Here is a 57,671-nt window from a genome sequence, read left to right as displayed (position 1 = left end):
ACCGTCATTCTCAGAGTAACGAATAGCGCTGGTTTACGAGTGCCTTTAACTTTATGGCAATCCGATGCTTATTTAGCTCATAAAGGTAAACTTAATTTAATATACGGTTTATTGATCGGGTTCGTATTCTCTCTAGCTGTAAGTTGCCTTGTTCTATTTGGCTTCTCACGTAAACACTACTTTGCTTACACAGGTATGATTGCGTTTACATTAAGTTTATTGCTAGCTTATTTATGTGGATTTGGGCTCAGGTATCTGCATCCTAACTTGCCTGCACTTCAGCAAGTAATGATCCCCACTTTGATCATACTCATTACTTTATTGTTTTTACCTTTGCAGAAACAAGTTTGCCGTCCAGCGCATTCTCTATTATTGACCACACAAAAAAGTGTTATTAGCTTATTAGCTGCTTCACTGTTGTTTATATGGATGCTACCTAATTACCTAATAATCTTATTTTGTTTAATAACAATCCCAATTGCATTGAGTTTTTACATTGCGACTACATTTTTATGTATACGTAAAAACCCTTCAAAGCCAAATAAAGCACTGGCACTCTCGCTTGTTTTTTTCTTGGTAGCTATGCTTTATTTTATTGTTACTGTTATGGGTTTATATCCATTTAATAGAAACTGGCTCACCTTTGTATTTATATGCTTTTTTAGTTGCACATTTTGCTTATGTTACTGCGTAATGAAACTATTTATCACAAAACGCGATGAGCATATAATTATGCAACAGACCCTGATTGCAGAGAGTGCAGCCCAAGATACTTTATTGAAAGAACGATTTGTATTGCAAGAAGAAGCTCAACAAGAACTTGAATCGCTAGTTGATGCTCGGACCTTTGAGTTACAAGTAACGCTTAGAGAACTTGAAGAAAAAAATAGAGAGCTTGAACAGTTAAATACAGAAGATGCATTAACTGGCGCAAAAAATCGTCGTTTCTTCGATAAAAAACTAGTGATGGAGCTTCGCCGCTCTCGTAGAGAGCAAACGCCACTGAGTATTATTATGCTTGATATAGATAGGTTTAAAGCTATTAATGATACGCATGGGCACTTAGCTGGTGATCAAATAATCAAAGCAGCATCTAAAATTATTAAAGACAACTTAAAACGCCCGCTTGATGAGGTAGCCCGATATGGCGGGGAAGAATTTGTTGTATTGCTTCCTAATACTCCAAATCAAGGGGCATATGACATAGCGCAGAAAATACGTAAGAAAATTGACAACAAAGCAATCACTGTTGCTAACACGGATATTAAATTTACCATTAGCGCAGGTGTTTACACCGCGATAGCTGATGATATTAATAACCCTGAAGCTTTTACCGAGTGCGCCGACAAAGCGCTTTATTACGCGAAGCAGCAGGGACGTAATCAAGTTATTACTTTTCCATTACCACAGTAGGAACATATTAACATGGCCCAATCAGGACTAGACCTTTTCCCATATACTCGCATGCGCAGAATGCGCCGCAGCGACTTTTCTCGCCGCTTAATGGCTGAAAACCAGCTTAGCGTAAATGATTTAATTTACCCTGTATTTGTACTTGATGGTAAAAATCGCCGCGAGGTCATTGAATCAATGCCTGGTATTGAGCGCCTATCAATTGATTTACTGCTTGTTGAAGCAAAAGAACTCGTTGAACTTGGCGTACCTGCCGTTGCTATTTTTCCGGTAACGCCTGCTGATAAAAAATCATTATTTGCCGAAGAAGCATATAACGATGATGGCTTAGCGCAACGTACCGTAAGAGCTTTAAAAGAAGCTTTTCCTGAGTTGGGTGTGATTACTGATGTAGCACTTGACCCTTTCACTACGCATGGCCAAGACGGTATTATTGATGATTCGGGCTATGTTATTAATGATGTCACTACTGAAATTTTAGTTAAACAAGCACTTTCCCATGCGCAAGCGGGCGCGGATGTTGTTGCCCCTTCTGACATGATGGATGGCCGTATTGCTGCAATTCGTGAAGCACTTGAAGCTGATGGGTTTATTCATACTCGAATTATGGCCTACTCAGCTAAATACGCATCTAGCTACTATGGCCCATTTAGAGATGCTGTAGGCTCTGCTGGTAACTTAAAAGGTGCTGATAAAAAAACTTACCAAATGGACCCTGCAAACTCTGATGAAGCAATACGTGAAGTCGCATTAGACTTACAAGAAGGCGCTGATATGGTCATGGTTAAGCCTGGCATGCCTTATTTAGATATTGTACGTCGTGTTAAAGACGAATTTGGTGTACCTACTTTCGCATATCAGGTCAGTGGCGAGTATGCAATGCACAAAGCAGCTATCGATAACGGCTGGCTTAGTGAAGAAGCCACAATAATGGAATCTTTACTTGCATTTAAGCGTGCTGGCGCTGATGGAATATTGACTTATTTTGCTAAGCAAGCCGCGAAATATCTAGCTAAAAAGTAACGTTTTTACAAAAAGGCGGTCAAACCGCCTTTTATTTACATTTGTTTACATTTTTGTATTATTTCCGTCATGTTTATTCTCTAAACTGGTGTCCCATTTTGGGATTTTAATACACGGGAATAATAATAAAATGTTTAAAACAAAAATAACACCACTTGCGCTTATTATTGCAAGTATAAGTGCGCCAGCCTCCGCTGAGCTCATCATTTCTGAATATGTTGAAGGAAGCGGCTTCAATAAAGCGGTTGAGCTTTATAATACTTCATCATCAGAGATTTCCTTAAGTGAGTATACGTTGCAACGTTACTCTAACGGCTCTAGTACAGTTTCTACTGAATTAACTTTAAGCGGAACACTTGCCGCTAATAGCACTTATGTTATCGTTAATGCTGATTCAAGAGCTGATGCAGAACTTATTGCAAAAGCAGATCTATCTGACTCAGTAGTGAACTTTAATGGCGATGATGCATTAGTTTTAATGCAAGGCACAACAGTTGTTGATAGCTTCGGTCAACGAGGTGTCGATCCAGGTTCATCTTGGTCAGAAGGCGGTGTTGAAACCGCAAACAAAACATTAAGACGAAAAGATGTAATAGTGACGGGTCGCACCACGCCTGATGCAACTTTTAACCCTAGCATAGAATGGGAGCAATTCGATCAAAACGAATTTACTGGTCTAGGTTCTCATGCTGGTAATGGTGGCGGAACAGATCCAGATCCAATTGAGCCAATTGAGCCAATAGTGTGTGCTGCAGATAAAACATTAATTAGCGCAATTCAAGGTGAGGGCGATGCAAGCCCATTAGTAGATACATTAGTAGAACTAGAAGGTATAGTTACCGCTGATTTTCAAGGCGATGATCAACTTAAAGGGTTCTTCGTAACTTCACTTGCCGCAGACGAAGATACAAACCCACAGACGTCTGAAGGTGTATTTGTTTACTTTGCAGATACAGATGTAAGCGTTGGCGATCACGTTCGCGTACAAGGTACTGTTGCTGAGTACTTCGATTCAACACAAATCTCAGATGTTGTTCAAGTTGCTATATGTGCCACCGGTGAATCGGTTAGCGCAACTAAAATTACTTTACCTTTAGCAAGCCAGGATGATTTAGAAGCGTTTGAAGGCATGCTGGTTACTTTAGACCAATCATTAACTGTAACAAATAACTTTGGTTTAGGTCGTTACGGTGAAGTTGAGCTTGCAACAGAACGCCTATACCAAGGTACGCAAGTTGCAATGCCTGGCGATGCAGCTAATGCTGTTGAAGTAGCAAACTTAACTAAAAAAATCTTAGTTGATGACGGTTCAACTATTCAAAACTTAGACCCTACGGCCTACCCAACTCCGGGCTTATCAGCAGAAAATACATTACGTACTGGCGATACAGTTAATACGGTTACGGGCGCACTTGCTTATAGCTTTAGCCTTTACAGAATACACCCAACGGTAGCGCCTCAATTTATTGCGACAAATGCACGTGAAAATGCGCCTGAACTTAATGCTGAAGCAGATTTACGTGTAGCTAGCTTTAATGTACTTAATTACTTTAATGGTGATGGTCAAGGCGGAGGGTTCCCTACGAGTCGCGGTGCAGATTCAGAAGCTGAACTTATTCGCCAAGAAGCAAAGATTGTTAGTGCTATTAGCGCAATGCAGGCCGATGTTGTTGGTTTGATGGAAATTGAGAATGATGGCTTTGGTGAGTTTAGCGCCATTGCGAGCTTAGTAAATGCATTAAACGATGCAGATAGTGCTAATAACTATGCATTTGTTGACTTTAATGTTGACCAAGTTGGTACCGATGCAATTACTACCGCACTTATCTATCGTGCTAATAAAGTAGAAGAAGTAGGTACTGCTACTATTACAACTGAAGCTCCATTTGACTTTAGTAACCGTACACCGATTGCGCAAAGCTTTAAATCTTTAGCAACAGACGAAATATTTACTGTTGCTGTGGCGCATTTAAAATCTAAAGGTGGATGTGGTAGCGCAAGCGGTGCTAATGAAGATCAAAACGACGGTCAAGCTTGTTGGAATGAAATACGTACACAAGGTGCAAATGCATTCGCAGATTGGTTAGATGGTAAACCAACAGGTGTAGATGATGCAGATATTATACTAGTGGGTGATATGAATGCCTACGCAATGGAAGATCCAATACGTGCATTTGCTGATAAAGGCTACAAAAATGTAGTTGCAGAAATTGATGGTGATACACTTGGCTACTCTTATAGCTTTTCTGGTCGCGCAGGTAGTTTAGATCATGCAGTAGCGACGCAATCACTACTTAGCAAAGTTGTAGCTGCAACAGACTGGCATATCAATGCAGATGAGCCAATTTCTCTTGATTACAATGTAGAGTTTAAAAGCGAAGGCCAGCAATCTAGCTTGTACTCTGAAAGTGCATACCGCGCATCAGATCACGACCCTGTAATTATTGATATTAAATCTGAAATTACTTTAACGCCTGAAGAGCAAACACCTGTAATTGCAGCTGATCAAGTTTTTGCAATCGATGAAAATAGCGCAATTGGCACAATTATCGGCACGCTTGACTTTAGTGATCCAAATGCCGATGAATCACCTGTTGTTAAATTTATTACATCTGATAATGACAGCGTTTCTATTAACAATCAGGGGCAGCTAATTGTTGCTGGAGAGATTGATTACGAATTCGAAAATCGTATTACCTTAACAGTACAAGCCCAGGATAGCGTGGGTAACTTATCTAACGTTGAAAAAGTAGCCGTGAAAGTAAACAACTTACGCTCAGATGATGATAATGATGCAGGTTCATTATTATGGTTATCACTTCTTTTAGCACCACTATCAATAGTGCGTCGATTTAAAAAGAAATAACTACGTTAAATCTAAACATTTAAAAAAGCCGCTCTTGCGGCTTTTTTTTTATTTTATACAAATGTAATTCAGACAAGCTTCATTAAACCCCCCGTAATATGCTCAGATGATCTGTGAATCTTCTACTAATTAATCAGTAACAACTACATACATTTGAGTGAATTTTACACAATAAAACCTCAGTGAATTATGTATACAAATATTACCTATTGAAAAATATGAACTTTTATAAAGGTTTAAATTTTGCTCTAAATAATTTAGAAGATACTTACAAAACAAAATCAATATTTACCCTAAACGTAAAAATAAGTCGTGTTTTTATAAAGGAATGAGAATGAAACAACTAACCCAAAACCTGCCTAAATGGCAAAAAAAGTCAGCACCACTACTGGGTCTACTTATTATTTTTTCGACTTGGGGCAATAACAACCAAGCGATTGCTGCAACTGTTGATGTAGCAATTCCACAAAGTAGCTTATTTGATGTAATTAGCGCTCGCGCTAAAAAGTTAGCAAGCGAAGAATACGTCGCACCTAAAAACATTGAGCTTGAAGCACTAAATAATATTGATTATCAAGATTACCGTTCAATTCGATTTAAAAAAGACAAAGCGGTATGGAAAGATGAAGGCCTGTACGAACTGCAATTATTCCACCCTGGTTTTTTATATAAAACACCTGTAACAATAAATACTGTTGATAGCGACTCTAAACGCAGTCGCTTACCTTTCAGTACTGACTTTTACCAATACGATGGCACTGCTGCACCACTACAAGAAGAAATAGCTAAAAGTGTTGCGGATACGCAACTAGGCCATGCTGGATTTCGCTTACATTACCCATTAAATACTAACGAGTATAAAGACGAAGTAATGGTATTTCAGGGAGCATCATACTTTAGAGTCGTTGGCCCTCAGCAAGTTTATGGATTATCAGCTAGAGGCCTTGCCATTGATACTGCAGAAAATTCGGGTGAAGAATTTCCAATGTTCAAAGAATTTTGGTTGGTTAAACCAAAGGCTGATCAAACACAAATTACCATTTTTGCATTATTAGATAGCCCATCGATCTCTGGGGCGTACAAGTTTAGTGTTGACCCTACAACAAATATGCTAGTTGATGTTGATATGCAGATTTTTGCCCGTAAAGATATTAAAAAGCTAGGTGTAGCGCCATTAACAAGTATGTTTTATCACGGCGAAAACAGTACCAAATTTTTTGATGACTATCGCCCTGAAGTTCATGACTCGGATGGCTTATTAACTCAATCTGCTGATGACAAGTGGGTATGGCGTCCTCTTAACAACCCATCACAACTCAGTGTTACTTCATTTTCGTACAACAACCCAAAAGGTTTTGGGTTAGCTCAACGAGATCGAGACTTTAATAACTATCTAGACACAGAGGCACATTACCACGACCGCCCTAGCCTATGGATCGAACCACAAGGTGAATGGGGAAATGGCCGTGTAGAGCTTGTAGAAATACCGACTGATACAGAAACTAACGACAATATCGTAAGTTACTGGGTACCAGAAAAACCAATGAAAGCCGGTGATTCATTAAAGCTAAGCTACAAAATGACGACCTTTAATGCAGTTTTAACTCAGCACGAAAAAGCGAGAGTACTGCGCACAAGAATCGGTAGTGCTGCTTTGCCAGGTGAAGACAATCCACCACCAGAAAACCATCGCCAATTTACTGTTGATTTTACTGGGTCAGAAATAAATAAACTCTCTGAACAGTTAAAACTAAATGCCGACATTCAACTTACAACAGGCGAAGTAACCGACGTGAATGTACAAAAATTGCCGGATTCTCGAGGATGGCGTGTAGCCTTTAAAATTGCACCACAGGACGATCAACCCGTTGATATGCGTTTATCGTTAAAACTACGTGACAAAGAAATAAGCGAGGTATGGAGTTATGTTTGGTACCCAAATGACATCAAGTAATAAAGGTAGAGGCACTCCAATGCCATTCAAAACATTAAGAGTTTGGCTATTTGCTATTGCGGCGCTTAGCACATCTGGCTACGGCATATCTATCATGTTTGAGATTTTAAGCTCAAACGGTATGACACTACTTGAGTATGCTCTTTTAGTCTTATTCTCAATCACATTTGCTTGGATTGTAACGGCCTTTTGTAGTGGCACAATCGGCTTTGTATTACAGCTATTACGAATTGACCCGCTTACGTTGAAACGCATTAAACCAATTGAGTTCAACAACGAGGCAATTAACGCCCAAAAAACCGCCGTTGTAATGCCTATTTACAACGAAGATACCCACCGTGTTATCGCAGGCTTTGAAGTTAGTCTGCAATCGTTAAAAGAAACAGGCCAACTTGCAAACTTTGATTTTTACTTATTAAGCGACACCCAAGACCCAGAAATAGCTAAAAACGAGCTAAGTGCATGGCATGCATTGTGTGAACGTTTAGGGGATACGGCAAAAAACGTTTTTTATCGTCGTCGCGAAGATAACAAACACCGTAAAGTAGGTAACCTAACCGACTTTTGTGAGCGCTGGGGCAGCCAGTACGACCATATGATTGTGCTTGATGCAGATAGCGTAATGACCGGGAAATGTATGTTAGAGCTTACTACAAGTATGCTCAACAACCCACAAGCAGGCCTAATCCAAACTATTCCGATCCCTGTTCGTCAAGATACCTTTTTTGGCCGCTTTTTACAGTTTGCGTCAGTGCTATATAGCCCAATGCTCGCGACTGGCTCAGCTTTTTGGCAAACTGATAAAGCCAACTACTGGGGTCATAATGCCATCATTAGAGTTGAAGCATTTATAACGTGCTGTGGCTTGCCAACACTAAAAGGTAATGCACCTTTTGGCGGCGAAATTTTAAGTCATGACTTTGTAGAAGCTTCACTACTTCACAGTGCTGGTTGGGATGTATTGTTGCTATCAGATATTGAAGGCAGCTATGAAGAAGTACCCAGTAACATTCTAGACTACGCTGTACGCGATAGACGCTGGGTGCAAGGTAATATTCAGCACTTAGGTTTACTATCGTCATCCAAATTAAAATTAATGAGTAAACTGCACTTTTTACTCGGTGCCACAGCCTATATTTCATCACTAATTTGGCTCTCAATGCTAGCGCTAAGTACAATTGATGCAGTAACGCGCGCATTAAATAGTGATGTGTACTTTAACCGTGTTTATCAATTATTCCCTACATGGCAAATAGCTAAAACCGATCTGATTGATTCACTCTTGTATTTAACTATTGTTATTTTATTAATGCCTAAACTAATGGGCATAATAGTAACCTTAATACATAGAAACAAACGCTTTGGTGGTTCAATTAAGCTCATACTAGGTTCAATCATTGAAACCGTATTTGCTATTATTGTTGCACCATTAATGATGGTATTTCATGCTTACTTTGTACTTTGCGTGTTTTTAGGCAAAAAAGTAAAGTGGGATGCACAACCGCGCGAAGGTCGTATGGTTCCGTGGAAGGAAGCGTTTGGTTATACGTTATTCTCAACTATTGTGGCTATTGCATGGGGTTGTACGGCTTACTACTTCACGCCAGTATTCTTTTGGTGGTTATCACCTATATTATTAGGCTTAGTATTAGGTGCTCCGATTATCCGTTATACCAGTAGCATTAAGCTCGGTGTACAACTAAGAAAGTTAGGTATATTTATTTGCCCTAGTGAAGTTGATAACGACTCAACTCTAGAAGCACTTAAAATACATCTAAAAGAAATTTCGGTACCAAATGAAGGTGCTTATCCACAAACAATACCGGCACTACCACAAGAGCAGTTGGTAACAATGCCTATCCAGTCTTTTAAAAAGCCACGCAGGCTAAAGATGAAAGCGCTAAAAGCTAAGGCTATAAAAAAGTTTAATTAGCGCGTTATAAAGCACAAAAAAGGAGCGATTAATCGCTCCTTTTTGCTATCTAAATTAAAGATCAAGCATTGCATTTATCGCTAATATTTTCAATTTTGTTGGCTACCTTATTGCAGTACATTTTAGAAATAGCTGATTGCGTTTCATCATCAAGTTGCCAGTTATAAAAATGGAACGTTTTACTATTATCTAACTCCACCTTAAAAATGGTGAAAAGAAAAAATAAACTAAATGATACACAACTAATTTCCTCGCTATTGATATAACGCTTTGTGCATAAACGCGTATAACAAATGCCTGCTTTATAACAATGTAAAAAACGAAGATGAAGAATATTGAAAGGAATAATAAGTAAAGCTGGCATTACAGTGAGAAAAACAATTTTTAGGTTCACAGAAAATATAATATGAATTAAAAGTATTAAGCTGAATGCTAAAATATATTTTGTGAATTATAGCCACCAGTTTGGTGCTAATTTAATAGATTTCATGATGGTTACGTCTTATATAGAATTAATAGCAAACGTCTCTGATGCGGAGACTTTCTTATCTAATTAATCAATTAAAGTACCCTCTAATCCCTTTTTACTAATTGACAATATAAGACTACTTAATAATAAAGAGTAGTCGTAAACAACTACAAAAAATAAAACCAAATTATAGGCAATAAAAAACCCGCAACATGTGCGGGTTTTTTAAAGAGTTAAAGAGCTAATTACTTAGCCGCTTTTTTCTCTTTTTCTGCAGCGATTACTGTATCAGCAACGTTTTGCGGACATGCAGCGTAGTGTGAGAACTCCATAGAGAACTGACCACGACCAGATGTCATTGTACGTAGTGTACCGATGTAACCGAACATTTCTGATAACGGTACGTCAGCTTTAATACGGCTGCCTGTTAAACCAGCTTCTTGGTCTTTCATCATACCACGACGACGGTTAAGGTCACCGATTACGTCACCAACGTGATCTTCTGGAGTGAACACGTCAACATTCATGATTGGCTCAAGAAGTTGTGCGCCCGCTTTAGGGATCGATTGACGGAAAGCGCCTTTAGCAGCGATTTCGAACGCGATTGCAGATGAATCCACGGCATGGAAACCACCGTCGAAAAGTTCAACTTCAACGTCAAGTACAGGGAAGCCAGCAAGAACACCAGTACCCATCATTGATTTAAAGCCTTTCTCAACTGCAGGCCAGAATTCTTTAGGTACGTTACCACCAACAACTGATGATTTAAACGTGAAACCTGAAGCAACTTCGCCTGGCTTGATGCGGTAGTCGATTTTACCGAACTGACCAGAACCACCAGATTGTTTCTTATGCGTGTAGCTATCTTCAATTTCTTTAGTGATAGTTTCACGGTAAGCAACTTGTGGTTGACCAACAATAAGGTCTACGCCGTAAGTACGCTTAAGAATATCTACTTTGATATCTAAGTGAAGCTCACCCATACCTTTAAGGATAGTCTCGCCTGAATCTTCATCAGTCTCAACTTGGAAAGATGGATCTTCTGCAACCATTTTACCGATAGCAACACCCATTTTCTCATTACCGCCTTTATCTTTAGGCTGTACAGCAATCGAGATTACTGGAGTTGGGAATACCATTGGCTCAAGTGTTACTGGGTGCTTAGGATCACATAGAGTGTGACCAGTTTGCACGTTTTTCATACCTACGATAGCAATGATGTCACCAGCTTGTGCGCTAGTTAATTCGTTACGGTCATCTGCTTGCATCTCAACCATACGGCCAACACGTTCAGTTTTACCAGTAAACGAGTTAAGGATAGTATCACCCTTGTTTAGTTTACCTGAGTAAATTCGTACGAATGTTAATGCACCAAAACGGTCATCCATTATTTTGAATGCTAACGCTTTGAAAGGTTCATCTGCAGAAACGATTGCAAATTCGCCATTTTCGTTACCTTCTTCATCCATAAGAGGTTGAGGATCAACTTCTGTAGGAGCTGGTAAGTAATCAACAACAGCGTCAAGAATAAGCTGCATACCTTTGTTCTTAAACGCAGAACCACAGTATGTAGGGAAGAAAGCAAGGTCACGAGTACCTTTACGGATACAACGTTTGATGTCTTCTTCAGAAGGTGCTTCACCTTCCATGTAAGCTTCAAGTAGTTCATCGTCTTGCTCAAGGGCAGTTTCAACAAGCATTTCATAATACTCGTCAGTCTTTTCTACCATGTCTGCAGGAACGTCTGTGATTTCGTAGTTTTCAGGAAGACCAGTGTCATCCCAAACGTATGCTTTTTTAGTTAAAACATCTACAACACCAACAAATTCATCTTCAATACCAATTGGTAAAGTCATGATTAATGGAGTTGCGCCAAGTACTTTACGTACTTGCTCAGTTACACGGTAAAAATCAGCACCCATACGGTCTAATTTGTTAACGAAGATAATACGTGCAACTTCTGAGTCATTAGCATAACGCCAGTTAGTTTCTGATTGTGGCTCAACACCACCAGAACCACAGAAAACACCAACACCGCCATCAAGTACTTTAAGTGAACGGTAAACTTCAACTGTGAAGTCAACGTGTCCAGGAGTATCGATAACGTTAAAACGGTGATCTTTCCAGAAACAGCTTACTGCCGCAGACTGGATAGTAATACCGCGCTCAGCTTCTTGTTCCATGAAGTCAGTAGTAGATTCACCATCATGAACCTCACCTGTTTTATGGATTTGACCAGTAAGCTTTAGGATACGCTCAGTAGTCGTGGTTTTACCCGCATCTACGTGCGCGAAAATACCAATGTTTCTGTACTTCGATAAATCTGCCATTAATTTTGCTCTTAATAAAGTCGATAAATTATTCGGCAGGAGTATAACATCACTTAAAGCGAACATCACCATACAAGCCGCTTAAAATGCAATCAATTCAATATATTTTTTTTATCGTCAGAATCTATTAAATATCAAACATAACAAAAAAATCGCAAAGCATTGAAATTAATGACATTTAATACTTAAGCATCAAGTGAACAAAGTTACTTCGCTATTTTATAGCAACGTACAGAGCGGCTAATACTGCCATGACTTTGATCCGCTGTTAACTTACCTGACTCAAGCAAATACTCCAAGTAACAGCGTGCTGTAGAGCAACTAATACCGACCAAATCGCCCTTTTGCTGAGCAATAAATGCTATGGTTGAGTGCTTTATAACAGCACAGTGTATTTTGCAAAATGAAATGTGAGCCGAGCAAAAAGACAAACAGCAAAGCCATTTTTTAAATAATCATATATAACAGTGATTAAAATATCTTTTCAAAGTTATTTTTAGAGATAATTAATTACCTTTGTGCTTTTGTTGTATTTATAACCCGTGCATATAAAGGACTTATTGAGGTGAAACCTATGCTTTACCGTACTTGCAGGTATAAATATGCGTATAGGTGCTATTAACATTATATTGTTGAAAATCCCGAAATTTGATACATTTCACTTTCAGTATATATGCATAAAACAACAACAATAACAACCTAAAATGAAATGGAACTCCTCCCCACTTGTCTCTTGTCTACTCACCTTTTACTTATTCATTTCATGCAGTAGTGCTGTCGCTCGGCAATATGAATTAGCTCCACCCGCTGATTGGGTTAATACCCATAAAATAAAGCAGCCTGAACAAACAGACAAAACAAAAGTGCGTGATGGCACATTATATTTACTGCTAGATAACCAATCCTATATACCGAGCAGACAAAAACAGCAACGCTATACGCGTTTGGTTATGAAAGCTTTAAATCAAAGTGGTGTTGATTATATAAGCCAGCTTAATCTTGATTTTGATCCAAGTTACGAGTCGCTAACACTAAATAGCTTAACGATTATTAGAAATAATGAGCGTATTGATAAACTTGGTAGCGCGAGAATGACGGTTATACAAGGTGAATCTGAATTAGCTGATCGTATTTATAATGGTAGCTTATCACTCAATATTATTATTGATGATATGCGCAGTGGCGACATACTTGATTACAGCTACACAGTGGCAGGTAGCAACCCTATATATGCTAATAAATTTAGTACAAGACGCACGCTAAACTGGTCGGTACCCGTAGTGCAACAAAATATGCGTGTACTTTGGGGTAAACAAACGCCTTTACATATTAATACAATAAACGGCACAGCAGATATTCAAGAAACGCTTAACAAATATGGCAAAGATTATTCTATAACTCTTTTTGAAGAACCCTTACTCGAGCAAAATTCTCAAACCCCAACGTGGTACGACCCATATACACAAGTTTACTTTTCTGAGTTTGACGATTGGGGTCAGGTAGTTAACTGGGCATATCCACTTTATCAATCAGCCATAGAGACCCCAAACAGCATTTTGGATGTTGCTGAAAAAATAAAAGCAAAACACACAAAAACATCAGATAAGATTGCAGCAGCACTGCGCTTTAGCCAAGACGAAGTTCGATATTTAGGGCTTGAAATGGGCACTAACTCGCATCAACCAACGTCAGCTTCAGAAACGCTTTCGCTACGATATGGCGATTGTAAAGATAAAACAGTACTGCTTATCTCGTTATTAAAAGCGATGGATATAGAGGCCTTCCCTGCGCTAGTTGATACAGAGGAAACCAAACGTTTAAAAGAACTTCCACCTTCTGCAAGTGTATTTAATCACGTAATTGTTACGCTTAAACAAAACGGAAAACGCTACTGGCTCGATCCTACGGTTAACTATCAACGCGGCTCTCTCGAATATTTAGCACAGCCTGATTATGGCTATGCCCTAATTATTGATAAAGGTGAAACCACTTTAACTTCAATGGCGCAAAAACCTGTACATACAAATGTATCTGTAGAAGATAACTTTTTTATTGCTGAAAAAGTATCTGAGCCATCACGTTTTGAAACCCAGTACACTTATGCTGAATTTGAAGCGATTAACCGAAGAAGTAATATAGCCAGCAGTGGTCTAAATAGCGTCGCTAAATCTTACTTCGAGTATTACCAAGGTTTTTTAGACGGTTTATCAGTCAATGAAGCAATGACTATTAGTGAGCAAGAGCAAACGGGTAAACTAATAACCAAAGAATCGTATTTAATCAGTGAATTTTGGGAAAAAACAGACGAAGGCTATGAAGCTAGTTTTTATGCGAGTGAAATACAAAATAGCGTTTACGAACCAAAGCAGGTAAATCGCACCGACCCACTCTACTTTGGCTACCCCAATATAATTAACACCACAATAAAACTACATTTTGCAGAAAAAGGTTGGGGATTTGATAGCGATCAACAAGAAATTGATAACGACTACTTCAACCTAAAAACAACTACTGAATTTAATGATAATGTTTTAACACTGAGTTATGACTATTACGCAAAACAAGATCATATTAAAGCCGCTCAAATAGATGATTATTTAGCACAGCGTAAAAAGTTAATATCAGCAACCCATTACCCTATTCTAAAATATGCAGAGGCGAGCGAAACGCCTCAAACAACAGCTGATGTGCTAGATAGCTTTGGTTATAGCTGGCTTAAATATGTGTTGGCTGGCTATATTTTAGTACTCATATTCTTTTTCGCCGATTGGCGATTAGAGTCAGCAAAAAAAGTGAAATTTGAAGATAGTCCATTTTATGCAGTATCTGTAAGTAAGTTTATTATTTACAGTATTTTAAGTTTAGGCATATTTGTTAATTATTGGAGTTATCGTAACTTTAAAGCCATTAAAGAGCGCGATAACTCAAGTATTATGCCTATTGCTCGAGGTATATTTGCGTTTTTATGGTATTACCCTTTGTATCTCGCACTTGCAGAGCACAGCCAACAACAGTTAAACAAAAATAGAGTAATGCCTAACTGGACTGCCTTAACACTCTGGCTAATGGTACTCGCCAGCGTCTTTGCTTATCGTATGGACGAATACGCAACCATAGTGATTTGTATAATGCCATTTTTATGGTTGCCTCTAGTTAGTTACATTGAACAAACCGATACAAGTAAAGAAGCCCTACATTACAACTCGTACTGGCGAATTAGACAGTATTTAAGCTCGCTTGCGTTTGCACCTCTATTATTTTTAGGCGTACTTCAAGAAGTAAATATTTTACCCAATGCTGCAATTATAAAAGGCGATAGCTTATGGCCTTACCAAGTACACTTTTTAAAACGTAATCGCCTAACACCTGAAAACGAAGAAATACTTTGTTTTTATAGCGATGCAGTATTTGATTATCGAGAAGACGGTAACGGAATAACCGAAAACTATATTTTTAGCTACTACAAAAACGATGACGGTAAGCTTGAATCAGATCTTAGTCACTTTAAAGACATAGAAAAAATAGAAACCACCTTCGGTAAAACCAAACTTGATAACACAAGTATTAAAGTAATAAAAACTGACGGTAGTGATTTTTTGCTTATTGTAGGGCGCTTAAACAAACAAGATAAAGTACTCGTAAAGCAAATTAATTTACGTATAACAGCAAATAAAGTGCGTTAGTGGCTTAAAATATTCAATTAAGTACGAATATTTTAAGCCACTAATTAAAGGCTGTTGGGCTTTGGGGGCTAAGATTTTACAAAAGACTATTTGATTTTATGTCAAAGCAGTAGCTGTCTTGGAAAGCGATAAAGTCGTTCCTAGCTTGAATTAATTTTAACTTTGAAGGATCTATACTTCTACAATAAAAATCCATATCAAATTGTTCAATAAGTATTAAGCATCTATTTTTTATTATTAACTGTTCAACCAAGATAAGTATTTTTATTAAATGGCAGTGTTAACTACCCGATTTATATATGAATAAAAAACAGGCACCTTGGTAATAGGAATTATTTGCATTTAAGCGTTGACAGATAGTTAAATCTAACTGATAATCACTATCAACAAGGCGGGAAGCATACTGACTTGTAACGGAATGAATTGATTTGTTTCTCGACCCTGAAACAACGTGTGGCGCACGTTAACAGCTATGGTTACTTGTTATGAGCCGCAACGCCCCTTGATGTTGATGACGAGTAACCGCCCTACTATTTTACTTGCTACATTGCTCATATCGGTGACGGTAGATATGAAACTAAAAAAGCCCTTACGGGCTTTTTTTATGTCTGTAATTTAGTAAAACTAAGATTAGCGACGGTTCTTACGCGCTCTCGCTCGACGTTGAAGTTTTTCTTCTTCTTTAGCTGCTTTTTTAGCTTCTGCTGCCGCGCGTAAACCAGCAACCATTACTTCTTCTTCCTCACGCATTTGCGGAGTTTCCATAGTAATACGGCCAATAATACCGTCGCGCAATTCGTTAATTAGGATTTCAGACATTTTGTACGTGTCTATTTGATTACCACCACGAATACAGCCGCGTTTTTTACCCGCCATTTCAACAAATTCCCAGTCATTTTCAGGCAATTCGGCAATTTTATAACGTGCTTTTAAAAGCTCTGGGTATGCACGTAATAAGTACTCAGCAGTGTAACTTGCTACTTCTTCATACTCGAGCGCTGTATCACGAATAGCACCGGTAGCGCCTAAGCGATAACCTGAGTTTTCGTTCTCTACTTTTGGCCAAAGCATACCAGGCGTATCGTATAGCATAATGCCATCTTCAAGCTTAATACGTTGCTGCGCTTTAGTTACCGCAGGTTCATTACCTGTTTTTGCAACTATACGCCCAGCTAATACATTAATTAACGTAGATTTACCTACGTTAGGAATACCCATTATCATGGCTTTAATTTGCTTATCGGCACCTACTTTATGCGGCACTAGCTTTTTACAAAGTTCGTTAATACGATGTACTTCAGCCGCCTTATCATGTCCAAAAGAAATCGCTTTAACACCGTTTTCTTGCTCAAAATAATCTTTCCAGATTTGAGTCATTTTAGGATCAGCTAAATCAGCTTTGTTCATAATTTTGATGACCGGCTTACCTTCACGCAAGGTTGCCACCATCGGGTTTTCACTACTGTAGGGAATGCGCGCATCAAGCACTTCAATGATCACATCCATTTGTGGCATTATTTCTTTAATTTCATTGCGGGCTTTATTCATGTGCCCAGGGAACCACTGGATAGCCATTTTTAACTCCTAACGTATAATTAACCGCTATTTTAACTGGCAATTCATTTAATTGCGCTATACTGGCGCAAATTTTTTCAGATTAGTTGTTATGGCTCTTAAATCCACCATTATGAAAGTGCAGTTATCGCTTAGCGATATGGACCGCCACGTTTATCAAGATTTTAATTTAACCTTGGCCCAACACCCATCAGAAACCGACCAACGGTTGATGATTCGCTTACTCGCTTTTGCGCTAAATAGCTGTGATGGTTTAGAATTTACTAAAGGATTAAGTGCTGATGATGAGCCTGAACTTTGGCATGTAAGCTATAGTGAAGAAATAGAACTATGGGTTGAACTTGGCTTACCAGATGAAAAACGCCTTAAAAAAGCCTGTAATAAATCTAAAAAAGTGGTTCTATATACTTATGGTGAAAACAATCAAACAATTTGGTGGCAAAAACACCAACCTAAATTGTATGAATTTAAAAATCTAAGTATTTTTAGCCTTGATTACGCAGCAACACAAGCACTTGCTGCTTTAGTTGATCGTGGAATTAAGCTCGCCATTACCATTCAAGATGGTGAAGTATGGGTAAATACCGATACAACCAATATTGAGATAAAACCGCTGCAATTAATGTAATTACGGTAGTTATACCAATTGCATTAAATTAGTTATCTATTATAGCGACAAATAAATAAGTAGATAACAAGGCGAAAATTATGACATATAGTTGTTCTATATAAATAATTTTTAACGCAGGTAGCGGATTATTTAATACGCTAGAATGATCATGTTTTTAATAAAATTGGTATTAGGGGGCATATGAAAGTTAAACACATTATTGTTTTACATGGCTTATATATGTCTGGCTTTGTTATGCGTCCATTATGCTCCCGCTTGGAAGAATCTGGCGTAAAAGTACTCAATATTACCTACAATACGCTCGATCCTAATCGCGATACTATTTTTGCTCAAATTGATGAGTGCATTGCTAGTGAGCCATCTGCACTTGTATGCCACTCTCTTGGTGGCTTAGTTGCTCGCGCCTACCTAGAAGCTAACTCAGTGGCCAGCCAATTCGTTACAAAAGTAGTTACTTTAGGTACTCCTCACCAAGGTAGCCATATTGCTCATAAAATGAAGCAAAAAGGTTTTGAGTCTTTTTTAAAAAATAGCGTTGAATTTTTACTTACGCAAAATGGTAATTGGCCATTTAAAGCTAAGCTCTACAGTATTGCAGGTGACTTACCTATTGGATTAATGCCACTTATAGTTAAAGGCAGTAAATCAGACGGTACGGTATTACTTGATGAAACAAAGCTTAAAGGTATGGCTGAGCATAAGGTGTTTCATTTGAGCCATACCAGTATGATTTACTCACGCGAAGTGGTTAATTATATTTTAAAGTGCTTAAGTGAAGATTAGTCTTCTGCAGCATCTGCTATTTTATAACTGATTAAAAATATAATCCCTAATATGAGCGGTATGGGTGCAGCAATGTAGCCAAAAAGGTCTGAGTTCGCAAAGCTCGCACCCGCCAGGTGTGCTACTAAACCAAGTACAAATGCGACGACTGCAATACCTACCACTATTAATTCTGATTTATTTTGTTTTGCTGTTTTTGCATGCATGCTATCTCTCCTAATTATTTCGACAACATTATTATGCACCGTTAAGTAGAGTGATTTTTGACCTGCATCAATAAAAAAATAGCTAAGCTATTAGCTTGAATAAAGTTTGTTTTAGATCATATTTCATACTGATTTAAGATTTATTTACTTTAAAGGGATGGTATTTTGTTTAATCCGACCCATATCTATTAATAGTCTAAAGTGAATATAGGTATCAAAAACAGCTAATAGGTTAAAACTATTAACTAGATACATTTAAACGATTTTACTAAATCATTGGGATTAGCAATACTTATCGCACGTTCACAAATCAACGGTTATTCAAGGAGCAAGTTATGTCACAGGTAAACGCAATAGGTCTAAACAGTGCTAAAAGTGATGACATCGTAAAATCACTCAATACGCTATTAAGTAGCTACCAAATTCAGTACATGAATGCGCGTGGTTTTCACTGGAATATTAAAGGCCGTAACTTTTTTGAACTACACGTTAAGTTTGAAGAAATTTACAACCTATTACTTTTAAAAGTAGACGAAGTTGCAGAACGTATTTTAACGTTAGATGGCGCACCTCTACATGCATTTTCTGATTACTTAAAAGTAAGTGAAATTAAAGAAGCTAAAGGCATTAGTGATGGCGTAACGGCTGTAGAAAATCTACTTGCTGGTTACAGTACATTAATTCACATGCAGCGTGACATTTTAACCCAAGCAGGTGATGCAGGCGATGAAGGTACAGCCTCACTAATGAGCGATTACATCTCAGAGCAAGAAAAATTGGTTTGGATGCTAAAGGCTTACTTAGACTAAACTAGCAAAAAAAAGCCCTCAATGAAGAGGGCCACAAATAGGGATAAATCGTTAAATAATCAAGCGATTCGGTTACTATATTAGTCTCCTCCCAATACTAAACAACGCCCCTGTTACCAGTGGCGTTGTTTTTGGTTTAAGTGGGCACAATGCTTATATATTGGGATAAACAATGTATAAGCATTACTGATCTTATTATTTTTTCCAATAAAAAAGCCCCAGCGATACTGAGGCTTTGTGAACGTAACTAATTAAGTAACTATATTAGTGTCGTTATTGTTGGTTAGAATTTACTTCTAAAACCTATGTAGAATGATTGACCAATTGGGTCATACGTACCTGCATCAGTTTCAGTACCAGTACTTGAACCGCTCACACCCGATAAAATGCGTGGTGGCTCTTTATCAAATAAGTTACTTGCACCAGCGTAAAGCTCTGTTGAATCGCTGATATGGTAACTTGCTTGAACATCATGATACGTTACTGAACCAATCCCTACTCCACCTGGAGCAATACCAAAACCACTTAAGAATTGATCATCAAAGTCTGCAGCGCCAATGTAAGTTAAGCTCCAGTTAAAATCAAAGTCGTTAAGTTTATAACCAAAGTTCCAGTTAGCTTTATGCTCTGATGCACCAATTTCTCCAGCAAACTCATCTTTATCAGCGCCTGGAAGTGGAATGCTATAACCATCGATTAGGTAAGTATAAGCAAGACGAGTTCTAAACGCACCAGGACCAATATCAGCAGAGTACGTTAGTGTTAAATCAACACCTTCTGTACCTAAACCACCACTGTTAGATACACCACTGTCGATAAATTCTAGTGAACCAGCACTATTATTACCTGATGGCGCACTACGACGAGTTACAAAGTCACAAAAGCTTGTATCGCCGCCGCCATAACATTGGTCAAGAATAAACTGACGAGGTGTTGATACGATTGCATCTGTAATTTCGATATCAAAGTAATCAAGCGTAATATCTAGTCCTGATATTAGGTTTTCTGGTGTAAATACTAAACCTACTGTTACAGAGTCACCAACTTCTTCTTTTAAATCTTGGTTACCACGGTTAAAGCCACTAATGCCTTGTAAGTCAGACTGGTTAAGCGTGAACTCACCATTTGAAGCGATATTAGTTGTAACACCACCATCTGTTCGACAAGCATCACCAGCAGCACCACCGCCACTATTAGTAACACCTAAACATGGATCGTTTAAACCACTTGGGAAAGTTTGTGAAGGCGGAGAAAATAGTTCATCGATATTTGGAGCACGTGTTGAACGTGCACGGGTAGCACGTAAACGTAAGCTATCCATTACTTCCCAATCTACACCCACGTTCCAACTTTCAGTGCTACCTACAGTTGAATAGTCAGATAAACGAACAGCTGCGTTCATTGTTACAGTATCAAGCACTGGTATATTTGCTTCTACATAATATTCAGTTACATCAAACGAGCCTTCTGTTGCTGGGATTGCATTACCCGCATTAAGACCTGCTTGCTGTAGTGCATCAAATTCACTGCGTGAAAATTCTTCACGGTATTCAAAACCAGCTGCAATACCTACCGTACCTGCTGGTAAATCAAATAAATCACCTGAAATATTACCACCAATGATTTCTTGCTCAACCGACGTTGAAAGTGAGCTAGGTGCACTTACAAAATCAATAGCACCTTGCGATAGCGAATTGAAACCGTAAATGTCTACCGGCGCACAGTTAAAACCACGTGCTGTCGCATCGATACAAATAGCCTCATCAGTAATACCATCGCCATCTAAATCTTGGCTATCGATAACAGCTTCTAAACCTTGACGAAAGCTTTGTACGTTAACTAAACCACCTGAAACTTGCTGCTCTTTTGTTTTACCGTATACATAGTAAGTATCGTAGAACCAACCATCTGCTATTTCACCTTGAAAGCCTAGTGCTAAACGGAATGTATCACGCTCAGCTCGTGCTCCACGGTTACCGATATCACTTAAGCGCTTTGCAAAAAAGATATCACGCATACCATCACCGTCGGTGTCGGTTGCTGCGTTATATATATCATCAGGTACAAATGCGTTACGCAATATTTCACCATTTACATTAAATTCAATCGGTACTTGGCCATTTGCATAGATGTCGTCAGAGGCAAAAGGAAATGGCTCTAATTCAGAAACGGTTGTTGTTGCAGCGTAAGTACCTTCATAAAAAAAGCTATGCTTGTCGCTTAGCTCGTAGCTACCATTTGAGGCAAATAAGTAACGTTCTGTAGGTATCGCTATCGTACGTACGCCACTTCGGTTAAAACCATTTGCAGCTACGCCATCACCACCGTTAGTACTAAACGAGTTTTGTAGGGTGTTTGCATCATTAAACGTAAATGTTTCATCCCCAGCGCTAAAGCGACCTTGTGGTGGGAAAGAAGATAAAAACGGGCTTACCGCATCAAATATAGAACCAGGGTTTGCAACTGGATCATCTTCAAAGTAAATACCTGAAAATTGGTCTACTGCCGAGCGGTCACGGTCACGTGAAAAAACAGCACCTTGATCAGAATATCCAAGATGGAACATCGCGTGCCCTTTCCCATCTGAGCTTGATAAGCCTGAGGTAAAGTTAAATTGGCGTGATTCATCGTCGCCTTCGCTTGATTCACCATATTGGCCTTCGAATTCAATACCTTCAAAATCATCTTTTAGTACAAAGTTAACTACACCAGCAACAGCGTCAGAACCATAAACAGATGAAGCACCACCTGTCATAATTTCAACACGTTCGATAAATTGACTCGGAATAGTATTTAAATCGACAGCAGAGCTACCTGGTACACCTGATACATAACGACGACCATTCACTAAAACTAATGTGCGGTTAGAGCCTAAATTACGTAAATCAACAGTAGCAACACCCGCACTTGCGGTATTAAAGTTTGAGTTAGTACGGCTAATAGCTGGTGAACCAAATGCAGGGTTCTCTAATAATAAGTCTTGAATATTTAACGACCCTGATGCATCAATAGCAGCACTATCTACAACTTGAATAGGCGCTGATGACATCGCCTCAGCTGAACGAATTCGAGAACCTGTAACTTGTACGCGTTCTATTTTAGTAATTTCGTCATCTTCTGCAGCCACACCTTGAAATGAAATGCTTGCAAGTATCGCGCTGCTTAGCGCAACTGTTAACGACGATTTTTTAAATAATCGCGCGCTACCTTTGTTAGTTGATGTCATATAATTCCCCTGAATTGTTATTTTTGTAACTAAATAGTTACTTCGCGGATTACAGTAAGGGGATTTATTTAAACACTCTACGTACATTATTTATTAGGCGTAATCTTTGGTATGAATAGCTAGTTTGATGGGATGAATTAGTACGTCACAATTATTTTATAAATATATTGTACTTTTCATAACAGTTTTTCCGCTAAGCACGGTCTTTGTTATTATATACAGCAAGAGATATAAAATAATGGTCGCTTCTTTTCATGCATTAACTTTTGTTAGTAACACTAAGTTTGCAACATTTTTAACAAAGCGCGTGCAAGAGCATCGTCACTTTGAATCTCAATCTTTTATTCAGGCAAACAGATTAGATCAAATAGATACAGATCAATACAACGTACTGTTTTACGAACTAACTAATCTGGCTGACCCTATGCAAATAGTGCATTTAACTGAGCTTGCTAAAAAGCTTAAGTTAGTCATTATTGCCCAGTCGGGTCATTTTGCGAGTTTTGCTTTTGAAGTTGGCGCTGTTGATTTTTTAATCTTAGATTCAACTACACCACGTATTGATAAATGCTTTGATAAGCTAATTCATCTTTGCCCGATTGCAAGTGCGGCCGAACGCCAATACCAGCAAAGCACACAAACTGAAAAGCCATCATCACACATTGTGGTTAAAGATGTAGGTAAGGTAAGGCTAATTGATATAAATGATATTATTTGGATAAATGGCGCGGGCAACTATGTAGAGCTGCATTTTACCCAAGGTAATACGCCGGTATTACACCGCGAAACCATGAAAAATATTGAACAGCAGCTAGAACCAGAAGGGTTTGTTCGCATTCATCGCTCAACGCTGGTAAGAAAACAAGCTATCTGCGAACTGATGCCTACCGACAGTGGCGATTATAAAATAAGGCTAAAAAACGATATATGTCTAAACCTTTCAAGGCGCTATAAAAGCTGTTTAGAGAGTATTATAAGCCCTATTCAATAGCGGTTTATAATACTCATATTAATTACCAGTTCTGTTTTATATAACTATCACTTGGATGCACTAATAAATAGCTTTCTGTATCTTTATAAAAATTAACTTCTACATCGCTGTTTTTCCATATTTTTTCAAACATATCTTTAGCTATAATATTAATATTTATATAGTCCACTCGTTGATAGCCTCGCTCTTTTACACCCGCAAAATAGGCCTCTAAGACATTAAGACTATCCAAAGTTAATAGCTCAAATTCTTTTAAGTTAACGACCACAAACTTAATAGTATTTTTAGGGTGAGAGCTCAATTCTTGAATAACACCGTTAGTTAGCGATGTTATTCCTTCATTGTTAAAGCTCCCCTTCAATTCTAAATACATCTGAGGGGGCTGTGAACAAATCTGAAATTCACCATGTGCTCCAAACATAAATCGCCTTACATATATCAACTTCTATATATAGGATAATACAATTTTCCGATTTTGCAGTTAATTTAACAGCGCAATAAAAAAGGCCATTTCGAGGGCTTTTTCTTCTAAGCTTTTAAAGCGACCTGATGCACCACCGTGCCCTGCATCCATATCGGTTTTAAATACTAAAATATTACTGTCTGTTTTAAGCTCACGCATTTTTGCAACCCACTTCATAGGCTCCCAATACTGCACTTGTGAGTCATGAAGACCGGTAGTAACGAGTATGTTAGGATAGTTTTGTGCGCGAATATTGTCATACGGCGAGTAAGCTTCAATTACATCATAAAACTGAAGCTCATTTGGATTACCCCATTCATCATATTCATTTGTTGTGAGCGGAATACTTTCATCAAGCATCGTGGTTAATACGTCTAAAAATGGTACATGACAGCCTACACCGCAATATAACTCTGGTGCTTGGTTTACAACCGCCCCCATTAATAAACCACCTGCACTGCCGCCTGAGGCAAACACATTGCTGCTATCACAATAGCCTTGCGCAACAAGCGCTTTTGTCACATCAATAAAGTCACTAAAACTATTTTGTTTATGCTCTTTTTTACCTTGCTCATACCACTCGCGGCCTAGCATTTCAGACCCTCGAACATGCGCGATAACATAAACAAAGCCACGATCGAGCAAGCTCAGTGACGAACTTGAAAAACTGGGATCAATCGTATAGCCATACGCACCATAGCCGTATTGAAATAACGGATTTGTGCCATCTTTTTTAAAGCTGTCTTTTCGATAAACAACAGATACAGGTACTTTAACTCCGTCGCGAGCAGTTACCATTAATCGCTCCGACTGATAGTCATCGGCATTAAAACTACCAAGTACTTTTTGCTGTTTAAGTAGTGTTTTTACACCAGTTGCTAAATCAACATCATATAAAGAACCTGGTGTTGTTAAACTTGAGTAATAAATACGCGCAGTGCGTATTTCTGGCTCTGGGTTCATTGCTATCGCTGCATAATAACAAGGATCGGCAAACTCAAGTGCCATACGATCACCTTGCCTATTAACAACTACAAATCGAGCTTGCCCTTGCTCGCGTTCACTCAATACTAAAAAGTCATTAAATAACTCTACACCTTCAAGCAGTACATTTTCTCTATGAGCTGTATGCTCAAACCATTGTGTTTTATCAGCAATCGTTTCGTTTGTTGCCGTCATTAATCTAAAGTTTTTAGCTTGCCAGTTAGTCACAATATAAAATGTGTCACCTAGCTTATCTACGTCAAACTCGTGGCCATCTTCACGCGGCATTAATGCTTTAAATTCGCCAGTGGGCTTATTAGCATCAAGCACCCATGTATCGTTGGTCTCTGTCGATGCTAAATCAATAATAATTAAGCCTTCGTCGCGGCTTTTACCAAGCCCCATAAAAAAGCTGCTGTCTTGCTCTTCGTAAACCTTTACGTCTTGGTTTTGCTCGCTGCCAAGCTCATGCCTAAATACTTGGTATCCTAGTAGCGTTTTTAAATCTTTTTTTACATAAAAAACGGTTTTATTGTCGTTAGCCCAAACAACTTGCCCTTCTGTATTTTCAAGTACATCAGGTAGCATTTCACCGGTCGCTAAGCTTTTAAAGCGAACATTATAAATACGACGGCCTTCTGTATCTTCGGAGTAAGCCATAAGCTGCTCACATGGGCTGAGGGCGACTTCTCCTAGCTCAAAAAACTCAAATCCCTCAGCCAATACATTCACATCGAGTAAAAGCTCTTTATTATCGGCCTTTATGCTCGTGCTTCTATAATGGCGAGAGTATTCATCATCACCACGAACTTCTGAGTGATACCAGTATTTCCCGTCTTTAACGGGTACCGAGTTATCGTCTTTTACAATGCGTGCTTTTAACTCTTCAAAAAGTGTATTTTGTAGTGGCTTCATTGCAGCTAACTGTTCATCACAATACGTATTTTCAGCATGTAAATGTGCAAGTACTTGCTCATCCTGGCGATCGTCATCGCGCATCCAATAGTAATTATCAGTGCGTTTTTTATTATGGGTACTTAATGTATGGGCTTGCTGTTTAGCAATCGGGAAATTAGGCAATAAACTTAAAGAGTAGTCAGGACAAGACACAACAAAACCAATTAAAAAAATAATGTGATTTGCAGTTTATCATAAAAATAAAAAAGCCCATCCAATTGTTGGATGGGCTAAAACGGTAAACGCTTCATTACTAAAACCGCTATACCTTTGGGAAGATAATTCACTAACTGCCTTACTAATACCAACCCGCAATAATACCTAATCAATTTGAGAGATTAAACCGCACGTTAACTTCGTTAAAAATTTCTCATATAGAACAATAAGCTTTATATTTGCTGCCAAGCCATAGCCCAGCTTTGTCCAACACCGGGCTCGAACATATGCTTTTTATCGTCACTCGCGCGACAAAATTCATTAAATGGCCAAGGCCTACATTGATAAACATGCCCAGTTTTTGGTTGCAATACCTTTGTACCCGCATTATAGTTTTCGCAATTTTCAGGGTACACGTAATCATAAATATCAAGATTATTAACAACACGTTCATCGCATTTTGCAATACAATGAAAATCAACATGTGCTTTACATATACCACTGCTTTGTAGTGCAAAAATTTCATTATTTCTATAGGCAACAACTAAACCTTGTTCGATCATTTTACCTGCACTAACAAGAGGTACATGCACGTTAATATGCTCGGCAACTAAACGTGGCCATGCATGAGGTTCACCTTGCCCAAGCGAGGTGATTTTGTAATCAAATGATAAACTAACCAGCTCTCCTTGCATGTCGTAAAAGGTTACACTCACCATATCGCCAATAAATAATTGAGTATGATGATTTAAGCAACCTATAGCTGACCATTTTCCACAGGCCAGCGACGTATGCATAAACACAGCAACACCTTAAGAGTTACAAAATATTATCCATACACTATGGATACACAAAAAGCATACTGAGAGCAAGTGAAACATAACAACACGTTATTCAGTAGTCCCGCTAAAATCGCTTTATAAAAAGTATTAGACCGGGAACTTTGCGCCCTAATCTTTCGATTAGTTTGCTTGCAATGCAGCGATTATAATTCGGCCTAGCATAACAATCAAACAAAAGAATGTAACCAAAAATAAAACCAATCCTTTAAGACTGGTTTAATGTGTTTTTAGCTAAATAAATAAGTTAAAGGTTCTTTCGCCCACGTAAATGCAAGTAGCAAGAGTAGAGCTACAAATATTAGCCACGCTAGCCAAGGCGCTTTTGTTACTTCAGCCTTAGAGTCATCCGCTTTTAACTCTTTTAAGCCTGTGATCATCGCTTTAACGAGCGGCTTACCTTTTATTCTATAAACAATAATAGCTAATACATGTAAACCAATAGCACAAAGTAAAATGTCAAAATTCAGCTCATGTAGCCAATTTGCAAAATCAATCGTATCGCTAGACACATACTTTGCAAGCGGTCCGTCAGTTAAAATGCCATCACTACTCATTAACCCAGTAATAAGTTGCGTAATTATAATTATAAAAAATACCATTACCATACAACTGCCAGGTGCTGAATGGCCCAGCGAGTCACTTGGCGTCTTTAGTGCCTTTAAAATAGCACGAGGAGAGTGCATCAACCCACTTAGTCTAGCGGTTTCACTTCCAATAATGCCCCATATTAAACGCGTTACGATAAGTGCTAAAGTAAAAAAGCCAGCAACAAAATGAAGCTCAATCATGCCTTCTTCAATACTAAAATAAAGCACCGCAATACTTACAACCAAAAACCAATGGAAGCATCTAATAAACCCATCCCATACTTTTAACGTCGTCATTGCGCCCATCCTTAAAAAAACAGTATTATCTAATTCGTTAACTACTTTAACATCATAATATTAAGGTATCCTTATGAGCCATTCTACAAGCCGTGAGAGTAAATACTATGCAACCCGTTAAAAAAGCTATTTTAAAAGGGTTTTTAGACATGCTTCCCCTGTGTTTAGCGGTTATTCCTTGGGGTATTTTATGTGGCTCTTTAGCAATTCAAAATGGCTTCAGCGCACTAGAAACCCAAGCAATGTCGCTATTAGTATTTGCAGGCTCGGCGCAACTCGTTGCGATTGAACTTATGGCAGGTAACACACCATTGCTAACAATCCTATTCACAACATTTATTATTAGCTCTCGACACTTTTTATACGGTTTAGCAGTGCGTCATAAAGTCATTGATCAACCTATGCGTTGGCGCTTACCAGTAAGTTTTGTATTAACCGATGAGCTATTTGCGTTTTCTCATCATCGAAAAGCGTATAGAACAAAAACACGTTTAATATACGCATTGAGCGCTGGTTTTAGCTTTTATATTGCATGGAATATTTGGACGTTAATTGGCATTGTAGCGGGCACAATGCTGCCCGACTTAACCAATTTAGGGCTCGACTTTGCGATTGCTGCCACGTTTATAGCTTTAGTTATTCCGGGGATTAAAAATTTAGCCTCACTTATTACGGTAATTGTGGCGGGTGTTAGCGCAACGCTTTTAAAAAGCACCGGATTTGAGCTATGGCTTGTTTGCTCAGCGCTGCTGGCAATGGCCGCAGGTTATAGCACAGCAAGACTAACCGCTAAAAAGGAAGCAACGCCATGATGACAACTATTTTACTCATGGCGTGTATTACATTTTTTACGCGTTATTTATTTTTACACCGCGCTTTACCGTTTAAAGTAGGTCCTAAAATGCAGCAATTTTTAAGCTTTAGCGCACCTGCGGTGCTTACAGCAATTTGGGTGCCTATCGTGTTTTTAAATGAAGATGGCATTGATTTAAACTGGCAAAACCCTTATTTAAGCGCAGCGATAGTCGCCATCATTGTTGCCTATAAAACACATAATATTTATTACACAACGCTTGCCGGTATGGGACTATTTCTAATTTTAAATTAGTGCGATCTTTATACTTTATGAAATACTGCACTCAGGTTAAAATGCGGCTAACAACAATAAAAAAGACGCCAATATGCACAAATTTCATCAATTAAGCGCAACAAGCTTACAGGGTCAGCCTATCAACTTTAATGATTTTGAAGGTAAAGTTGTGCTTATTGTTAATACCGCAAGTAAATGTGGATTTACCTACCAATACGAGTCGCTTCAAGCTTTGCATAATAAATATGCCAGCCAAGGTTTAGTTATTTTAGGGTTTCCGTGTAATCAATTTGGTCAGCAAGAACCCGGGGACGCTACACAAATAGAGCAAGGGTGCTTAATTAATTTTGGTGTGAGTTTTTTAATGGCGGCCAAAGTAGATGTAAACGGTAAGCATGCTCATCCAGTCTTTCGTTATTTAAAATCAGCCTTGCCTGGGTTTTTAACACGCAAAATAAAGTGGAATTTTACTAAATTTTTAATTGCCGCAGATGGCACGCCAATTAAACGTTATGCACCTTTTACTAAACCCAAAAAGCTAGAGCTTACAATTCAAAAAGCTTTGGCACAGGCTAAAAGCACGCTTTAAAAAGTAATAAAGAGGCGCAAGGCCTCTTTATTGCCAATACTATTGAAACTTAAACATACACATAACTGCACATTTAAACTCTCAATATTAATTGGTATTTTATTTATACTAGTGAAATTTAATCGGTGTAATCGCTTAAATCGTCTTCGCCTAGATTTTTACGCAAGCGTTTTTGCTCAAGGTAGTCTTCCAACTTCTTTTTAACCTTTTGCTTGTTCTTATCGTGTTGATTACGGCCGAGCATTTCGTACTCGTCTTCAACAAAATCGTCATCTAGCGCATCGTAACTAAATGTCTTACCCACAACCCACTCCATAAAGTGTTTGAGACCAACCAAGGATTTTATTATCGCAATAGCTGGTAAAATTAAAAAATGTTTGATGCCAAAGTGCTCTGCAAATTAACATCAAAATAAAGCCACGTGACTACTGTAAATAATCTTCATGTCAGTAATGTGAATAAATAGCGCTAAATTTGAATTGAGGAAAGTGAGAGTTTTTTATCGTATCGATAAATAAAATTTATTAATTTTCATTAGTTAGCCAATTTGACTAAAAAATAGTTATTTATTAATTATTTTGACTTGCTAAAAAATAAAGAAAAACACTTAATCAACTGTTTTATATGGAAAAACAAAACTGGCATCAAACTTGTTATTAATTAATCGTCATCAACAAAAAGTAGAGAACGAACATGAAAAAATTACTATTAGTTAGCGCATTAATTTGTACGCCAGCCGCTATGGCTCATAACGACAACGATTCTGCAATTTCATTTAGTAATGATGAGTGTAACGTCGAATTTAAAAATGATGTGCGCATTAAGCCAAACGAATTGGAAATTTTTACCGCCAATAATAAAATCATGCAATTTAATACCCATGGTGACTTAACCGTAAATGGCGAGCTTGTAGCGCTTAATAGCTCACAACGCGAAGCACTGAATAAGTACTCTGACAGCTTACGCACTCAATTACCTGAAGTAGCTAATATAGCGCTTGAGGGTGTTAAAATTGCCGGTGTGGCATTAGAAGAGGTAGGCAATGCATTTAATATTGACGGTCTTGATAATATGTCTGAGCTTATGGACGACATTAAAATTGAAGTAGAAAACACATTTTACCAGCAAGGTACATTTGTAATGGGCCAACAAAGTTTTAATCAATTTGGCGAAAACTTTGAACAACAATTTGAGCAGCAGATAGAAACAGCGGTTGAATCAGCAGTAATGCAATCAATGGGCAGTATTTTAGTGGCTTTAGGTTCTGAGTTACTTGGTTCAGGCGGCGATATGGATGCCTTTGAACAACGCATGGAAAATATGGGTGCACAAATAGAAGAAAAAGTAGAGCTGCATGCAAGTGCACTTGAAGAACGCGCTAACTCTTTATGTGAAAACTTTGCTGATATTGCAAAACAAGAAGAGCAATTAGTAATGCAAGTGCCAGAGCTTAAAGGTTACCAGTTATTTAGCTTTAAACAAAATTAGTACAGCAAACGTTATTTAACATCCCTTTGGCAGCACTTAATTTACTTAAATGCTGCTTTTTTTTGTGTTTCGCAAACTTATACCAACCTGCATAAATCTTTGATCAATTTAACGAATTAAATTGCACTATAACTTCGTTAAAAATTTTTTATTTAGAACAACTAGATACAAAAACTTTTGCCTAGTTCTAGCGTAATTTTCTTAACGTTAAATAGACCCCATATATAAGCAGATTGGTATTACTTTTTAGCTAATAAAGTAAGCTTACCCAAAGTAATAATCGCTTGCTCTATCTGCTCGCTCCACGGCACACCATAACTTAACCTGACGCAGCTTTTATACTTATTAGAAGCTGAAAAAATCAGCCCAGGAGTAATACTAATACCAACCTCAAGAGCAAGTAAAAACAATTTTTGACTATCGTACTCGCTTCCTAAATCTAGCCACATTACGCAGCCTCCTTTTGGATCGCTTATACGTGTATTTTTTGGCATAGCTTGTTGTAAACACCATCGCATACGCTCTTTATTATCGCGTAGGCGCTGCCTGAGCACCTTTAAGTTACGGTCGTACTCGCCGCTGGCAATAAATTCTGATAACGCCCATTGGTTTATTAACGAAGCAGAGCAACTTAGTGCTCGTTTATATCGCCTCGCTTGTGTTGCAAACTTACCGGCAACGACCCAACCTACACGATAGCTCGGCGCTGCCGTTTTAGAAAAAGATGAGCAACTGATCACTAATCCTTTTTTAGAATACGCTAAAGCAGGTGTGCCTCGTTTTGCCGTAAAATATAAATCGCCGTAAACGTCATCTTCAATAAGCACTACGTCGTGACTTTCGAGTAGCTCCACCAGCTGCTGTCTATTTGTATCAGGCATAAAGCTGCCCACAGGGTTACTAATTGCAGTCGAGAATAAACACGCTTTTATGTCATGCTCATTTAAAGCGCGCTCCAAATCGCTTAACCAAATGCCATTATCTGGGCACAGTGGTATTTCGAGCGCTTTCAGGCCTAAGCTTTCTATTAGCTCTATAATCCCGTGATAACAAGGTGTCTCAATAGCCACTACATCGCCTGGCTTTGTCACACATTTAAGTGCAATAGCCATGGCCTCTTGCGCACCATTGGTGATCACAAGCTCGTCCATATCAATACCAATGCCAAAATCTAAATAGCGATGCACTAATTGCTTTTTCAGCGGTACGAACCCATCTGTCGGGCCATAGTTTATGGCTTTACTGCCCGCAATTGTCATTACACGGCGCATGTTTCTGGCAAGTGCTTTATCGGTAGGTGCAGCAGCAATTGGGTTAGCGATACCAAAAGGGACTACGTTCGCTTGATGAATCGCGCTGTACACCTGCTCTATTAAGGCTTGTTTATTTACCACAACAGGTTCGCGACTTAATTTAACTCGCTTAGGTAAATTATGCGCCATGCTAACGACTTTTAAAAAATATCCTGATTTTTCACGCGCCTCTACCAACCCTTGATCTTCAAGTGACTGGTAAGCTTGTTTTACAGTGGGGATACTTATGCTTAAGCTATCTGCCATTTTACGCAGTGATGGAAGTTTTTCGCCGGGGAGTAAAACTTGTTGAGCGCTCATATCTCTAATCAACTGAATAACTTGCTGATATAAAAACTCATGCCCTTGGCTATTTTTTTGTCTTATCATCACACACCAAATCTGTATAGGTTACATTTTTACTTTTCTGTATATGGCAAGTATACAGATAGGTCTTAAAATAGCCATTCAATCGGGCTTTGGAGACTAACCATGAAAAGTGCAGTGCTATACATTACAACCGTTTTAATTTGGGGCTCAACTTGGTTAGCCATAGAGTTTCAGTTAGGTGATATTGCGGTAGAGTTATCGTTATTTTATCGCTTTGCTATTGCAGCGCTTTTAATGTGGTTATATGTAGCGTACAAAAAACCCGACATGCGATTTAAGTTACTGGATCATGGTTTTTTTGCTTTGTTGGCTATTTGTAATTTTGGCTTAAATTACTTAATGCTTTACTGGGCACAGAATTACTTAACCTCCGCTATGACTTCTATCGCCTTTTCAATGCTGCTGGTTATGAACATAGTCAATACTCGATTATTTTTTGGTAAGCCTATCTCAAAACGAATTTATACAGGTGCTGTACTCGCTGTACTAGGTATTACGTGTCTGTTTTGGCCACAGTTACAGCTGTTCGACTTAAGTAACGGGGCATTGGTCGGGTTACTACTTGCCCTTGGTGGCACCTTTGTGGCTTCATTGGGAAACATGGTAAGCGTTCGTAATTCTCGTAAGCAAATTGGTGTATTGCAAGGCAATGCATGGGGCATGTTATACAGCGCTATAGGCTTAGCTTTATATGTATTAATGAACGATGTGCAATTTAGCTTAAACGCGCCACCAAGTTACTGGTTATCACTACTTTATCTATCAATATTTGGCACTGTAATCGCTTTTGGCTGTTATTTTGCATTGCTCAGAAATATAGGCCCTGAAAAAGCCAGCTACGTTATTGTTTTATTCCCATTAGTGGCAGTAACACTGAGTAGCTTTTTTGAAGGCTTTGAATGGCACGCAAATACCTTTGCAGGATTTAGCCTAGTGCTATTAGGTAACGCCATTGTGCTTACCCCAACAAAACGAATTAACGCCTTTTTAGCTAATAGAGCAATGGCTAAAAGTGGCTCCGTCCCCAGTTAGACGCGTTATTAACGCAACTAACGTAAAAGCGCCTACCCTACTGTAGGCGCTTTTTTATTGGCATATGAAAAAGTAAAACCTGCCCATGCACACTAATAACGGCAGGAGTTTTACCTACCAGTTCACCATCTGCTTCAATCAATAACCCTTGAGTTTTTATAGAAGCTGCATTTAAGCGACTGTAGTTAAGGTTTTTTATATGCTGATGGCGCTTAAAAAACAACTTCATAAAGCTTATTACATTATAAAAAAGCCCACCCGATCGCATTTGATAACACTCAAGCAGCCCATCAGTTAAATCTGCTTTTGGCGCTATTTCTAGACCACCACCAAAGTACTTATGATTAGCAAATACGGTAATTAAATTTTTATACTGCCGAGCATCGTTATTAAACGTACCTTGTAACTGCTGAGCTTGATAATAAAATAGCTCTTTAATGCTCGTACAACTGTAATCAAAAGATGAAAAGCAAGCTTCAGCATTAATCGCTTTAACTACATGAGCATCAAACCCGACCCCTGCAATATTAATAAAATAGCGGCTATTAATTTGTCCTACATCAATTGCTGTCGGTGTATTAAATAATGCCTTTCGCTAATCACCTTCTTTGCAATTAAACCCTCTGGAGAAATCGTTACCTGTACCATAAGGCAATAATGCTAACGTACAGCAGCTCCCTATTAGCGCATTAACCGCCAAGTTCAATGTACCATCACCACCTAGTGCAACTACTTTGGTAAATTTACTTAGTAGCAACCTTATTCGAGCACAGTCATCGCTAAAGCTTCCCGTTGTAGTAAATATACAATAAGAAAAGCGGCGTTTTTTTACAGATGTTCTTAAGCCATGCCAATGATTTTTGGCTCTGTTTTTTGATACTTGGTTGATTAATTATTAGTAGTGACAAGCTTTTGTTTCCAACAATGTATTTAAGAACGAAGAAAAAAGAGTTTAATTGAGTTTTTTTAATCTGAATAACTAGTCAAAAAAGATTGTGTAAAATGCATATAAATAAATAAAAACACAAAAACACCAGTATTAATGGGATTAAAGCCGACTTTATTTTAACTATTTATGCAAAAACGATAATAAAAAACACTGAACCGCACATTAACAAAATAAATTCGGATTAATTTAACTAATCCGTCAGACTCAATTTTTATCGTTGTATTTTTAATCAAACAACGTGCAAAATGCACGCGATTTCAACATATACAACCCGGAGCAAAATAATGAAACCAATTAACACATTAAATCAAACAGCATCAGCTCAAGTAGCCGTTAAACCAACTAACCGTAAAGCAAGAATGTTAGCTAAACTTAACGTTATTGGTAAAAGACTAGCACTTAGCGGCGCAGCTCAATATAAATAATCACCCAACCATGATTATTTTTCGGTGCAGCGAACACTCAACCACTAAATGAAGTCACTTATTTAGCTCCCCTTGTTTGCTGCAACCTATTTACTTTATTAAAAATTGCCTTAATTTCCCATTATTTACAAAAAAAACCTCATTTACGTACGTTTTTTTAGGCAAACAGTCATTTTGCTATTTACACAGCGGTATCACCTAAGTATTATTCTGCGTCACGGAGAGATGGCAGAGTGGTCGAATGCACCGGTCTTGAAAACCGGCATGGGTTTATAGCCCATCTAGGGTTCAAATCCCTATCTCTCCACCATATTTTAATTGGTGGCTTTTTTACTTCCATCAATACAAACGGTTATGCGTTGGAGAGGTGTCCGAGTGGCCGAAGGAGCTCCCCTGCTAAGGGAGTATAGAGTTTGTAGCTCTATCGAGGGTTCGAATCCCTCCCTCTCCACCATACTTAATTTAAACCACTTAATTGTGGTTTTTTTGTGCCTAAATTTTAACACTGGTACAAAATAGGGAGGGTGAGAACCCTCGACAGGGTTCGACAAAATGTCTGGAACATTTTGGGCCGCTGCAAGCGTCGCGCAGCGATTGATTACATGGATGTAAGCAAGTCTATCCCTCCCTCTGGACCATACTTAATTTAAACCACTTAATTGTGGTTTTTTTGTGCCTAAATTTTAACACTGGTATGAAATTGAAGAGGTTGTTGCTCTTTTGGGAGCTAATAAGTATTTGGGATACTTGGACTCCAAGACTGCGTTGCGCAATAAAATTCAACTTAATACGACAACTAACTTGAAAAACGCCGATAATTAACAACATAAATATTGTTAGGCTCATCTTCTTTTTTACCAAAAAAATTTAAATCACTTCATGACAATTTTTAATGCCTAAATTTTATAAACATTAAACAAATTGTGCCCAGTAATAACTTAGTGCATTATTGACACAACTTTAGCCAATCTAGGTTCAGCTATGATCAAGTTCATATTACTATTAGTTTGCACAGCGGCGCCTTTCTTTACTTTTTCACAAAATACAACAATATATAAGTGTGTAATTAAGGGGATCCCGACCTTTAGCCAAACTCCTTGCGCTAAGGATGCACAAATTATTACACTTAAAGATATAAACGTAATTGAAGCATACAAAAGCTCTACACTTGGCACAGGTATTATCGACTCATCTGTGGATGACTACTTAGAGGTTCAACAAATAGAGCGTGACATAAAACGACTTGAGCTATCTATTGCACAAAGCCAAAAAGAGTACGCGGTTAAAAAACAGCAAATAGATTACATGACTCAAGATAAAGCTAATCGTTTAGGCGCTTCATCTATTGCTGATGCTATAGCAACTAAAACAAATTCGTTAAAGCAGGCCTACGACGCATCAATCAATCAAAAACAACAAAAAATAGAGTCATTAAAACAACGAAAACAGCAGATTGGTAAAAACCTTTAAACGTTCGCTTTATTATTAAAATAAACTACTCAACGTCTTCTCGGGTATTGAAAATATGTGGTGATACTGGTATTTCAAATTTACGAGTATCTAACCTAAATTCACTTTATTGGGCTTTGTAAGTACTGCCCGGCAAAAAATTAACTAACAACACCTCCGCTACTATTGCTACTCATCAATGGTGCAATACTCTTGATTAGTTGCTCATAAATAAGTGTAGGCATAATTGAATTATGTCACCTTCGATTTTAACACCTGCCGCTCTGATTATTATAAATGCCAAACTTAAATTGATTTTGATACAAAAACCAATTATGTAATCAGCATCAGCAAGAAAACATTATTACTGACTCAACGTTATTGAATACGCTCTTGATTACCTCAAAGGGCCTGTAAACAGCGCGGGGTAACTTAAATTGTACTGCAAATATAGGGTCAAACGTTGTGTTAAAAAGTCATTTGGTAAATAACCGTTGCCATTATAAAAAGGCCGCAAATAACTCACTGTTAGCTATACTGATATTTCAAACGGTAATAATAATTCCTTGGACTTCATGTGAAAAATTTTAACTCTAAATCTAACTCTATTATTTTTTACATCATTTTTGCTTTTGCCTATTTTTTAGTAGGCATTGGCCTCACTAAACTTGCTTTTAACTCTCAAATAATTCCAATATGGCTGCCTGCCGGCATCGCGTTGGTAGGTTGCTATATTTGGTGGTGGCGCTTCATACCGCCATTATTTGCAGCAGCAATCGCCTTTAATTTAAATATTTTTGATAACTCTGCCCACGAAATGGTGCTCATTGGTAACTCATTTTACGAAGCTATGTTTATTTCTTTGGGTGTGGTTATTCAAGCTATGGTAGGGGCTGCTTTACTAAAATTTTGGCTTGGCCATCCACTACACTTTAAAAATCGCAAAAAAATTATTTACTTTATTCTGGTCATCGCTGTATTAGTAAGCTTAATTTCAGCTAATTTTGGCGTATATGCACTTAGTCAATTTAACTCTGTTTATAACATTGATAACCATTGGAAAAATGTTACTTATTGGTGGCTTGGTGATACATTAGGAGTGTTAATTGCAACCCCATTTTTACTCTCTTTATTACAGCAAAAATCAAATCAGCACACTATATCAACACTTCCAATCCTTGCCGTGTGTTCTATTTTATTTATATCGGTAGTGATAACAACACAGTTATACAACCGTGAAAATAGAATAAACACGATTAAAATTGCTGAACGCGAAGTTCAAATTATAGAAAACAGCCTATATAGATATATAAATGAAAGTATTATTGCAGTGCAAAGCTTAGCAAGCCAAGTTCAATCGTCACCTCAATTAGCGCAACAGGATTTTTACTCCTATACAAGCCAGTTACTCGAACAGCATTCGTTTATTAAAGCTTTATCGTGGAATGTAAAGGTTTCTCAAGCTCAAAAAGAAGATGTTATAGATGATATATCAAAAGCTTACCACCTAAATACAAAAATTACTGGTGAACCGCTTGAACCAAATGATCCACTTGTAATTATAAAATACATAGCGCCTTTTATTGGAAACCAAAAAGCGATCGGCTTTAATGTCTATTCAAATCCTGATAGAAAAGCATCTCTGCAAAACCCAGCTATAAAATACTTACCTATAAGTACTAAAATAATTCAGTTGGTACAAACAACAAAACCCAACCCCGCTTATTTATTATTTGCCCCGGTATATGATCAATCACAAGGTATAGAGGCAATTAAGGGATATGCTACTGGCGTGTTTTTAGTAGACAGTATTATTAATCAAGCGATTTCTAAGCGACAATCTGATATGTTTTCTATCGCTGTGCACGAGGATACTAACAAACCTGCATTTTATAGTAATTATACTAAAAACCTTAATCCGGCTTTTGGCAGTAATTTAATGTCGTTCAATCTCTACTTCGGTGGACAACAATGGACTGTAAAACTGGCCCTTAAGGAGAATTACTTAGTCCAGCGTAATACTCAACTCACTTTATTCCTTCTGATTCTACAAGCAGCTGTGTGCGCTTTAATTTTAATAGTTCTCATGCTTTTTAATCAGCAACAAATAGAACTAACACGTCAAGTTGCTAAGCGAACCCATTCACTTGCACAAGCAAAAAAACAGTCTGACTTAGCCAACCAAGCTAAAAGTCAATTTTTGGCTAATATGAGTCATGAAATACGCACTCCTTTAAATGCGATTATAGGTTTCTCTTCGTTAGTACATAAAGAGGACAATGCGAGTACGCTTATGGGTTATTTAAATCAAATAAACTCATCATCTAAAAGTTTATTAAATCTAATAAATGACATTCTCGATATATCAAAAATAGAATCACAACGACTCACTTTAGAATCCATTCCATTTGATTTGAACGACGTTATAAAGCGCATAAGTAACATGTTCGAACAAAGCGCAATAAGTAAAAATATTGAATGGAAGGTTAACTGCAACCTGCCAGTTGATACATGGTTTATTGGTGATGCTATACGTATAGAGCAAATACTACTTAACCTATGTAGTAATGCGATTAAATTTACAAACAAGGGCGGCATAACACTTAATATTAATACAGAGTTTGTCTGCGCTAACAACGTTAAAATTGCAATGAGTGTCGTTGATACTGGTATAGGCATTAAATCAAACCAACATAACAAGCTGTTTGCTGCATTTACTCAAGCTGATAACTCTACTTCAAGGCGGTTTGGTGGTACAGGTTTGGGTTTAACCATAGCTAAAGAATTAAGCCAATTAATGGGGGGAAAAATAACCCTTGAAAGTGAATTAGATAAAGGCTCAACTTTTACATTTTTAATACAATTAGAGACAATTGAGCCACAAAAGCAGCCCATTGTTACTCTTGAAAGTACTAATATTACGTCTTTAAGTATTTTGGTTGCAGAAGACAACCCGGTAAATCAAATGGTTATTAAAGCGATGCTTGGCTCGTTAGGGATTGTACCGTATATAGTAGAAAATGGTGAGTTAGCGGTAGATATAGTGAAAAAACAACATTTTGATTTAGTCCTTATGGATTGCCAAATGCCTATAATGGATGGCTATAGAGCAACGGCACTGATCAGGCAGTTTAAAACCGAACAAGAACTCCCTATTATTGCTTTAACTGCCGACGTTATGCCTGAGGATAAAGCACATGCACAAGCAGTTGGATTTAATCAACATCTTGCAAAACCGCTTGAACTCATTAAGCTAACCGAGTGTCTTGTCCAATATGCAGTAGTTAATGAATAATAATGGTTTAACTTTAAGAGTCGCTTTAAGAATAGCTTTTGGTTTTGTTTTAAGTGTTTTTTCGCATATTACTGTCGCTCAAAGCTGTATATCGCAGGCGAGCGACTTTAAATTTATAACAAAAAGCAAGCAACAAGGCTTATTACGCTTTGAAAATAAGCATAACCACCAGCGCTTTAATTACCACGCCCTTTTACCATTTAATGATTACTTAGATTACGCGTATAAGCATATAAATAAAGCCAACCCCCGTGCAAATATGCCATGCCCTGTTATTACACAAACGTATCAGCAATTAGTAACGCAAGGTAAGCGAAAACCTGACCCTACTATTGCAGATATTACTGCTCCTTTTGAGCTCACGCATCCAAACAGTAATAAAGTTGCACTACTAATCCACGGGCTAACTGACTCCCCCTTTACGTATCACGATTTAGCACAAGTGTATTATCAGCAAGGCTATACCGTGCGCACTGTATTATTACCAGGACATGGTAGTGCCGCAAGTGCCTTACTCAATGTAGACGTTAGCCAATGGCAACAAGCTATAAAGTACGGGGTTGAACGCTCGGTGCAAGACTTTGATGAGGTAATACTCGCAGGTTACTCAACCGGTGCAGCGTTACTTATTGATTATGCAACCAAACAAACTACCTCACCAAAAATTAAAGCGTTAATGCTTTTTTCACCTGGCTCTGAGCCGCATAACAAACATGGTTATATGGCAAAGTGGATTGATGCCATACCCTTTGTTAATTGGATTGATAAAGACGCCGATGTGGACTTTGCTAAATATGAATCATTTCCTTTAAACGCAGCTACCGCTTCGTACGATGCAATGTCACTTACAAGTGTTAGTAGCTTAAACAAACGCTCTGCACTCAAATTGCCTATTTTTAGTGTACTTTCCGACATTGATACCACAATAGATACGCGTGCCACGCTAAAGCTATTAAGTGCGTTACACAAAGGTAATTCAATCGAATATAAGCCGCTCGATACTTTAGTACTTTATGGAAGCACCGATATTTTACCGACGGGATTTACTAGTGACTACGCAGTAAATAATCCGCAATGCACAACACCTCAGTGTAAAAAGGTTCATGGTATATCGCATATTGCTGTTGTTAACTCACCGCAAAATCCACATTATGGAATTAACGCAACTTATCGTAATTGTGGTAGCTTTATTAACGACGAATCTCTGTACAAAACATGTAAAACAACTAAAAACCCACAACTAGGAGAGCGTACAAGCGCCAACTTAAAACATTATCCGGCTTTACAGCGCTTAACGTATAATCCTCATTTTACCGAGCTTAAAATGCAAATTAATACGTTTATTAAAAAAGTGGAAAACCTACAAGGTAAGTAGTTATGGGAACATTTTCGCACCAATGGTTTAACAGCATTAATGCAATAGACCAAACGCAGTGGCAACGTTTATTTGGTGATGAACCATTTACTCAACATGCTTTTTTATATGCCCTTGAACAAAGCCAATGCGTAACACAAAAAAGCGGTTGGCAGCCCCATCACCTCGCTATTTTTGAAAGTGATACGCTCGTTGCACTTGCACCCGGGTATTTAAAAAGTCATTCATACGGCGAGTACGTATTTGATTGGGCGTGGGCTGAGGCATACGAAAAACACGGTTTAGAGTATTACCCCAAGTGGCTATCTGGCATTCCCTTTAGCCCTATTGAAGGCAAGCGTATTGCTATCGAGCACGCTAACCCAAATGCGGTATATCAATACATTACAGAGCAACTGAGCATACACAGTGCTCAGCAAAGATGGTCGGGATGGCATGTTAACTTTTGCGATCAAGCTCAAGCAACATCATTAACTGAGCAACACGCCATGCTAAGAGTGGGTGTGCAGTTTCAGTGGTTTAATAAAGGTTTTGAAACCTTTGACGACTTTTTGCAAATACTTAGCTCACGCAAACGTAAATCCCTTAAAAAAGAGCGAGCTAAAATAGCGCAACAGAACATTAATATTGAATGGCTGCAAGGCACATAAATTACGCCCGAGATAATGCAATTGTTTTGTGAGTTTTATCAGCGTACCTACTTAAAGCGCTCTGGTCATTTGGGCTATTTAAATATGGAGTTTTTTACGCTTTTACATGCCTTAATGGCTAATAGTCTCGTTATTATGCTGGCCAAAAAAGACGACAGCGTGATTGCTGCAACACTTAGTTTAGTAGGTAAAAACACGCTTTATGGGCGCTACTGGGGAGCAAGCGAAGAAGTAGATTCGCTGCACTTTGAGTTGTGTTATTACCAAGGTATTGAGTTTGCAATAAAGCATAAACTCAGCTGTTTTCACTCGGGTGCACAAGGCGAGCACAAAATAGCGCGCGGATTTGAACCCGTCCTTACCTACTCTGCTCACCATATTGTTGACGGCGACTTTAGTAATGCAATCAGCGACTATTTAAAACGCGAACGCCGCCATATTGATATATATAAAGAGCAATGTAGCTCATTACTGCCGTTTAAAAACGAGTAACTGATTGTTTGCAGGCATGGCTGTATCACTAATAAGCGTAAGCCCTGCTTGCTTGGCTAGTTGCTCAACCGCTTCAAAGTCTCTTATTCCACTTAATGGGTCGCGCTCTGTTAAAAAAGCACTAAAGTCGTCATTACTTGGGCTGGTAAAGTTACCTTGGTATTTAAATGGACCATAAATACATAACATACCTTCGCTATTTAAGTGACGTTTAACACCGTCAAAAAAACGTTCAACTAATTGCCAGCTTACAATATGAAATGTGTTTGCAGTGTAAATAGCGTCAACTTTATCTACTGGCCACTCATTATTTAAATCAAGCTCAAGTGGTGCATGTAAATTAGTTAAATTAGCTTCACTATGCCATAAATTAATGCCTTCGTGGTTAATCGAACGATCACTTGTATGCCATTGTAAATGTGGTAATTGCTCTGCAAAAAAAACACTATGCTGGCCGGTTCCTGAGCCGACTTCGAGTACTGTTTTAATGTTTTTTAAAACGTCTTTTAATTGCTCTAAAATAGGAGTTTTATTGTTTTCACAGGCTTGTGAAAATGGCTTAGTCATTACGGTGCACCAAAATTGTAGGTTAATGCACAACAGTAAAGCAAATTTGGCTTATTTTGTCGTGATGAAAAAGAGATAATTTTTTAACTCTATTATAATCATTAAGTTAAATTTATTTATTACGGTTGGTATGTAATATGCTTTTATAAAACTAACCCCATAGGGTTTAACTCATTATTAAAACACCAGAGGATAAAATTATGCATATACCCCCTTATACAGCTGTAGACGCAGCTATTGCTATAACCGAAAAAAACACCGACGATCATAGTTACGCCGTTGATATGAGAGCTACAGTAATCGATTTACTTTCGCACCCTAAACATAATCAACAGGCGATGACCAAACATGAAACAGATCAGATATTTATTCTTGGCTACAATTAAAACTCAAATTAGTATCGCAAATAATTTTCATAATAACTGTTTACACTGAAACCGATTAAATGTAATGATAACTATTATCGTTAAATTGAGTCGGTTTTTTTATGCCTTCAAATCATGCCCCACACCGTTACCATCAAGAACTCTCTTGCCATTGCTTAAGACCCGGCTTGCACGCTCCAATGCTGGTTGCCGATTACATAGAAACCGCCCTTAACGTCGCCAAAAAATTTGAGCAACAACACAGTCCCTTGCTTCAAGAGTTTTACCTTAGACGCACACACCATGAAATTATGAACAAAATGTGCGACCCTCTTATACATAATACTATCCGTAAACAATGTGTGGAGCAGTTATACAAACCATTATTGGCATTAAAACGGTTTTATAAGGTGCATAACAATACTGCACAATTTTTAATACTTGAGCGTGAAGCTCGTATTCTTAGTCACGAATTCAACCCATTTTAAGGCGCACACTTATGAGCAACTTTAGAACAGAATCAGACAGTATGGGTGAACTACAAGTACCTACCAATGCACTCTATCAAGCACAAACACAGCGAGCCGTTAATAATTTTGCCATTAGTGGCTTACCTATGCCAAAGCAATTTATAACTGCACTGGCTTACATAAAACAAGCCGCAGCACAAAGTAACTGTGAGCTTGGCCATTTAAGCGAAGCTAAAGCCGATGCAATTGAGCAAGCTTGTCAAAGTATTATTGATGGCGAGTATGTTGAGCATTTTCCCGTTGATATTTTTCAAACAGGTTCGGGCACAAGCTCAAATATGAATGCCAACGAAGTTATTGCAACACTTGCTAGCCGATTAGGCAGTGAAAGCATTCATCCTAATGATGACGTAAACATGGGACAAAGTTCTAACGATGTAATCCCTACCGCTATCGCACTCAGTAGTGCAATAAATATAGTGTATGAATTACTACCTTCGCTTGAAAACTTATCACAAAGCCTAGAAAATAAAAAAGCTGAAATAGGCCATATAGTTAAAACGGGTCGTACACATTTAATGGACGCAATGCCTGTTACCTTTGACCAAACTCTAAGTGCATGGCAGTCACAAGTTAATCATGCCGCAGCAGGAATTAGATATAGCTTAGAGCGTGTATGCGAACTTGCACAAGGCGGTACAGCCGTTGGAACAGGAATAAATGCAGACCCTAAGTTTGCAGCCAAATTTGCAGAAAACCTGAGTGCTAATGTAGGCATTAGATTTACGCCTAGTAGTAACTTTTTTTATAACATAGGCTCACAAGACGCTATAGTAGCGCTTTCGGGGCAATTAAAAGTACTCGCTGTAGCACAAATGAAAATAGCGAACGACTTACGCTGGATGAACTCAGGACCACTTGCTGGCCTTGGTGAAATAGAGCTTGAAGCACTTCAACCGGGCTCGTCTATTATGCCAGGTAAGGTAAACCCAGTAATACCAGAAGCCGCAGCCATGGTAAGCGCACAAGTTATTGGCAACGATGCCACTATTACAGTAGCAGGCCAAGCGGGTAATTTTGAGCTGAACGTAATGCTACCAGTCATTGCTTATAATATTTTACAAAGCATTGAATTACTTGCCAATAGCACGCAAGCATTAGGCGATAAAGCCATTGCCAGCTTTAAGGTAAATCAGCCTAATATAGATAAAGCGCTCGCTAAAAATCCAATTTTGGTCACTGCGCTCAATCCGGTGATCGGTTATGAAAAAGCAGCGAAAATAGCAAAGCAAGCCTATAAAGAAGCCCGCCCTATTATTGATGTAGCCGAACAAGAAACCGATTTACCACGCAATGAACTCGAAAAATTACTTAATCCCACCAAGCTTACGCAAGGGGGGCTTTAATATAGCGATATTTAATAACCACTTTAATTACTTGATTATATAGTTTTTATTGCCGTTAAAAATGCACCGTGTATGATAGTGATGAATATTTCATCACTATCAAGGTTTGTTATGCGTACCCCATTGTTAGCCATATTATTACCACTTTGTTTAACTGCATGCTTGGATAAAACGCCAGCTGAAACGCAGCAAGTAACAATCTCCTCAGAAGCAGAAACATCAAAGCAAGAGCTGCAAAAGCTAGAAGAAAACACTCAATTAAAAGAAAATACAAAAAATAATGTAATTGCTGAAAAAATTCCAAAAGCCGATTCAAAAAACGTTTCAATAGAAGACATAAAAACAGCTAAAGCCGAATTAAATACACTAATCACAGATAAGCAATGTGATACCAGCACCCAATGCAGAGTAATTGCGGTAGGCAGTCGTGCATGTGGTGGGCCTAGTAGCTTTGTTGTGTACTCAACAAACGCAGCATCTGAGGAGCAAGTAACAATCCTTGGCGAAAAAATCACTAAACTTGAAAGTAACTACAATTCACAAAAAGGGATGATGAGTATTTGTCAGCATTTAACAACACCAAGCACACAGTGTGTTGAAAATAAATGTGTTAAACTTGAAGGCTCAGCGGCAAGTGTATTTTAAGGATAACGTATGAGTTGTTTAACATCGGCATTTAAACTATCAATTTTAAGCGTTGCTAGCATCATTTTATTACTAAGTGGTTGCGCTAGCACTTTAACGTCAAGTAATAAGCAAAGTAAAAACTTGTCTGACTTAAACTATGATCTGAGTAACATGGTGAGTAATAATAGCTGCACCGCTAGCTTTCAGTGCAAAATACTTGAAGTGGGTGCACGTGCTTGTGGCGGGCCAAGTAAATACGCTGTTTATTCAACACTAAACACATCTCAGGAAGAAGCCGAACAGCTTGCTCAACAAATAACAAAACAAGAAAAAATACAAAATAAAGCACAAGGCTTAACCGATTGTTCCCCTGTACTTGAAGTGCAATCGCTGTGTATAAATCAGCAATGTCTGTCGTTTGATATAAAATAAATCAAACTTAATTTCAGCGTTAACCTAAATACGGAATTAACGCTGAAATTACAACCACCAATACCACGCAAATACCCGCTTTTACAATGTATTTCATGGGCATTGTTTTAAGCACCCAATATGCGTAAATAAAGCGTACAAAATAACCAGCAGCGGTACCAAACAACGCAAAAATAATTAAGTAAGCAATTAAAATAATATTCATATAGCTTTAATTACTTAGATTTTTTTGTGTGAGCAATTAATAAATCAGCTACTTGTTGCTTTACGGCTCGCTTATCATCGCTTTGTACATCAAAGCGACTGGCTAGTTGCGCTATTTCATCATCATTTAAGTTAAACGATAAACGTTGACGCGTTTTTTTAGACTTTACATCTAAGCCAAGTATTTTACGGATCATATCTGACGGCGTTAACTCTTGGTCAATAGCTTGCTTTTTTATCAGCTTTTGAACTTCGCTGCTTAGATCAAATGCCATTTGCGTGGCACGTACAGCTTGTTCCTGACGTAACCACTTGTCTTTAGCATCACTCACTTAGCATCTCCGGGAAACAAGTCTACAATGTCTGACATTGGACGCTTGAGCGTTAGCGATACTTCGGTTTCGCCGCCATCCCAAATTTCGATATTTAAACCAAAGCCTTCATTATCTGACGCTAAACAAATCATTTCACATGGCTCACCGCCTTCTTGCTCATAGCGAGGCAATGTTTGGTTGCGGTAATCTTTATTATGGAAATAACACACATAAGGCGACTCGCTTTGTTGATAGCTTTTAGCTAAAAACTGCATAAAGCGCTCTGGTGTATTTTGCACTGTAATGTGGGTTAACGACTCTTCATCAAAAATACGCGCAAACTCATCAAGGCTAAATATTTCTTCAACTTCGTTTCGCTGAATTTTAATAGAAAAGTTAGCCCACTCTTCGCCGTCATCTTGCTCAATTTGTAAAAATACAACTTGGCCACTGTTTGTCTCAAGTACAAATTCAGTATCACTACTGTGCTGATATTGGTAAGTCTGAATATCAGTAACGCGTAACGTTTCACCCTTTAACCATGCAGGATAAGCAAATGAGTCGATAACGCTAAACATGTCGCCTTTTTTAAGATCGCTCGGATGATTAAGCTGACGCTCTGGCTCTTTTTTAGATTTGAAAAAATTAAACATAGGAAGGCTGCCCTCTAAGCAAAAAAGGTAACTGAGCAAAACTCGGTTACCTTTTTAAAGTATAAACGTAATGGTTAGCTATTTTGCTTCGCTTTGATGCGAGCTAAAATATCAGCACTTTTTGGGCTTGTGTCACCAATGCCTGCTTCAGCCATTTTTGCTTTTAAGTCATCGCCATTTACGTCTGACTCAAGTTGCTTTGCAGCACCTAGCTGGTCACTTCGATCTTGTTGGCGCTGTTTAATGCGTTCAAGCGATTGACGAGCCGATGTCATAGATGAGCTGTTTGTATTAAGTGTGCTGTTAACAGCCATTGTTGCTTGCTGTACGCTTTCAGTGGTTTTAACCATTGTAAGCTGACGCTGATTCTCTTTAATCGATTTTTCAGCATCTTTAACTTGCTGCTTAAGCGCAACAATGTGATTGCTAAAGCCAGACAATACTTGCTCGTTTTCAGCTTTTTCAGCTTCAAAGTCACCAATTTTTTCTGCAATTTCTAATGCTAATGCTTCGTTGCCCTTTTCAAGCGCTTGGCCTGCATACGCTTCATGTTCAGCGATTGATGCATCTACAGCGCTAATTTTACGCTTAGTTTGCATTTCTTTAGCCATTACTTCAGTAAGGCTTTTTTTAGCACGGTGAAGTGCATTTTGCGCGTCTGCAATTTCTTGCTCAAAAATACGGATGCCATTTTTGTCTACAATTGCTTCGCCTGCTTCACGAGCGCCGCCACGTACTGCTGTAAATAATTTTTTTAAAATACTCATAATCTTAACTCCACTAACTAGCTATTAATCGTTTAAATACAAGGTCACGGCTTCTAGTGCGTCGATAGCGTTATCGGCTAATGTCACTAGTTCGTGGGTAACGTCATCTAATGATGAATTTACCGACAGTGCACCAAAAATCGCGTATTTGTTATCGATTTTAGCAAATGCACTCAGTGGAATTGGCACGTTTAAACGTAATAATGTTTCGTTTAATTCGTCGCGTAATTCACTTTTAACTTCATCTTCGTCAAACAAGTAGCTAATACATAATAACTGCTCTTGCGTTTGCGTAACAAAAATTGGAAGCTCATCATTTCCATCAACAATGACTTGTAAAACATCTTGCTCGCCTGGGTTGGCAATCAAGAAAGACTCAAAGTTAGCGCCTTCAGTTTCAAAAGAAGCTAATTTTATTGAAAGTTCATTTAATTCCATGTCTCTGCCTTTTGTCGTTTGACATATTATGTCTGAGTTAAGATTCTCATGGTCGACATATTATGTCAACCATGTTTTGTTAGTTTTTATACAATTCGCTTTCTATTTGCCATGCAGTTCGATAGTAATCATACAGCTGACCAGACCCTAACCTATTGACCTCAATACTTTCAACTTGTTCAAAGTAGTGGTTAGGAAATACAAAACTTGCCAATAAATATTCTTTACTAATCCACCTTGATGGCACAGGCATAGCCGTCGCATCATTAATACGGCCACTGGCCGACTGACCCATTTTAGTGGCTATAGTCCAGCCCCACTGCCCAAACGAAGGTATGTTTTGCTGATACTGCTCAACATACTCAAATCCAGCCGCTTTAACTGTTTTAGCAATGCTTAAAAACGCTTTTTTAGCGTGATAAGGTGAGGTTGATTGAACCGCCATTGCCCCATCAGGTGCTAATAACTGCCGTACATGATTATAAAAGTAGTCACTATACATTTTATTTAGATCAGGATGATTAGGGTCAGGTAAATCAATTAAAATAGTGTCGAACTGCTTAGATTGGTCAAGCAGCTTTTCAACTTCTAAAAATGCATCACCCACAATTATGTTGGCTCGGGGATCTGCCATCGCATCGTTGTTAAGGGTAACTAGTCGCTTACTAATATCATCTGGTGGTGTAAAGTCACCGTCTTTATGACCAAATAAATTGAGTAGTTGCGCGTCTAAATCTATTAGCGTTACTTCACTCACAGGCCATTTTAAAACATCTCTAAGTGCTAGTCCGTCACCACCCCCAATTATTAATACACGGTCGTGTCTGTTAGAGGCAAGCATTGCAGGGTAAACCAGCATTGAATGATATATTTGCTCATCAATACTTGAGAACTGTAAACGACCATTTAAATATAAATCGGTAATTGGCTGAGGTTGGTTTTTACTTAGCCTTTCGGTTAAAACTACGTGCTGGTATTTGGTTGCTTGCGAATAAATTACTTTATCTTTATATAAAACATTACTTAGACTGTTCATCCAGCTACTGCCAAATACTAAAATAAAGCCAAATAATACCAACAGCACTATATGGCAAACTAAAAGTGCCTTAGCAAAGCGCACATGGGCATGGTAACGCCATAAAAACGCGAGCCCTGCGATGATGTTAAATAACGCCGTCCACGCCGCAGCTTGCATTATAGGCATTGAGAGCATGATACTTACCCAAATGGCGGCGCCAATACCAGCACCAATATAATCGGCACCATAAATAGTCCCTGCGTTGTTTTCTAAAAAACGGCCATAAACGTGCTGACGAATGCGCGCTATAAGCGGTATTTCCATACCAATAAATAAGCCCAGTATTAAACCAAAAACATAGGGTAGAAAACGTGACCACTCTTGTAGCTTTTGAAATACGTAACCATTAAGTACAACATCTGGGGGTAAATTAAAAATGCTCGAAAATAAATGAGGAAGAGAATAACTTACAGCTATTACACCCGCTATCGCTAAAATGCAGCCCATGCCAACCAAAGCAATAATGCTTTCTAGCCAAGCAAAAGCGGTAAATGCATCTTTAAACCAACGCGCTAAAAAAGCGCCTAAGCCCATTGCTACAATCATAGTACCGATCATGGCGTAAATAGCGCTTTCTACTGAGCCAAGTACACGGCCCGCATAATGAGACAGTAAGTATTCATAAATAAGGCCGCACCCAGCAAGCACGGCCATAACAGTTATTAGTAAAATATCGTGCCCAAGTAAACGAGACTTACTTGGGGGAGTGTTGATTGATGACACTGATTATGCGCCTAGCAAGGTTGCCATAGTGATACCTACAGCAAATGATACGGCTGCAGAAATGGTCGCTACACCTACATTTTTTTGACGATTAACTTCATCGGAAATATCGCAACCAGATAAAATTATTTTAATTGTTACTAAGTGCAAAATAATAAATGCGACAAGGCTCACTACTGCGCTAATAGCCCAGTATAGTAAACTCGCATTAATGTTATCAGCAGCATACGGTGCAACACCTGTTGCCGCTGTAATAGCTAATGCACTACCTATTAAAAATCCAGCGTAACGAATACCCACAGCTAAATTACCATCAACAATTGCTTGTTGTAGGCAGTCGCCACTTTTGTTTGTACGCTTAAATAACTGCACTCGGTATTGGCTAACAAGTAGTAATACAACACTACCTATAATAAAGGCAGCAATTACAATTGGAAGACCATGCCAGCCATCAGTAGCCACCCATAAAAGTGCTGAGCGAATAACTATTGCAACGCTAACAACATGACCAAAATCAATTATTGAAGCTGTAACGTTACCTTTAACTATTTCGTCGTGCAGGCTTACTTTACGAAGTGCTACTTTATCTTGAAAAAAGTGACCTAACTTAATAAGTACAATTGCTAATGCGCCGTAAGCTAACATTTGCAGTGCTTCTTGTTGCAGTGTTGCAGCAAAAGCACCACTACTTACACCTGTTAATACAATCGCCAGTGCCACTAAACCAGCGGCAAAGCTGATACCAAAAGCAAAGTTATCACGCTCTGTTATTTCATCATTTGCGTGTAAGTTTGAAACCCAGCCTTTTATATATTTTAGGCTTACAAATAATAAAACAATAATTGCAAAATCAATCGCCAATGCTTGTAGCGACCACATAGTTATTCCATTAAATTCATACATATTATTCTAACTCCAACTTTATTCTTTTACTTACCACGGCTCACGCCACGAGAGGTTCTGCTACCGCTATCACGCACCGATCCTGAGCTATTGCTATAACTGCTCGAACGAGAATAACTACTGCGGCTTTTTGGTGGCGTATAACTACTACGGCTTAAACCGGATGCACCTGTTTTTTTACTCGCATAAGGGCTTGTAAACTGCTTACCTTGGCGTTGGTATGTTTGGCGCGTGCGTGTTTCTAGCGCGCTTTGGGTTTTAATTTGCTTAGGGCTTGAATAACGCGAACGGCCATAGTCATTGTAATAACTATACTTTCGGCGCTTGCTCCAACTACCATATTCAACACGGTCAAATACATCGCCTAAAATACGGTACATGCCGTACCATTGCCAAAAGCTAATACCGTTACTATTTGTTTGCCAATTACCATAGTTAGGGTTACCAACCATTTGGTTACCAACACCCTCACCTTCAGCTTGCTTACTAATTGCGCCTACACGCGCCAAAGTGCCTTTGGACATATCAGCTAGCATATTAATAGGATCGGTTAGCGCATCAGAAAATAGCGCAGGTTTAGATGCATCACTCAACAAATCAATGCTATGTAGCGTATCTTCATAAGGAGGAATTAAGTAAGTTCCTTTAATATCTTTAAGTCGCTGTGTTAAACCACTATAAAGTGCACCTTGGCGCGTTGCATCAAGGGTAATTACATCAACAACTTTTGTAAGCTCTGGTTGTTGTTTTTTAAGGAGCTCGCCATATTCTTTAAGTAATACAGCATTGCGCACATTCCCATTATCAAGCGCAGTACCAAGCTGTGACAGCTCCGTATCTACCTTTTTAATAGACTCTTGAATTGTTTGTTGCAGCTGCTCTTCTTTAGATTGACAACCCATAAGCACTGCGAACAAACAAAACAGGCTTATAAGTTTCCAAGCTTTAATATTCGACATTCATGTCACCTGATTTACTAAATTAACCTAGGTAGTTTTACACAGGTCACTTATTAAACCAAGAATGAAATTGCAACAAAGTAAGTCAGTACAAAATTAAATAAACAGCTATATTTAGTATGTGAATTTAAAAGCCTTCTTAATGTTATACTTTTAGTGCTACAAAGGGCGAAGTAAGTAGCTTTTTTGCAATTATGGATTGCCTGATTACACAATAATGATTAAAACATAATTAAATGACGGTTAAGGGTTAAATTTAATGCTTCATAGTATTCGGTATAAATTTATTATAATAACAACAGTTTTAATTATATTTAGCGCAAATTTAGTTTTTTTCCTCGCGATTAATGAGCATGAGGATCTATACCGTCAATCTGTTAAGCAAAACTTAGATGCAATGTCTTCAAACATTTCCGATAGTTTATTACGCGTTATGTCTGAGCAAGTTGACTTGTTCTCCATAACCACCGAATTGCTCGGCTTTGATCGATACGAACATATTAAGTTTGTTAATGTATTTGATGCTAACTGGCAGTTAATTCAGTCATACGTGCACCCTAACTATTTATATCTTGAGAACTTCAAACCTGAACTCGTAAGCATTCAACCAAAAGATTTACCTTACGCGGTTACAATAACTAATGAAGGACTAGTGGCCTTAAAGGCAATTGGGGAAGAACAGTTTCCTATTGGATATTTGCTCATTGTACAAGACTTTAAAAAGCCATTGGATGAAAGTAAAGTTAGCCTTTTTTATAGTGCGGCTCCATTTGTTGTTTTAATTATTGCACTCACCATTATTATTTCATTTTGGATATATCAGCGCTTATTAAGCCCACTTTTAAAACTCTCAAAATTCACGCAGAAAGTAGAAAAATCAACAAATTATAAGCTTCAATATCAAGTAACTGGTCATGATGAAGTATCTCAACTTGGTAACGACATTAATGCATTACTACAAACAATTGACTCCCAAATTCAAACCAATCATAAACACACCGCACAACTTTTAGTACAAACGCATTCAATGGAGCGCCTCGCCAACTACGATATATTAACGGGTTTACCTAATCGTATGTTTTTTATGGATCTACTCAAACTCGAGTTAGCTAGTAGTAAAAGTAACGACCAAGACGTTGCGATTATGTTCTTTGATGTTGATAGCTTTAAGGGTGTTAACGATACCCTAGGCCATGAAACCGGAGATATGCTTTTACAAGCTGTGGCCAAAAAAGTAAAAAGTTATCTGCGTAGTAACGACATAATTGCACGGTTAGGCGGTGATGAGTTTTTAATTATGCTACCTAATATCACTGAGCAATCTATTGTTATAGATATTGCCGAAAGTATCATTGAAGGTATGAAAGAGCCATTCACTATAAACGAATGGAACGTACCTGCAGGTATTAGTATTGGTATAGCGAGTGCCAAAGGAGCTGAATTTGATATAAATACATTTATTAGTAATGCCGATATTGCAATGTACACATCAAAAGAAAAAGGCAAAGGCGCATATACAATATTCCACCATAAAATGCTTGAAGATAACAAACGAAAAGCGCAAGTCGCTAACTTAATATCTCACGCAATATCGAAAAATGAATTTGAGTTATTTTATCAGCTTAAAATGTCGAATACGGGCGAAGCTCAAGGCTTAGAGGCCTTAATAAGATGGCAAAGCAAAGAGCTAGGCTTTGTTTCTCCTGGTGAGTTTATACCTATAGCGGAACAAGCAGGTAAAATAAAAGCCATTACCCAATGGGTTATCACACAAGTATTTAAAGATATGCAAATGCTAAAACAACTTATGGGGAATAATGTACTCGTCTCCATGAACCTTTCGAGCCATGACTTAAAAGATCATAACTTCATTCATACTGTAAAAAGTAAACTACTTGAACATAGCGTTGATATTTCAAATATTCAGTTTGAAATAACAGAATCAAGCTATTTAGAAAATTTTGAAAACGCTAACCAATTTTTTAGTCAAATTAAAGCTATGGGAGGCTCAATTGCATTAGATGACTTTGGCACTGGTTACTCTTCATTGAGTTACCTTACTAAAATTGAAATTGATACATTAAAGATAGATCGAATGTTTGTTAATCAATATGCGAGCTCAGCAAAAGACACTGCGGTATTACAAGCAATACTCGATTTAGGCCAGCGCCTTGGTTTAAAAATATGTAGTGAAGGGATTGAAACAACCGATCAAGCTAACTACCTAGTATCACATGGTAGTGATGAAATGCAGGGCTATTACTTTGCAAAGCCAGTATGCATTGCACAATTAGCTCAAGCAATTGAACGAGCAAAAACATTGTTTAAAGAACTAACAATAACTACAAAATAACTCAGTGCTATTGATGCTTGCACTAACCAAGTGGCTTACTTTTAATTTAGTGCAATGATGGTGAGCTCTTTAGGTATAGTGATCCCTGTAGGAAGGTAAGCTACTGAATCCTCGACGGTTAGTAAGTATTCTATAACCTCTTCTGTAGTCTCAAATTCAATAGGTGGTTTGCTGCGCCCAGTGAATCGCATTTGGGCCCAATAAGCTTGTATCCTAGATTCAGTAAGGCCCACCATCCTAGTGTTAAAATTTATTCTTAGTGGATTGCCAACAAATAGGTTAACAGCTTTAAATTGTCTGCTCATAGCCCCGCCCATATAAATATGGCGAATTTGTTGCTTACTAAAGGATAAGTTTTTGTCTGTTGTATTTACTACAATAATAACGTTCGAGGGATTTGTATTCTCTGCATGAACTGAAAGACTAAAACCTAATAGACTACAAGCTACAGCAAAAAGTAACGCTGTTTTTTTAATGTTATTAATAAATTTAAAAAATATCATTAAAATACCCAATCCAAACCAATAAGATAAAGATTCGTTTTCTTATCAAAATCAGAGTCATCAGGGATAACAAAAAACGAGTCTTTTACATTGTCACCTTCGAGTGTCGAAAACTCAGCTTTTAAAGCTAGGTTTGGCAACACATCCCAGCGTACACCAACTGTCCAACTCTTAATTGAATCAGGCGTAGATTCATCAAAAATGCGGTTGTACCCATATGCAAGTTGATCTAAGTCGCTATTAATGCCTAACGGTATTTCATTCTCAGCGGAACGAGTTTCTACGTCACTATCAGCAAATGTTAAGTGGTAAGTAAAAGGGGCATAATTAACACCGGCAGTTAAATAATAGCTTTGAATTATAGGCACTATTCCTAAATCAGTTTTTATGCGGATCCATTCACCTCTAAAAAAATAATCTAAATTGTCGTAAATTACGCCAAATTGGTCTGCATGTGCTCTACCTTTTGTTTTTACCGAGCTGGCGCTTTTTGTAAAATTAAGGCTATTAAGCACATTTTCTAGCTGTCTTATCTCATCAATATCAAGCTTGATATTTCCATTATACCGGGAAACTCTAAATTCTAAGTTTTCAATATTAATCTTACCAATGAATCCTAAAAGGTTATCAACTTCAAAGCCCGTTCTTAAGGCGCCAATCCCTATATCACCCGACTCTTCACCATAGTAACCTTCAAAGCTCACATCAAAATTTTCTGCTCCAAATTTATAAACAGCATCTATGCCATTAAATGTTTTAAATAAATAAGTATCGTAGACTTGTTGGGGTGGATTGATCCATGGGTACGCAAAACCAACATCCGAAAAGTCACTCATAGTAAAAAAAGGTGTGCGTAATTTTCCGAGTTTAATCTGAATATTATCTGTTGGCGTATATGTTAAATATAACCACTCTAGGCCAGAGTTATCGGAGGCTGTTGTGTTATTGCTTCTTAGCAAAACTTGGGCTGTTGCAGACCACTTATCATCAAACTGATACTCGCCTTGCAACCCAATTAAACTAGATGGGGAAAATTTAATACTGTCTTCATATCCCTTAAATTCAACATTTTTTTCGTCTAAGTAGCCACCGATAACTCGAGCATAACCAGAGAATTCTAAATCATTAGAAAAAGCAGAAAAATGAGTAAGCATTGTGGTCAATAGTAAGCACAAAGATATTTTATATCGCATTAGAGAAAATTAAACCCTTTGTTGGATTAGGCAAAGTACAATGAAGATTAATTATGCTAACAAGGAAATAATTTACCAGTTCGGATAATTAATTATTTAATTATTTTAAGTAGCGCTCTTACCGCTACCTAAGATGTATCATTATAGCCAATGAATTACATGTTGGCACAATATATGTGTTCTACAAGAGCATTAAGTATCTAGGTAACACTATTTGTAACTCAATCCCATGAGTATTGCAGAGATAAATCTTAATTATATTTATATAAATACTTATCAACTAAGTAGGGGATCAAACTGATTCTTAATTTATCTCATTCAGCAAGATTGAGTGATTAATGTGAGTCTTTTGTAGGATGTAATTGAGCTAAATTATAATGCGATATGCTAGTAATCCACTCATATTTCACTTTTCAGCAGACGTAAAAAAGCCCGAATCGTTAGATTCTGACGCTCTACAATTTGAAGTCTGGTAATGTCGTAGTGCCCACAGCGGTAAAGAGTCACAGTGAAATGCTGCACTATCATTGTGTCGGGGTGGCCTTCCGCAGTGCTCGCCTTCGAGCAGTTTTGTTTCACTACTGAGTGCGGTTTGGGCTCTTGGCTATTTATTAAATCCTAGACAGCAAAAAAACCCGTCACATTGCTGTAACGGGTTTCTTTAATTTGAAGCCTGGTAATGTCGTAGTGCCCACAGCCGTAGAGAGTCACAGTGAAATGCTACACTATCTTTGTGTCGGGGCGGCCTTCCGTGGGGCTCGCCTTCGAGCTGTTTTGTTTCACTGCTGAGTGCGGTTTGGGCTCTTGGCTATTTACTAAATCCCAGACAGCAAAAAAACCGTCACATTGTTGTAACGGGTTTCTACAATTTGAAGCCTGGTACTGTCGTAGTGCCCACAGCGGTAGAAAGTCACCTAGCAAATGCTAGTTTATTGGCCGACTGAGTTATTGAGGGGTTTTGTTGTGATTTTAGCGTCGTGAATCGCTACGTTCGCCCGACCTACGTGATATGTGTTGATGTC

48 protein-coding genes, 2 tRNA genes, 2 pseudogenes and 1 riboswitch (1 of these 53 running past the window's edge) are annotated in these 57,671 nt (G+C 38.2%); of the genes and pseudogenes, 28 read left to right on the top strand and 24 right to left on the bottom strand.

What is annotated here, in order from left to right:
* The 5 genes from P20652_RS05220 to mdoH form a co-directional block, all read left to right on the top strand.
* Positions 1-1,413, top strand: the 3' portion of a protein-coding gene (locus P20652_RS05220; RefSeq protein WP_008170650.1) for a diguanylate cyclase. Its footprint begins 441 nt before the window's first position; the window shows 1,413 of its 1,854 coding nt (coding positions 442-1,854); its start codon lies off the left edge, out of view; it ends in the stop codon at positions 1,411-1,413.
* A gap of 12 nt (positions 1,414-1,425) precedes the next feature.
* Positions 1,426-2,436, top strand: a complete 1,011-nt coding sequence (gene hemB / locus P20652_RS05225) for a porphobilinogen synthase (protein WP_008170647.1) — start codon at positions 1,426-1,428, stop codon at positions 2,434-2,436.
* A gap of 130 nt (positions 2,437-2,566) precedes the next feature.
* Positions 2,567-5,302, top strand: a complete 2,736-nt coding sequence (locus P20652_RS05230) for an ExeM/NucH family extracellular endonuclease (protein WP_008170645.1) — start codon at positions 2,567-2,569, stop codon at positions 5,300-5,302.
* 334 nt (positions 5,303-5,636) lie between these two features.
* The gene (locus tag P20652_RS05235; protein WP_008170641.1) at positions 5,637-7,256 is read left to right on the top strand and encodes a glucan biosynthesis protein G; all 1,620 of its coding nucleotides are present in this window, start codon (positions 5,637-5,639) and stop codon (positions 7,254-7,256) included.
* Positions 7,228-9,189, top strand: coding sequence for a glucans biosynthesis glucosyltransferase MdoH (gene mdoH, locus P20652_RS05240; protein WP_033017721.1), 1,962 nt, complete (start codon positions 7,228-7,230; stop codon positions 9,187-9,189). Before P20652_RS05235 ends, mdoH begins: the two co-directional genes overlap by 29 nt.
* Before the next feature lie 714 nt (positions 9,190-9,903).
* On the opposite strand, the gene fusA is transcribed toward mdoH, so the two are convergent.
* Positions 9,904-11,988 carry an elongation factor G gene (gene fusA, locus P20652_RS05245; protein ID WP_008170635.1) on the bottom strand — a complete coding sequence of 695 codons (2,085 nt, stop codon included), beginning with the start codon at positions 11,986-11,988 and terminating at the stop codon, positions 9,904-9,906.
* A gap of 206 nt (positions 11,989-12,194) precedes the next feature.
* Positions 12,195-12,341: pseudogene (locus P20652_RS21505) on the bottom strand (CitB family transcriptional regulator); the annotation flags it as partial.
* A 351-nt stretch (positions 12,342-12,692) separates the two neighbouring features.
* Between P20652_RS21505 and P20652_RS05250 the strand changes: the two are divergent.
* Positions 12,693-15,671, top strand: coding sequence for a DUF3857 domain-containing transglutaminase family protein (locus P20652_RS05250; protein ID WP_008170632.1), 2,979 nt, complete (start codon positions 12,693-12,695; stop codon positions 15,669-15,671).
* 630 nt (positions 15,672-16,301) lie between these two features.
* Here P20652_RS05250 and ylqF read toward each other — a convergent pair.
* Positions 16,302-17,246, bottom strand: coding sequence for a ribosome biogenesis GTPase YlqF (gene ylqF, locus P20652_RS05255; protein ID WP_008170628.1), 945 nt, complete (start codon positions 17,244-17,246; stop codon positions 16,302-16,304).
* Between the two features lie 91 nt (positions 17,247-17,337).
* Between ylqF and P20652_RS05260 the strand changes: the two genes are divergently transcribed.
* Positions 17,338-17,874, top strand: coding sequence for a YaeQ family protein (locus tag P20652_RS05260; RefSeq protein ID WP_033017716.1), 537 nt, complete (start codon positions 17,338-17,340; stop codon positions 17,872-17,874).
* Between the two features lie 183 nt (positions 17,875-18,057).
* Positions 18,058-18,660 (top strand): alpha/beta hydrolase, encoded by a 603-nt coding sequence (locus tag P20652_RS05265; RefSeq protein ID WP_008170626.1) that lies wholly within the window; start codon positions 18,058-18,060, stop codon positions 18,658-18,660.
* Here the strand turns inward: P20652_RS05265 and P20652_RS05270 are convergent.
* Positions 18,657-18,866: a hypothetical protein gene (locus tag P20652_RS05270; RefSeq protein ID WP_008170624.1), complete on the bottom strand. Its 210-nt coding sequence runs from the start codon at positions 18,864-18,866 to the stop codon at positions 18,657-18,659. The genes P20652_RS05265 and P20652_RS05270 overlap by 4 nt on opposite strands.
* 335 nt (positions 18,867-19,201) lie before the next feature.
* Between P20652_RS05270 and P20652_RS05275 the strand changes: the two genes are divergently transcribed.
* Positions 19,202-19,675, top strand: coding sequence for a Dps family protein (locus tag P20652_RS05275; RefSeq protein WP_008170622.1), 474 nt, complete (start codon positions 19,202-19,204; stop codon positions 19,673-19,675).
* 283 nt (positions 19,676-19,958) lie between these two features.
* Here P20652_RS05275 and P20652_RS05280 read toward each other — a convergent pair whose 3' ends face one another.
* On the bottom strand, positions 19,959-22,901 hold the full coding sequence (locus tag P20652_RS05280) for a TonB-dependent receptor domain-containing protein (RefSeq protein ID WP_008170620.1): 2,943 nt from the start codon (positions 22,899-22,901) through the stop codon (positions 19,959-19,961).
* Positions 22,902-23,139: 238 nt separating this feature from the next.
* Between P20652_RS05280 and P20652_RS05285 the strand changes: the two genes are divergently transcribed.
* Positions 23,140-23,892, top strand: a complete 753-nt coding sequence (locus tag P20652_RS05285) for a LytTR family DNA-binding domain-containing protein (protein WP_008170618.1) — start codon at positions 23,140-23,142, stop codon at positions 23,890-23,892.
* Positions 23,893-23,914: 22 nt separating this feature from the next.
* Here P20652_RS05285 and P20652_RS05290 read toward each other — a convergent pair whose 3' ends face one another.
* From P20652_RS05290 to P20652_RS05305, 4 genes are all read right to left on the bottom strand, one after another.
* Positions 23,915-24,313 carry a hypothetical protein gene (locus P20652_RS05290; protein ID WP_008170616.1) on the bottom strand — a complete coding sequence of 133 codons (399 nt, stop codon included), beginning with the start codon at positions 24,311-24,313 and terminating at the stop codon, positions 23,915-23,917.
* A 60-nt stretch (positions 24,314-24,373) separates the two neighbouring features.
* Positions 24,374-26,449: a S9 family peptidase gene (locus tag P20652_RS05295; RefSeq protein ID WP_008170615.1), complete on the bottom strand. Its 2,076-nt coding sequence runs from the start codon at positions 26,447-26,449 to the stop codon at positions 24,374-24,376.
* A 236-nt stretch (positions 26,450-26,685) separates the two neighbouring features.
* A complete protein-coding gene (locus tag P20652_RS05300) occupies positions 26,686-27,249 on the bottom strand; it encodes a hypothetical protein (protein WP_008170613.1) in 564 nt (187 codons plus the stop codon).
* 96 nt (positions 27,250-27,345) lie between these two features.
* Positions 27,346-27,434, bottom strand: a riboswitch (cyclic di-GMP riboswitch).
* A gap of 87 nt (positions 27,435-27,521) precedes the next feature.
* Positions 27,522-28,178, bottom strand: coding sequence for a cytochrome b/b6 domain-containing protein (locus tag P20652_RS05305; protein ID WP_008170611.1), 657 nt, complete (start codon positions 28,176-28,178; stop codon positions 27,522-27,524).
* A gap of 107 nt (positions 28,179-28,285) precedes the next feature.
* On the opposite strand from P20652_RS05305, the gene P20652_RS05310 reads away from it, so the two are divergent.
* From P20652_RS05310 to P20652_RS05320, 3 genes are all read left to right on the top strand, one after another.
* Positions 28,286-28,990, top strand: coding sequence for an AzlC family ABC transporter permease (locus tag P20652_RS05310; protein ID WP_008170609.1), 705 nt, complete (start codon positions 28,286-28,288; stop codon positions 28,988-28,990).
* A complete protein-coding gene (locus tag P20652_RS05315) occupies positions 28,987-29,286 on the top strand; it encodes an AzlD domain-containing protein (RefSeq protein ID WP_008170607.1) in 300 nt (99 codons plus the stop codon). The genes P20652_RS05310 and P20652_RS05315 overlap by 4 nt, the downstream gene beginning before the upstream one ends.
* 73 nt (positions 29,287-29,359) lie before the next feature.
* Positions 29,360-29,857 carry a glutathione peroxidase gene (locus P20652_RS05320; protein ID WP_008170606.1) on the top strand — a complete coding sequence of 166 codons (498 nt, stop codon included), beginning with the start codon at positions 29,360-29,362 and terminating at the stop codon, positions 29,855-29,857.
* 118 nt (positions 29,858-29,975) lie between these two features.
* Here P20652_RS05320 and P20652_RS05325 read toward each other — a convergent pair whose 3' ends face one another.
* Positions 29,976-30,161: a PA3496 family putative envelope integrity protein gene (locus P20652_RS05325; protein ID WP_007579801.1), complete on the bottom strand. Its 186-nt coding sequence runs from the start codon at positions 30,159-30,161 to the stop codon at positions 29,976-29,978.
* A 389-nt stretch (positions 30,162-30,550) separates the two neighbouring features.
* Between P20652_RS05325 and P20652_RS05330 the strand changes: the two genes are divergently transcribed.
* Positions 30,551-31,345: a YggN family protein gene (locus tag P20652_RS05330; protein WP_008170602.1), complete on the top strand. Its 795-nt coding sequence runs from the start codon at positions 30,551-30,553 to the stop codon at positions 31,343-31,345.
* A 239-nt stretch (positions 31,346-31,584) separates the two neighbouring features.
* On the opposite strand, the gene P20652_RS05335 is transcribed toward P20652_RS05330, so the two are convergent.
* Entirely contained in the window at positions 31,585-33,027 is a 1,443-nt protein-coding gene (locus P20652_RS05335) for a PLP-dependent aminotransferase family protein (protein WP_008170600.1), read from the bottom strand.
* A gap of 102 nt (positions 33,028-33,129) precedes the next feature.
* On the opposite strand from P20652_RS05335, the gene P20652_RS05340 reads away from it, so the two are divergent.
* Positions 33,130-34,059, top strand: a complete 930-nt coding sequence (locus tag P20652_RS05340; protein WP_008170598.1) for a DMT family transporter — start codon at positions 33,130-33,132, stop codon at positions 34,057-34,059.
* A 37-nt stretch (positions 34,060-34,096) separates the two neighbouring features.
* Here P20652_RS05340 and P20652_RS21085 read toward each other — a convergent pair whose 3' ends face one another.
* Both P20652_RS21085 and P20652_RS21500 read right to left on the bottom strand, forming a co-directional pair.
* Complete coding sequence (locus P20652_RS21085; RefSeq protein WP_237707140.1) at positions 34,097-34,546, bottom strand: diacylglycerol kinase family protein; 450 nt, start codon at positions 34,544-34,546, stop codon at positions 34,097-34,099.
* Between the two features lie 108 nt (positions 34,547-34,654).
* Positions 34,655-34,948 (bottom strand): diacylglycerol kinase family protein, encoded by a 294-nt coding sequence (locus P20652_RS21500; RefSeq protein ID WP_237707139.1) that lies wholly within the window; start codon positions 34,946-34,948, stop codon positions 34,655-34,657.
* A gap of 344 nt (positions 34,949-35,292) precedes the next feature.
* Between P20652_RS21500 and P20652_RS20495 the strand changes: the two genes are divergently transcribed.
* The 7 genes and pseudogenes from P20652_RS20495 (at position 35,293) to P20652_RS18650 (ending at position 42,694) form a co-directional block, all read left to right on the top strand.
* The gene (locus P20652_RS20495; RefSeq protein ID WP_008170592.1) at positions 35,293-35,433 is read left to right on the top strand and encodes a hypothetical protein; all 141 of its coding nucleotides are present in this window, start codon (positions 35,293-35,295) and stop codon (positions 35,431-35,433) included.
* Positions 35,434-35,652: 219 nt separating this feature from the next.
* A tRNA-Ser gene (locus tag P20652_RS05345) sits at positions 35,653-35,743 on the top strand.
* A gap of 51 nt (positions 35,744-35,794) precedes the next feature.
* Positions 35,795-35,887: transfer RNA gene (locus tag P20652_RS05350), tRNA-Ser, on the top strand.
* A gap of 527 nt (positions 35,888-36,414) precedes the next feature.
* A complete protein-coding gene (locus P20652_RS05355; RefSeq protein WP_008170589.1) occupies positions 36,415-36,903 on the top strand; it encodes a hypothetical protein in 489 nt (162 codons plus the stop codon).
* A gap of 556 nt (positions 36,904-37,459) precedes the next feature.
* Positions 37,460-40,177, top strand: coding sequence for an ATP-binding protein (locus tag P20652_RS05360; protein WP_008170586.1), 2,718 nt, complete (start codon positions 37,460-37,462; stop codon positions 40,175-40,177).
* The gene (locus P20652_RS05365; protein WP_008170583.1) at positions 40,170-41,552 is read left to right on the top strand and encodes a carboxylesterase; all 1,383 of its coding nucleotides are present in this window, start codon (positions 40,170-40,172) and stop codon (positions 41,550-41,552) included. Before P20652_RS05360 ends, P20652_RS05365 begins: the two co-directional genes overlap by 8 nt.
* Positions 41,553-41,554: 2 nt before the next feature.
* A pseudogene (locus tag P20652_RS18650) lies at positions 41,555-42,694 on the top strand (GNAT family N-acetyltransferase).
* Here the strand turns inward: P20652_RS18650 and P20652_RS05370 are convergent.
* On the bottom strand, positions 42,671-43,261 hold the full coding sequence (locus tag P20652_RS05370; RefSeq protein ID WP_008170577.1) for a DUF938 domain-containing protein: 591 nt from the start codon (positions 43,259-43,261) through the stop codon (positions 42,671-42,673). The pseudogene P20652_RS18650 and the gene P20652_RS05370 overlap by 24 nt on opposite strands.
* 200 nt (positions 43,262-43,461) lie before the next feature.
* On the opposite strand from P20652_RS05370, the gene P20652_RS05375 reads away from it, so the two are divergent.
* The 5 genes from P20652_RS05375 to P20652_RS05390 all read left to right on the top strand — a co-directional run bounded on the left by P20652_RS05375 (position 43,462) and on the right by P20652_RS05390 (position 46,561).
* Positions 43,462-43,647, top strand: coding sequence for a hypothetical protein (locus tag P20652_RS05375; RefSeq protein ID WP_008170575.1), 186 nt, complete (start codon positions 43,462-43,464; stop codon positions 43,645-43,647).
* Between the two features lie 101 nt (positions 43,648-43,748).
* Positions 43,749-44,114: a hypothetical protein gene (locus P20652_RS18645; RefSeq protein ID WP_237707138.1), complete on the top strand. Its 366-nt coding sequence runs from the start codon at positions 43,749-43,751 to the stop codon at positions 44,112-44,114.
* An 11-nt stretch (positions 44,115-44,125) separates the two neighbouring features.
* On the top strand, positions 44,126-45,502 hold the full coding sequence (locus tag P20652_RS05380; RefSeq protein WP_008170571.1) for a lyase family protein: 1,377 nt from the start codon (positions 44,126-44,128) through the stop codon (positions 45,500-45,502).
* A gap of 111 nt (positions 45,503-45,613) precedes the next feature.
* The gene (locus tag P20652_RS05385; protein WP_008170567.1) at positions 45,614-46,147 is read left to right on the top strand and encodes a hypothetical protein; all 534 of its coding nucleotides are present in this window, start codon (positions 45,614-45,616) and stop codon (positions 46,145-46,147) included.
* 9 nt (positions 46,148-46,156) lie between these two features.
* A complete protein-coding gene (locus P20652_RS05390; RefSeq protein WP_008170566.1) occupies positions 46,157-46,561 on the top strand; it encodes a hypothetical protein in 405 nt (134 codons plus the stop codon).
* A 19-nt stretch (positions 46,562-46,580) separates the two neighbouring features.
* On the opposite strand, the gene P20652_RS05395 is transcribed toward P20652_RS05390, so the two are convergent.
* The 8 genes from P20652_RS05395 to P20652_RS05430 form a co-directional block, all read right to left on the bottom strand.
* Positions 46,581-46,766 carry a hypothetical protein gene (locus tag P20652_RS05395; protein ID WP_008170563.1) on the bottom strand — a complete coding sequence of 62 codons (186 nt, stop codon included), beginning with the start codon at positions 46,764-46,766 and terminating at the stop codon, positions 46,581-46,583.
* A 10-nt stretch (positions 46,767-46,776) separates the two neighbouring features.
* Positions 46,777-47,097 carry a hypothetical protein gene (locus P20652_RS05400; RefSeq protein WP_008170561.1) on the bottom strand — a complete coding sequence of 107 codons (321 nt, stop codon included), beginning with the start codon at positions 47,095-47,097 and terminating at the stop codon, positions 46,777-46,779.
* Positions 47,094-47,732, bottom strand: coding sequence for a hypothetical protein (locus tag P20652_RS05405; RefSeq protein WP_008170560.1), 639 nt, complete (start codon positions 47,730-47,732; stop codon positions 47,094-47,096). Before P20652_RS05405 ends, P20652_RS05400 begins: the two co-directional genes overlap by 4 nt.
* Before the next feature lie 74 nt (positions 47,733-47,806).
* A complete protein-coding gene (locus tag P20652_RS05410) occupies positions 47,807-48,499 on the bottom strand; it encodes a PspA/IM30 family protein (protein WP_004335088.1) in 693 nt (230 codons plus the stop codon).
* 24 nt (positions 48,500-48,523) lie between these two features.
* Positions 48,524-48,937, bottom strand: a complete 414-nt coding sequence (locus P20652_RS05415; protein ID WP_008170558.1) for a YjfI family protein — start codon at positions 48,935-48,937, stop codon at positions 48,524-48,526.
* A 79-nt stretch (positions 48,938-49,016) separates the two neighbouring features.
* Positions 49,017-50,669, bottom strand: a complete 1,653-nt coding sequence (locus P20652_RS05420; RefSeq protein ID WP_370587537.1) for a polyamine aminopropyltransferase — start codon at positions 50,667-50,669, stop codon at positions 49,017-49,019.
* Positions 50,670-50,741: 72 nt separating this feature from the next.
* Entirely contained in the window at positions 50,742-51,641 is a 900-nt protein-coding gene (locus tag P20652_RS05425; RefSeq protein WP_024609365.1) for a DUF350 domain-containing protein, read from the bottom strand.
* A 26-nt stretch (positions 51,642-51,667) separates the two neighbouring features.
* A complete protein-coding gene (locus P20652_RS05430; RefSeq protein WP_008170552.1) occupies positions 51,668-52,600 on the bottom strand; it encodes a hypothetical protein in 933 nt (310 codons plus the stop codon).
* Positions 52,601-52,997: 397 nt separating this feature from the next.
* Here P20652_RS05430 and P20652_RS05435 point away from each other — a divergent pair, with 397 nt between their 5' ends.
* Positions 52,998-54,953, top strand: a complete 1,956-nt coding sequence (locus tag P20652_RS05435; protein ID WP_237707137.1) for a bifunctional diguanylate cyclase/phosphodiesterase — start codon at positions 52,998-53,000, stop codon at positions 54,951-54,953.
* 41 nt (positions 54,954-54,994) lie between these two features.
* Here P20652_RS05435 and P20652_RS05440 read toward each other — a convergent pair whose 3' ends face one another.
* Together P20652_RS05440 and P20652_RS05445 are read right to left on the bottom strand one after the other, a co-directional pair.
* Entirely contained in the window at positions 54,995-55,456 is a 462-nt protein-coding gene (locus P20652_RS05440; protein WP_008170549.1) for a hypothetical protein, read from the bottom strand.
* Complete coding sequence (locus tag P20652_RS05445) at positions 55,456-56,610, bottom strand: porin (RefSeq protein WP_008170548.1); 1,155 nt, start codon at positions 56,608-56,610, stop codon at positions 55,456-55,458. Before P20652_RS05445 ends, P20652_RS05440 begins: the two co-directional genes overlap by 1 nt.
* Between the last annotated feature and the right edge of the window lie 1,061 nt (positions 56,611-57,671).

This window comes from Pseudoalteromonas sp. BSi20652 (assembly GCF_000239855.1).
In the GTDB taxonomy this organism is placed as follows: domain Bacteria; phylum Pseudomonadota; class Gammaproteobacteria; order Enterobacterales; family Alteromonadaceae; genus Pseudoalteromonas.
The sequence above is the reverse complement of the archived record's forward strand: the minus strand, read 5'-3'. Positions and strand labels throughout refer to the sequence as shown.

Coding starts and splice junctions, on each gene's coding strand:
- P20652_RS05370 (WP_008170577.1), bottom strand. CDS start 43,261: ATGACTAAGCCATTTTCACAAGCCTGTGAAAACAATAAAACTCCTATT.
- P20652_RS05260 (WP_033017716.1), top strand. CDS start 17,338: ATGGCTCTTAAATCCACCATTATGAAAGTGCAGTTATCGCTTAGCGAT.
- P20652_RS20495 (WP_008170592.1), top strand. CDS start 35,293: ATGAAACCAATTAACACATTAAATCAAACAGCATCAGCTCAAGTAGCC.
- P20652_RS05230 (WP_008170645.1), top strand. CDS start 2,567: ATGTTTAAAACAAAAATAACACCACTTGCGCTTATTATTGCAAGTATA.
- P20652_RS05315 (WP_008170607.1), top strand. CDS start 28,987: ATGATGACAACTATTTTACTCATGGCGTGTATTACATTTTTTACGCGT.
- P20652_RS05430 (WP_008170552.1), bottom strand. CDS start 52,600: ATGTCGAATATTAAAGCTTGGAAACTTATAAGCCTGTTTTGTTTGTTC.
- P20652_RS05435 (WP_237707137.1), top strand. CDS start 52,998: ATGTCTTCAAACATTTCCGATAGTTTATTACGCGTTATGTCTGAGCAA.
- P20652_RS05410 (WP_004335088.1), bottom strand. CDS start 48,499: ATGAGTATTTTAAAAAAATTATTTACAGCAGTACGTGGCGGCGCTCGT.
- P20652_RS05420 (WP_370587537.1), bottom strand. CDS start 50,669: ATGGCCGTGCTTGCTGGGTGCGGCCTTATTTATGAATACTTACTGTCT.
- P20652_RS05305 (WP_008170611.1), bottom strand. CDS start 28,178: ATGACGACGTTAAAAGTATGGGATGGGTTTATTAGATGCTTCCATTGG.
- P20652_RS05390 (WP_008170566.1), top strand. CDS start 46,157: ATGAGTTGTTTAACATCGGCATTTAAACTATCAATTTTAAGCGTTGCT.
- P20652_RS05440 (WP_008170549.1), bottom strand. CDS start 55,456: ATGATATTTTTTAAATTTATTAATAACATTAAAAAAACAGCGTTACTT.
- P20652_RS05265 (WP_008170626.1), top strand. CDS start 18,058: ATGAAAGTTAAACACATTATTGTTTTACATGGCTTATATATGTCTGGC.
- P20652_RS05250 (WP_008170632.1), top strand. CDS start 12,693: ATGAAATGGAACTCCTCCCCACTTGTCTCTTGTCTACTCACCTTTTAC.
- hemB (WP_008170647.1), top strand. CDS start 1,426: ATGGCCCAATCAGGACTAGACCTTTTCCCATATACTCGCATGCGCAGA.
- ylqF (WP_008170628.1), bottom strand. CDS start 17,246: ATGGCTATCCAGTGGTTCCCTGGGCACATGAATAAAGCCCGCAATGAA.
- fusA (WP_008170635.1), bottom strand. CDS start 11,988: ATGGCAGATTTATCGAAGTACAGAAACATTGGTATTTTCGCGCACGTA.
- P20652_RS05415 (WP_008170558.1), bottom strand. CDS start 48,937: ATGGAATTAAATGAACTTTCAATAAAATTAGCTTCTTTTGAAACTGAA.
- P20652_RS05380 (WP_008170571.1), top strand. CDS start 44,126: ATGAGCAACTTTAGAACAGAATCAGACAGTATGGGTGAACTACAAGTA.
- P20652_RS05405 (WP_008170560.1), bottom strand. CDS start 47,732: ATGTTTAATTTTTTCAAATCTAAAAAAGAGCCAGAGCGTCAGCTTAAT.
- P20652_RS05320 (WP_008170606.1), top strand. CDS start 29,360: ATGCACAAATTTCATCAATTAAGCGCAACAAGCTTACAGGGTCAGCCT.
- P20652_RS18645 (WP_237707138.1), top strand. CDS start 43,749: ATGCCTTCAAATCATGCCCCACACCGTTACCATCAAGAACTCTCTTGC.
- P20652_RS05275 (WP_008170622.1), top strand. CDS start 19,202: ATGTCACAGGTAAACGCAATAGGTCTAAACAGTGCTAAAAGTGATGAC.
- mdoH (WP_033017721.1), top strand. CDS start 7,228: ATGTTTGGTACCCAAATGACATCAAGTAATAAAGGTAGAGGCACTCCA.
- P20652_RS05445 (WP_008170548.1), bottom strand. CDS start 56,610: ATGCTTACTCATTTTTCTGCTTTTTCTAATGATTTAGAATTCTCTGGT.
- P20652_RS05355 (WP_008170589.1), top strand. CDS start 36,415: ATGATCAAGTTCATATTACTATTAGTTTGCACAGCGGCGCCTTTCTTT.
- P20652_RS05335 (WP_008170600.1), bottom strand. CDS start 33,027: ATGATAAGACAAAAAAATAGCCAAGGGCATGAGTTTTTATATCAGCAA.
- P20652_RS05425 (WP_024609365.1), bottom strand. CDS start 51,641: ATGTATGAATTTAATGGAATAACTATGTGGTCGCTACAAGCATTGGCG.
- P20652_RS05235 (WP_008170641.1), top strand. CDS start 5,637: ATGAAACAACTAACCCAAAACCTGCCTAAATGGCAAAAAAAGTCAGCA.
- P20652_RS05280 (WP_008170620.1), bottom strand. CDS start 22,901: ATGACATCAACTAACAAAGGTAGCGCGCGATTATTTAAAAAATCGTCG.
- P20652_RS05290 (WP_008170616.1), bottom strand. CDS start 24,313: ATGTTTGGAGCACATGGTGAATTTCAGATTTGTTCACAGCCCCCTCAG.
- P20652_RS05365 (WP_008170583.1), top strand. CDS start 40,170: ATGAATAATAATGGTTTAACTTTAAGAGTCGCTTTAAGAATAGCTTTT.
- P20652_RS05310 (WP_008170609.1), top strand. CDS start 28,286: ATGCAACCCGTTAAAAAAGCTATTTTAAAAGGGTTTTTAGACATGCTT.
- P20652_RS05385 (WP_008170567.1), top strand. CDS start 45,614: ATGCGTACCCCATTGTTAGCCATATTATTACCACTTTGTTTAACTGCA.
- P20652_RS05340 (WP_008170598.1), top strand. CDS start 33,130: ATGAAAAGTGCAGTGCTATACATTACAACCGTTTTAATTTGGGGCTCA.
- P20652_RS05300 (WP_008170613.1), bottom strand. CDS start 27,249: ATGCATACGTCGCTGGCCTGTGGAAAATGGTCAGCTATAGGTTGCTTA.
- P20652_RS05375 (WP_008170575.1), top strand. CDS start 43,462: ATGCATATACCCCCTTATACAGCTGTAGACGCAGCTATTGCTATAACC.
- P20652_RS05395 (WP_008170563.1), bottom strand. CDS start 46,766: ATGAATATTATTTTAATTGCTTACTTAATTATTTTTGCGTTGTTTGGT.
- P20652_RS05330 (WP_008170602.1), top strand. CDS start 30,551: ATGAAAAAATTACTATTAGTTAGCGCATTAATTTGTACGCCAGCCGCT.
- P20652_RS05270 (WP_008170624.1), bottom strand. CDS start 18,866: ATGCATGCAAAAACAGCAAAACAAAATAAATCAGAATTAATAGTGGTA.
- P20652_RS05285 (WP_008170618.1), top strand. CDS start 23,140: ATGGTCGCTTCTTTTCATGCATTAACTTTTGTTAGTAACACTAAGTTT.